General features: G+C 67.7%; 54 protein-coding genes and 1 tRNA gene (2 of these 55 only partly in view). 17 read left to right on the plus strand and 38 right to left on the minus strand.

What is annotated here, in order from left to right:
- The 3 genes in view from hemW to lepA are tightly spaced (at most 48 nt apart) and all read right to left on the minus strand, a layout consistent with a single transcriptional unit that may run on beyond the window.
- Positions 1-181, minus strand: the 5' end (the start) of a protein-coding gene (gene hemW, locus AC3WS6_RS12185) for a radical SAM family heme chaperone HemW (RefSeq protein WP_492501260.1). It extends 1,037 nt beyond the left edge of the window; the window shows 181 of its 1,218 coding nt (coding positions 1-181); the start codon lies at positions 179-181; its stop codon lies off the left edge, out of view.
- A 16-nt stretch (positions 182-197) separates the two neighbouring features.
- Entirely contained in the window at positions 198-851 is a 654-nt protein-coding gene (locus tag AC3WS6_RS12190; protein ID WP_492501261.1) for a DUF1990 domain-containing protein, read from the minus strand.
- Between the two features lie 48 nt (positions 852-899).
- Positions 900-2,753: a translation elongation factor 4 gene (gene lepA / locus AC3WS6_RS12195; protein WP_492501262.1), complete on the minus strand. Its 1,854-nt coding sequence runs from the start codon at positions 2,751-2,753 to the stop codon at positions 900-902.
- A gap of 230 nt (positions 2,754-2,983) precedes the next feature.
- Between lepA and AC3WS6_RS12200 the strand changes: the two genes are divergently transcribed.
- From AC3WS6_RS12200 to AC3WS6_RS12220, 5 genes are all read left to right on the plus strand, one after another.
- Positions 2,984-4,711 carry an ABC transporter substrate-binding protein gene (locus tag AC3WS6_RS12200; protein ID WP_492501263.1) on the plus strand — a complete coding sequence of 576 codons (1,728 nt, stop codon included), beginning with the start codon at positions 2,984-2,986 and terminating at the stop codon, positions 4,709-4,711.
- An 89-nt stretch (positions 4,712-4,800) separates the two neighbouring features.
- A complete protein-coding gene (locus tag AC3WS6_RS12205) occupies positions 4,801-6,321 on the plus strand; it encodes an ABC transporter permease (RefSeq protein WP_492501264.1) in 1,521 nt (506 codons plus the stop codon).
- A gap of 5 nt (positions 6,322-6,326) precedes the next feature.
- Positions 6,327-7,370: an ABC transporter permease gene (locus tag AC3WS6_RS12210; RefSeq protein WP_492501265.1), complete on the plus strand. Its 1,044-nt coding sequence runs from the start codon at positions 6,327-6,329 to the stop codon at positions 7,368-7,370.
- Positions 7,367-9,067 (plus strand): ABC transporter ATP-binding protein, encoded by a 1,701-nt coding sequence (locus AC3WS6_RS12215; RefSeq protein ID WP_492501266.1) that lies wholly within the window; start codon positions 7,367-7,369, stop codon positions 9,065-9,067. The genes AC3WS6_RS12210 and AC3WS6_RS12215 overlap by 4 nt, the downstream gene beginning before the upstream one ends.
- 30 nt (positions 9,068-9,097) lie before the next feature.
- Positions 9,098-9,853 (plus strand): alpha/beta fold hydrolase, encoded by a 756-nt coding sequence (locus tag AC3WS6_RS12220; protein WP_492501267.1) that lies wholly within the window; start codon positions 9,098-9,100, stop codon positions 9,851-9,853.
- Here AC3WS6_RS12220 and AC3WS6_RS12225 read toward each other — a convergent pair.
- Positions 9,822-11,024 (minus strand): MFS transporter, encoded by a 1,203-nt coding sequence (locus AC3WS6_RS12225; protein WP_492501268.1) that lies wholly within the window; start codon positions 11,022-11,024, stop codon positions 9,822-9,824. The genes AC3WS6_RS12220 and AC3WS6_RS12225 overlap by 32 nt on opposite strands.
- Before the next feature lie 278 nt (positions 11,025-11,302).
- On the opposite strand from AC3WS6_RS12225, the gene rpsT reads away from it, so the two are divergent.
- Complete coding sequence (gene rpsT / locus AC3WS6_RS12230) at positions 11,303-11,563, plus strand: 30S ribosomal protein S20 (RefSeq protein WP_201470029.1); 261 nt, start codon at positions 11,303-11,305, stop codon at positions 11,561-11,563.
- Positions 11,564-11,667: 104 nt separating this feature from the next.
- Here the strand turns inward: rpsT and holA are convergent, their stop codons facing one another.
- Together holA and AC3WS6_RS12240 are read right to left on the minus strand one after the other, a co-directional pair.
- Complete coding sequence (gene holA, locus AC3WS6_RS12235) at positions 11,668-12,705, minus strand: DNA polymerase III subunit delta (RefSeq protein ID WP_492501269.1); 1,038 nt, start codon at positions 12,703-12,705, stop codon at positions 11,668-11,670.
- Between the two features lie 60 nt (positions 12,706-12,765).
- Positions 12,766-15,054 (minus strand): ComEC/Rec2 family competence protein, encoded by a 2,289-nt coding sequence (locus AC3WS6_RS12240; protein ID WP_492501270.1) that lies wholly within the window; start codon positions 15,052-15,054, stop codon positions 12,766-12,768.
- 453 nt (positions 15,055-15,507) lie between these two features.
- Here AC3WS6_RS12240 and AC3WS6_RS12245 point away from each other — a divergent pair, with 453 nt between their 5' ends.
- A complete protein-coding gene (locus AC3WS6_RS12245) occupies positions 15,508-15,705 on the plus strand; it encodes a hypothetical protein (RefSeq protein WP_492501271.1) in 198 nt (65 codons plus the stop codon).
- 365 nt (positions 15,706-16,070) lie between these two features.
- On the opposite strand, the gene AC3WS6_RS12250 is transcribed toward AC3WS6_RS12245, so the two are convergent.
- The 4 genes from AC3WS6_RS12250 to AC3WS6_RS12265 all read right to left on the minus strand — a co-directional run bounded on the left by AC3WS6_RS12250 (position 16,071) and on the right by AC3WS6_RS12265 (position 20,989).
- Positions 16,071-16,205, minus strand: coding sequence for a hypothetical protein (locus AC3WS6_RS12250; protein ID WP_492501272.1), 135 nt, complete (start codon positions 16,203-16,205; stop codon positions 16,071-16,073).
- Between the two features lie 169 nt (positions 16,206-16,374).
- Positions 16,375-16,977, minus strand: a complete 603-nt coding sequence (locus AC3WS6_RS12255; protein ID WP_492501273.1) for a ComEA family DNA-binding protein — start codon at positions 16,975-16,977, stop codon at positions 16,375-16,377.
- A 91-nt stretch (positions 16,978-17,068) separates the two neighbouring features.
- Positions 17,069-19,645: a leucine--tRNA ligase gene (leuS, locus tag AC3WS6_RS12260; protein ID WP_492501274.1), complete on the minus strand. Its 2,577-nt coding sequence runs from the start codon at positions 19,643-19,645 to the stop codon at positions 17,069-17,071.
- Between the two features lie 33 nt (positions 19,646-19,678).
- Complete coding sequence (locus AC3WS6_RS12265) at positions 19,679-20,989, minus strand: anthranilate synthase component I family protein (protein ID WP_492501275.1); 1,311 nt, start codon at positions 20,987-20,989, stop codon at positions 19,679-19,681.
- A gap of 41 nt (positions 20,990-21,030) precedes the next feature.
- Between AC3WS6_RS12265 and AC3WS6_RS12270 the strand changes: the two genes are divergently transcribed.
- Genes AC3WS6_RS12270 through AC3WS6_RS12280 form a run of 3 tightly spaced genes read left to right on the plus strand, consistent with a single transcriptional unit; the run spans position 21,031 to position 23,615 of the window.
- Complete coding sequence (locus AC3WS6_RS12270) at positions 21,031-21,708, plus strand: DedA family protein (RefSeq protein WP_492501276.1); 678 nt, start codon at positions 21,031-21,033, stop codon at positions 21,706-21,708.
- Between the two features lie 4 nt (positions 21,709-21,712).
- A complete protein-coding gene (locus tag AC3WS6_RS12275; protein ID WP_492501277.1) occupies positions 21,713-22,738 on the plus strand; it encodes an App1 family protein phosphatidate phosphatase in 1,026 nt (341 codons plus the stop codon).
- Between the two features lies 1 nt (position 22,739).
- Positions 22,740-23,615 carry a 3-methyladenine DNA glycosylase gene (locus AC3WS6_RS12280; protein WP_492501278.1) on the plus strand — a complete coding sequence of 292 codons (876 nt, stop codon included), beginning with the start codon at positions 22,740-22,742 and terminating at the stop codon, positions 23,613-23,615.
- A 34-nt stretch (positions 23,616-23,649) separates the two neighbouring features.
- On the opposite strand, the gene AC3WS6_RS12285 is transcribed toward AC3WS6_RS12280, so the two are convergent.
- The 4 genes from AC3WS6_RS12285 to AC3WS6_RS12300 are packed head-to-tail and all read right to left on the minus strand — an operon-like array spanning position 23,650 to position 27,189.
- On the minus strand, positions 23,650-24,882 hold the full coding sequence (locus tag AC3WS6_RS12285) for a glycoside hydrolase family 3 N-terminal domain-containing protein (protein ID WP_492501279.1): 1,233 nt from the start codon (positions 24,880-24,882) through the stop codon (positions 23,650-23,652).
- A 5-nt stretch (positions 24,883-24,887) separates the two neighbouring features.
- Positions 24,888-25,544 (minus strand): SDR family oxidoreductase, encoded by a 657-nt coding sequence (locus AC3WS6_RS12290; RefSeq protein ID WP_492501280.1) that lies wholly within the window; start codon positions 25,542-25,544, stop codon positions 24,888-24,890.
- 16 nt (positions 25,545-25,560) lie between these two features.
- Entirely contained in the window at positions 25,561-26,691 is a 1,131-nt protein-coding gene (locus AC3WS6_RS12295; RefSeq protein ID WP_492501281.1) for an NAD(P)-binding domain-containing protein, read from the minus strand.
- 57 nt (positions 26,692-26,748) lie between these two features.
- Positions 26,749-27,189: a GNAT family N-acetyltransferase gene (locus AC3WS6_RS12300; RefSeq protein ID WP_492501282.1), complete on the minus strand. Its 441-nt coding sequence runs from the start codon at positions 27,187-27,189 to the stop codon at positions 26,749-26,751.
- 119 nt (positions 27,190-27,308) lie between these two features.
- Here AC3WS6_RS12300 and AC3WS6_RS12305 point away from each other — a divergent pair.
- From AC3WS6_RS12305 to AC3WS6_RS12320, 4 genes are all read left to right on the plus strand, one after another.
- Positions 27,309-27,381: transfer RNA gene (locus AC3WS6_RS12305), tRNA-Ala, on the plus strand.
- A gap of 101 nt (positions 27,382-27,482) precedes the next feature.
- Positions 27,483-28,022, plus strand: a complete 540-nt coding sequence (locus tag AC3WS6_RS12310) for a GNAT family N-acetyltransferase (protein ID WP_492501283.1) — start codon at positions 27,483-27,485, stop codon at positions 28,020-28,022.
- A 141-nt stretch (positions 28,023-28,163) separates the two neighbouring features.
- Positions 28,164-29,294: an AI-2E family transporter gene (locus AC3WS6_RS12315; protein WP_492501496.1), complete on the plus strand. Its 1,131-nt coding sequence runs from the start codon at positions 28,164-28,166 to the stop codon at positions 29,292-29,294.
- 124 nt (positions 29,295-29,418) lie between these two features.
- On the plus strand, positions 29,419-29,604 hold the full coding sequence (locus AC3WS6_RS12320) for a hypothetical protein (protein ID WP_492501284.1): 186 nt from the start codon (positions 29,419-29,421) through the stop codon (positions 29,602-29,604).
- 42 nt (positions 29,605-29,646) lie between these two features.
- Here the strand turns inward: AC3WS6_RS12320 and AC3WS6_RS12325 are convergent, their stop codons facing one another.
- The 11 genes from AC3WS6_RS12325 to rplU all read right to left on the minus strand — a co-directional run bounded on the left by AC3WS6_RS12325 (position 29,647) and on the right by rplU (position 37,368).
- Positions 29,647-29,931 (minus strand): hypothetical protein, encoded by a 285-nt coding sequence (locus AC3WS6_RS12325; protein ID WP_492501285.1) that lies wholly within the window; start codon positions 29,929-29,931, stop codon positions 29,647-29,649.
- A 102-nt stretch (positions 29,932-30,033) separates the two neighbouring features.
- Complete coding sequence (locus AC3WS6_RS12330; protein ID WP_492501286.1) at positions 30,034-30,723, minus strand: SDR family oxidoreductase; 690 nt, start codon at positions 30,721-30,723, stop codon at positions 30,034-30,036.
- A gap of 1 nt (position 30,724) precedes the next feature.
- On the minus strand, positions 30,725-31,105 hold the full coding sequence (gene rsfS, locus AC3WS6_RS12335) for a ribosome silencing factor (protein WP_492501287.1): 381 nt from the start codon (positions 31,103-31,105) through the stop codon (positions 30,725-30,727).
- 5 nt (positions 31,106-31,110) lie between these two features.
- Entirely contained in the window at positions 31,111-32,232 is a 1,122-nt protein-coding gene (locus AC3WS6_RS12340; protein WP_492501288.1) for a hypothetical protein, read from the minus strand.
- Entirely contained in the window at positions 32,229-32,831 is a 603-nt protein-coding gene (gene nadD, locus AC3WS6_RS12345; RefSeq protein WP_492501289.1) for a nicotinate-nucleotide adenylyltransferase, read from the minus strand. The genes AC3WS6_RS12340 and nadD overlap by 4 nt, the downstream gene beginning before the upstream one ends.
- Positions 32,832-32,837: 6 nt before the next feature.
- Positions 32,838-33,062 (minus strand): hypothetical protein, encoded by a 225-nt coding sequence (locus tag AC3WS6_RS12350; protein WP_201470046.1) that lies wholly within the window; start codon positions 33,060-33,062, stop codon positions 32,838-32,840.
- A 66-nt stretch (positions 33,063-33,128) separates the two neighbouring features.
- A complete protein-coding gene (locus AC3WS6_RS12355; RefSeq protein ID WP_492501290.1) occupies positions 33,129-34,382 on the minus strand; it encodes a glutamate-5-semialdehyde dehydrogenase in 1,254 nt (417 codons plus the stop codon).
- 9 nt (positions 34,383-34,391) lie between these two features.
- Complete coding sequence (gene proB, locus AC3WS6_RS12360) at positions 34,392-35,177, minus strand: glutamate 5-kinase (RefSeq protein WP_492501291.1); 786 nt, start codon at positions 35,175-35,177, stop codon at positions 34,392-34,394.
- A complete protein-coding gene (gene obgE / locus AC3WS6_RS12365) occupies positions 35,174-36,676 on the minus strand; it encodes a GTPase ObgE (protein WP_492501292.1) in 1,503 nt (500 codons plus the stop codon). Before obgE ends, proB begins: the two co-directional genes overlap by 4 nt.
- A gap of 107 nt (positions 36,677-36,783) precedes the next feature.
- On the minus strand, positions 36,784-37,041 hold the full coding sequence (rpmA, locus tag AC3WS6_RS12370) for a 50S ribosomal protein L27 (RefSeq protein ID WP_028501603.1): 258 nt from the start codon (positions 37,039-37,041) through the stop codon (positions 36,784-36,786).
- Positions 37,042-37,059: 18 nt separating this feature from the next.
- Entirely contained in the window at positions 37,060-37,368 is a 309-nt protein-coding gene (rplU, locus tag AC3WS6_RS12375; RefSeq protein ID WP_201470050.1) for a 50S ribosomal protein L21, read from the minus strand.
- Positions 37,369-37,579: 211 nt separating this feature from the next.
- Between rplU and AC3WS6_RS12380 the strand changes: the two genes are divergently transcribed.
- Positions 37,580-37,846 (plus strand): DUF4031 domain-containing protein, encoded by a 267-nt coding sequence (locus AC3WS6_RS12380; RefSeq protein WP_492501293.1) that lies wholly within the window; start codon positions 37,580-37,582, stop codon positions 37,844-37,846.
- Here the strand turns inward: AC3WS6_RS12380 and AC3WS6_RS12385 are convergent.
- Positions 37,811-40,378, minus strand: a complete 2,568-nt coding sequence (locus AC3WS6_RS12385) for an Rne/Rng family ribonuclease (RefSeq protein WP_492501294.1) — start codon at positions 40,376-40,378, stop codon at positions 37,811-37,813. The two genes, AC3WS6_RS12380 and AC3WS6_RS12385, sit on opposite strands and share 36 nt — an antisense overlap.
- Positions 40,379-40,661: 283 nt before the next feature.
- Here AC3WS6_RS12385 and AC3WS6_RS12390 point away from each other — a divergent pair, with 283 nt between their 5' ends.
- A complete protein-coding gene (locus AC3WS6_RS12390) occupies positions 40,662-41,279 on the plus strand; it encodes a vitamin K epoxide reductase family protein (RefSeq protein ID WP_492501295.1) in 618 nt (205 codons plus the stop codon).
- Between the two features lie 81 nt (positions 41,280-41,360).
- Here AC3WS6_RS12390 and ndk read toward each other — a convergent pair whose 3' ends face one another.
- From ndk to AC3WS6_RS12430, 8 genes are all read right to left on the minus strand, one after another.
- Positions 41,361-41,777, minus strand: a complete 417-nt coding sequence (gene ndk / locus AC3WS6_RS12395; protein WP_492501296.1) for a nucleoside-diphosphate kinase — start codon at positions 41,775-41,777, stop codon at positions 41,361-41,363.
- 1 nt (position 41,778) lies between these two features.
- Positions 41,779-42,210: a DUF4233 domain-containing protein gene (locus tag AC3WS6_RS12400; RefSeq protein WP_492501497.1), complete on the minus strand. Its 432-nt coding sequence runs from the start codon at positions 42,208-42,210 to the stop codon at positions 41,779-41,781.
- Entirely contained in the window at positions 42,207-43,559 is a 1,353-nt protein-coding gene (locus tag AC3WS6_RS12405; protein ID WP_492501297.1) for a bifunctional folylpolyglutamate synthase/dihydrofolate synthase, read from the minus strand. The genes AC3WS6_RS12400 and AC3WS6_RS12405 overlap by 4 nt, the downstream gene beginning before the upstream one ends.
- Positions 43,556-46,966: an isoleucine--tRNA ligase gene (gene ileS, locus AC3WS6_RS12410; RefSeq protein WP_492501298.1), complete on the minus strand. Its 3,411-nt coding sequence runs from the start codon at positions 46,964-46,966 to the stop codon at positions 43,556-43,558. Before ileS ends, AC3WS6_RS12405 begins: the two co-directional genes overlap by 4 nt.
- 261 nt (positions 46,967-47,227) lie before the next feature.
- Complete coding sequence (locus AC3WS6_RS12415; RefSeq protein ID WP_492501299.1) at positions 47,228-48,127, minus strand: hypothetical protein; 900 nt, start codon at positions 48,125-48,127, stop codon at positions 47,228-47,230.
- Positions 48,127-49,260 (minus strand): CapA family protein, encoded by a 1,134-nt coding sequence (locus AC3WS6_RS12420; protein WP_492501300.1) that lies wholly within the window; start codon positions 49,258-49,260, stop codon positions 48,127-48,129. The genes AC3WS6_RS12415 and AC3WS6_RS12420 overlap by 1 nt, the downstream gene beginning before the upstream one ends.
- Positions 49,257-51,038 (minus strand): ABC transporter transmembrane domain-containing protein, encoded by a 1,782-nt coding sequence (locus tag AC3WS6_RS12425; protein WP_492501301.1) that lies wholly within the window; start codon positions 51,036-51,038, stop codon positions 49,257-49,259. The genes AC3WS6_RS12420 and AC3WS6_RS12425 overlap by 4 nt, the downstream gene beginning before the upstream one ends.
- Positions 51,035-52,270 (minus strand): DUF1611 domain-containing protein, encoded by a 1,236-nt coding sequence (locus tag AC3WS6_RS12430; RefSeq protein ID WP_492501302.1) that lies wholly within the window; start codon positions 52,268-52,270, stop codon positions 51,035-51,037. The genes AC3WS6_RS12425 and AC3WS6_RS12430 overlap by 4 nt, the downstream gene beginning before the upstream one ends.
- A gap of 260 nt (positions 52,271-52,530) precedes the next feature.
- Between AC3WS6_RS12430 and AC3WS6_RS12435 the strand changes: the two genes are divergently transcribed.
- Entirely contained in the window at positions 52,531-53,181 is a 651-nt protein-coding gene (locus tag AC3WS6_RS12435; protein ID WP_492501303.1) for a pentapeptide repeat-containing protein, read from the plus strand.
- Here AC3WS6_RS12435 and AC3WS6_RS12440 read toward each other — a convergent pair.
- The 4 genes from AC3WS6_RS12440 to AC3WS6_RS12455 form a co-directional block, all read right to left on the minus strand.
- Positions 53,171-54,679, minus strand: coding sequence for a dipeptide ABC transporter ATP-binding protein (locus tag AC3WS6_RS12440; protein WP_492501304.1), 1,509 nt, complete (start codon positions 54,677-54,679; stop codon positions 53,171-53,173). The genes AC3WS6_RS12435 and AC3WS6_RS12440 overlap by 11 nt on opposite strands.
- Entirely contained in the window at positions 54,676-55,488 is an 813-nt protein-coding gene (locus tag AC3WS6_RS12445; RefSeq protein ID WP_492501305.1) for an ABC transporter permease, read from the minus strand. Before AC3WS6_RS12445 ends, AC3WS6_RS12440 begins: the two co-directional genes overlap by 4 nt.
- Positions 55,485-56,426 (minus strand): ABC transporter permease, encoded by a 942-nt coding sequence (locus AC3WS6_RS12450; protein WP_492501306.1) that lies wholly within the window; start codon positions 56,424-56,426, stop codon positions 55,485-55,487. Before AC3WS6_RS12450 ends, AC3WS6_RS12445 begins: the two co-directional genes overlap by 4 nt.
- 118 nt (positions 56,427-56,544) lie before the next feature.
- Positions 56,545-57,250, minus strand: partial view of an ABC transporter substrate-binding protein gene (locus AC3WS6_RS12455; protein ID WP_492501307.1) — the 3' portion only. 905 nt of this gene lie beyond the right edge of the window; only the last 706 of its 1,611 coding nucleotides appear in the window; the start codon falls outside the window, past its right edge; the stop codon is at positions 56,545-56,547.

The raw sequence follows: 57,250 nt of genomic DNA on the forward strand, positions 1-57,250 counted from the left end.
CCTGCCTCGCGCCGCGAAGCTCGCCGGACGTATAGGTGTTGAAGTCGCAGTACCCGCAGCGCACCCGGCAGAAGGGCACGTGCAGGTAGGCCGAGAACGGCACCGACGGATCGATCGAGAGATCGGACGGAAATCGCCCGTCGGCCGGTGCCGGATCACCCAGGGGAAGGGGACCGGCCATCAGAGAACTGCGGCCATCAGACCGGAGTCGCGTAAAGGGGCGAGATCGCCCGCAGGTAGCGCGCGAACAGCTCTCGGCGGCGACGCTTCACCAGCGCAGGGAGAACCCGGTACAACAGCGAATTCGGCGCATCGAAGGCCCGCACCGTGAACCAGACTTCGTCGTTGTCTTCACGCCAGTCGATGTCGAACGACTCTTCGCCGCGCACGACCGAACCGCCGACGGTGCCGAGGACGAATCCGATGCGGCGCTTCTCCTCGGTGACCGAGATCACGCGCAGCTCGGCATCCGCCCGCATCCCCGCGACCCGCCCGTGCAGCCGCAGAGTCATTCCGGGGCCGGCGAACGGTGTTCCCTCGGCATCGAATCGCTGCTCGACGTCGTTCTTGCTCGGCGCGATGGGAGTCCCCTCCGCATCGAAGCTCACACCCGAGTACGCAGGACCAGGAGCCGGGCGCACATCCTCGACACTGAGCCCCGCGGCGCGTTGCGCCGTCCAGGTCAGAAGCGACTCGCCGGCGGTCTGGAAGCGCTCGACACCGCTGCCGATCCGCCACGAGTTCTCCGCCGGGATGCTCCGCTCCGGCGGATACTGCATCAGGTCGGAGGCGTGGGTCGCACCCACGGCCGCATAGTCCACCGTGTCGTCTCGGAAAGTCCCGCGCCGCATGTTTCCCAGCCTACTTCCCGTTTCCTGGACGACCACCCTGACGGATGGCTACTTCTTGTCCTTGCCCTCGACGTCGCCCGAGAGCGCTGCGATGAACGCCTCCTGGGGGACCTCGACGCGCCCGACCATCTTCATGCGCTTCTTGCCCTCCTTCTGCTTCTCGAGGAGCTTGCGCTTGCGGCTGATGTCACCGCCGTAGCACTTGGCGAGCACGTCCTTGCGGAGCGCCCTGATCGTCTCGCGGGCGATGATCCTGGCACCGATGGCGGCCTGGATCGGCACCTCGAAGTTCTGGCGAGGAATGAGCTTGCGCAGTCGCTCGGTCATCAGCGTGCCGTAGGCGTAGGCCTTGTCGCGGTGCACGATCGAGCTGAACGCGTCGACCTTGTCGCCCTGCAGAAGGATGTCGACCTTCACGAGGTCCGCCTCCTGCTGTCCGGCAGGCTCGTAGTCGAGGGAGGCGTAGCCCTGGGTCTTGGACTTCAGCTGATCGAAGAAGTCGAACACGATCTCGCCGAGGGGCATCATGTAGCGCAGTTCGACCCGCTCCTCGGAGAAGTACTCCATTCCGAGAAGGGAGCCGCGGCGCGACTGGCACAGCTCCATGACGGTGCCGACGTAGTCCTTGGGCAGGAGGATGGCGGTCTTGACCATGGGCTCGGACACCGAGCCGATGCGCCCGTCGGGGTACTCGCTCGGGTTCGTGACCGTCACGGTCTCACCGGTGTCGGAGGTCAGCACCTCGTAGATCACGCTGGGGGCGGTGGTGATGAGGTCGAGTCCGAACTCGCGCTCGAGGCGCTCGGTGATGATCTCGAGATGCAGCAGACCGAGGAACCCGCATCGGAAGCCGAAACCGAGCGCGACCGAGGTCTCGGGCTCGTACTGCAGCGACGCGTCCGAGAGCTTCAGCTTGTCGAGCGCTTCTCGAAGCTCGGCGTAGTCGCTGCCATCGATCGGGTAGACGCCGGAGAACACCATCGGCTTCGGATCGGTGTAGCCGGCAAGAGCTTCGGTCGCCGGCCTTCGCGCCGCCGTGATCGTGTCGCCGACCTTCGACAGACGCACATCCTTCACGCCGGTGATGAGGTAGCCGACCTCCCCCACGCCGAGGCCCTTGGTCGGGATCGGCTCGGGACTGGAGACACCCACCTCGAGCGCGTCGTGATTCGCACCCGTCGACATCATCTGGATGCGCTCGCGCGGTGACAGGCTGCCGTCGACCATGCGCACGTAGGTGACGACACCCCGATATGCGTCGTACACGGAGTCGAAGATCATCGCGCGGGCAGGAGCATCCGCGTCTCCGACCGGAGCGGGAATCTCCTGCACCAGTCGGTCCAGCAGCTCCTCGACGCCGACTCCCGTCTTTCCCGACACCCGCAGCACGTCCTCCGGCTTGCCCCCGATGAGGGACGCGAGCTCCTTGGCGTACTTGTCGGGGTCGGCCGCGGGGAGATCGATCTTGTTGAGCACGGGGATGATGTGCAGATCGTTCTCGAGCGCGAGGTAAAGGTTCGCGAGAGTCTGGGCCTCGATGCCCTGCGCCGCGTCGACCAGCAGGATCGCTCCTTCGCAGGCCGCGAGCGACCGCGAGACCTCGTAGGTGAAGTCGACGTGGCCGGGGGTGTCGATCATGTTGAGGGCGAAGGTCTCGCCCTCGAGCTCCCACGGCATGCGCACGGCCTGGCTCTTGATCGTGATGCCGCGCTCACGCTCGATGTCCATGCGATCCAGGTACTGGGCGCGCATGTCGCGATCCGAGACCACGCCGGTGATCTGGAGCATGCGGTCGGCGAGGGTCGACTTGCCGTGATCGATGTGCGCGATGATGCAGAAATTGCGGATCTTCGTCGCAGGCGTCGCGGCAGGCTGAAGCGGAGTGAGGGCGCGTGGTGACATGTCCTGTCGATTCTACGGTGAGGGGGCGCGAATGCCCGATTCGCCGCCTGAGCGCCGTTCCACATCCGCTCCTTTACCAGTTAGCCACGATTCACGCAATCATTGCGCTGGGGGTCGACAGATGGCAGGCTCACACAACATGTGCGGGTGGTATGTCCCTATATCGCCCGCTCGACACACCCCACACCGAGTCACCTGCCACATCAGCGACAATCAAATTAGGAGTAGATATGCGTCTTAGGCGTGTCTCCGCGGCCATCGCATCCGTTGCCGCCGTCGGAATAGTCCTCGCAGCCTGTGCACCCCCGGAGGGCGAGGTGGACAGCGACAGCGGCTCGTCCACATCGGTGTCCGTGTCGGTCGGCCCCAACGACTTCATCAGCTACAACGGCTTCACCCCCGAGACGTACAGCACGTACAACAGCGCGATCACGGATCGCATCAAGGCGAGCTTCTTCTACTTCGACGCGAAGGGCGCCGTACAGCCGTACGAGGAGCTCGGAACCGCCGAGGTGCTCTCCGACGAGCCGCTGACCATCGAGTTCACGATCGCGGACGATGCGGTGTGGTCCGACGGCGAGCCGATCACCGTCGCCGACGCCGTGCTCGCCTGGGGCATTCAGAACGTCAACATCGCGGATGCAGAGGGTGCTCCCCTCTTCAACTCGGTCTCTCAGGATCTCGGCGACACGATCCCCGCGGGCCCCGAAGGCGACTTCGACGGCAAGACGTTCACCGTGCAGTACGCCAACCCCGACCCCGACTGGAAGATCCAGACCTACCTCCTCGACCCCGCGCACGTCGTGGCGGAGCAGGCGGGTATGAGCGTCGAGGAGCTCACCGAGGCGATCCTGGCGAAGGACGCGTCCGCGCTCGCCGAGGCCGCCGAGTTCTGGAACACCGGCTGGATGACCGAGCCCGGAACCGTGCCCGAGGAATCCCTCATCCCCTCGTCCGGTCCTTACAAGATCGACTCGTGGCAGGCCGGAGAATCGGTCACCCTCGTCGCCAACGATGAGTTCTACGGCCCGAAGCCCGAGACCGACCAGCTCGTCATCCGCTTCGTCGCGCAGGATGCGATGGTCCAGGCGCTCGACAACGGCGACCTCGACGTCATCTCTCCCCAGCCGACCGTCGACACTCTGAGCCAGCTCGAGGACCTCGGCGACAAGGCGACGATCTACGACGGCGACACGCTGACGTGGGAGCACCTGGACTTCAACTTCATGCCGGGGGCGGTGTTCTCCGACAACCTCGAGCTCCGCAAGGCGTTCGCGATGTGCGTTCCTCGCCAGCAGATCGTCGACAACCTCATCAAGCCGATCAACCCGAACGCAGAGGTGATGAACGCCCGCGAGGTGTTCCCGTTCCAGGACACCTACCAGGAGGTCCTCGACGCGTCGTACGACGGCGCCTACGACGAGGTCGACATCGAGGGCGCGAAGGCGATCGTCGATGAGCAGGTCGCGGCCGGCACCGAGATCCGCATCGGCTACTCGGCACCCAACCCGCGCCGCACCGAAGAGGTCGCGATCATCAAGTCGTCCTGCGACAAGGCGGGCTTCAACATCGTCGACGCCGGCAACGAGGACTTCTTCGCCCCCGGCGGAACCCAGGAGCGCGGCGACTACGAGGTCGCGCTGTTCGCCTGGGCAGGATCCGGCCAGATCACCTCGGGTCAGAACATCTACGCGACGGGCAAGCCGCAGAACTACGGTCAGTACTCGAACCCCGAGGTCGACGCCGCATGGACCACGCTCGCCACGAGCATGGACCCGGCCGTCCACCTCGAGCAGACCAAGGTGATCGAGAAGCTGCTCTGGGACGACCTGTTCGGCATCCCGGTGTTCGCACACCCGAGCCTCGACGCCTCGTCGTCGGATCTCGAGGGCCTCGAGCACAACGTGACGCAGCAGGGCATCATCTGGAACGCGGAGGCATGGCAGCGGGCTGAATAAGCTCCCTTCCGCTTGCACGTGCGATCGCGCGGGTTCGGCACCTGAGTGCCGAACCCGCGTGGTCGTGATCGAACGATGAGGCCCCCACAGTGATCAAATTCATTCTCCGGAGGTTCGCCGCTGCCCTCGGCATCCTCCTCGTCGCCTCGGTGTTGATGTACGTCCTCGTCATCAACGCGGGTGACCCGCTCGCAGACCTGCGCGAGAGTCGCGCGAAGAACCGTGAATTGCTCATGGAGCGTCGCATCGACTTCATGAACCTCGACCAGCCCTGGTACCTGCGTTACCTGACCTGGCTCGGCGGCGTCGGCAAGTGCGTGATCGGCCAGTGCGACCTGGGCAGGGATCGCACCGGCGTCGAGGTCAGCACCCTTCTGGGGCAGGCGGCCTCGTCGACGCTCCGACTGGTGTTCCTGGCGACGGTGATCGCCCTCGTGATCGGCGTCGCGGTCGGCATCCTGACCGCGATCCGTCAGTACTCCGGGCTCGACTACGCGGTGACCTTCCTCACCTTCGTCTTCTTCTCGCTGCCCGTCTTCTGGGCAGCCGTGCTCCTCAAGGAGTACCTGGCGATCGGGTTCAACGACTGGATCGCGGAGCCACAACTGCCGCCATTGCAGATCTTCCTGATAGCAGTCGCCTTCGCGTTCGTGCTGCAGGTCGTGCTCGGCGGCTCCTGGAAGCGACGGGTCCTCACGTTCCTCGTGACGGCCGTCGTCATCGGTGGCGGTCTCGCCGCCATGCTCGCGACGGACTTCTTCCGCAATCCGCAGCTCGGCTACGCAGGCGTGGCCGTGCTCACGATCGGACTCGCGCTCAGCACGACGGCGATGACCGTGGGACTCGACCGCCGCGAGGTCCTCCTTCCCGCGCTGATCACGGCCGGGTTCGTGGTGGTGCTGCAGTTCGCGCTCATCAACGTCTTCGTCTACTACATGAACTGGTGGATCCTGATCCTCGGTGCCCTCGCTGCGGTCGCGGTGCCCTGGGTGATCGGATCGCGCCTCGGCGGCCGCTATCGCAGTGCTGCCATCGGGGTGAGCATCACCACGGGTCTCGGCGGCGCCGCGCTGACCGTGATCGACCACCTCTTCCGCAGTTGGCCCGGGTTCCTCGACAAGAAGCCGCGGCCGATCTCGACGATCGGGTCGCAGACGCCGAACTTCGACGGCACCTTCTGGGAGACCTTCCTCGATCTCTCGACGCAGCTGCTGCTCCCGACTCTGCTCCTCGCTCTCATCTCTCTCGCGAGCTACAGCAGGTACACCCGTTCGTCCATGCTCGAAGTCGGGCGGCAGGACTACATCCGCACGGCTCGCGCGAAGGGAGCACCGGAGCGCATCGTCATCTTCCGGCACGCTTTCCGGAACGCTCTCATCCCCATCGCCACGATCGCCGCGTTCGACTTCGCCGGGCTCATCGGCGGGGCGGTCATCACCGAGACGGTGTTCGGCTGGAAAGGCATGGGAGAGCTCTTCCGCACCGGACTCTCGAACGCGGACCCTGCACCCGTGATGGCCTTCTTCCTGGTGACCGGCGCTGCGGCCATCTTCTTCAACCTTCTCGCGGACATCTTCTATGCCGTGCTCGACCCCCGAATCAGGGTGTGAGAAAAATGACTGACAACACTCCACGCACGACACCCGTCGAGATCTACTCCCTCGCCGAGGCAGAAGACGTCGCGCTCCTTCGGGAAGACGCAGCGCCGCTGTCGCAGGGGCAGCTCGTGCGGCGCCGGTTCTTCCGGCACCGCGGAGCCCTGATCTCGATCATCCTGCTCGCCATCATCACCGTCGTCGCGTTCTCCTCCGTCGGCTTCGCCGGCATACCCGGCTGGTGGGGGAAGAGCTACCTCGACGCGGCCGACGTGGTCAACGGCGGCCGCCCCACTCTGAGCCTCATCCCGGAATGGCTGGGCGGCGCGGGAATCGTCTGGGGAGAGCACCCGTTCGGCCAGGATTCGACAGGCAAGGACTACTTCGCGCTCGTCATGAGCGGCACGCAGAAGTCGCTCATCATCGGCCTCGTCGTGGGACTGGTCGCGACGTGCATCGGTTCGGTGGTCGGAGCCGTCGCCGGGTACTGGGGTGGCCGCATCGACTCCATCCTGATGCGCGTGACCGATCTGTTCATCGTCATCCCGCTCCTGGCACTGGCCGCGGTGCTGGGCAAGATCGCGGGAAACCTCGGCGACTCCATCCTGCCGCTCGCCCTGGTACTGGGTCTGCTCACCTGGACCGGCCTCGCACGACTCGTGCGCGGCGAGGTGCTCACTCTGCGTGAGAGGGAATTCGTCTCCGCCGCGCGCTCGATGGGTGCAGGATCCGGTCGGATCGTCTTCCGCCATCTGCTTCCCAACGCCGTGGGTGTGATCGTCGTCAACGCGACCTTCGGCATCGCCGGCGCGATCCTGCTCGAGAGTTCGCTCAGCTTCCTCGGTTTCGGCGTGCAACCGCCGGAATCCTCGCTCGGCCTTCTGATCAGCCAGTATCAGAATGCCTTCACATCACGCCCGTGGCTCTTCTGGTGGCCCGGAATGCTGATCCTCGTGATCGCCCTCTCGGTGAACTTCATCGGCGACGGCCTTCGGGACGCCTTCGATCCCCGCCAGACGCACAACGCTCGACGCCTGCTCAAGGCGAGGAGGAACGACGCATGAACGATCACCAGGTGTCACGCCCGCTCCCCCCGCAAGCCGCCGCTCTCTCCTTCACCGATCTCCGCGTGCAGTTCGCGACGGAGAGCGGGATCGTGGATGCGGTCAAAGGCATCTCCTTCGACGTGCGCCCCGGCGAAGTGGTCGCGCTCGTCGGCGAGTCGGGTTCGGGCAAGAGCGTCACATCGTCGGCCGCGATGGGGCTTCTGCCCGACAACGCGCTGATCAGCGGCTCGGCCAAGGTCGGCGAGACCGAGGTCGTGGGACTCCCCGCGGCGCAGATCAACAGATTGCGCGCGACCGAGGTCGCGATGATCTTCCAAGAGCCGATGACCGCGCTCAACCCGGTGCTCACGATCGAGCGCCAGCTCACCGAGATCTTCGAGATCCACGACATCGCGTACGGCAGCGACGCGAAGCGCCGGGCGCTGGACCTCCTCAACCTGGTCGGGATCCCCGACGCCGAGAAGCGCATCCGGCAGTACCCGCATCAGTTCTCCGGCGGGCAGCGGCAGCGCATCGTGATCGCCATGGCGATCGCCTGCTCGCCGAAGGTGATCATCGCCGACGAGCCGACCACGGCCCTCGACGTGACCGTGCAGGCCGAGATCCTCGATCTGCTGCGTCGCCTCAAGGACGACCTCGGCGCAGCGATCCTGCTCATCACCCACAACATGGGTGTGGTCGCCGATCTCGCCGACCGAGTCGAGGTCATGTTCCGTGGACGCATCGTCGAATCAGGTGCTGTCGACGCCGTGCTCGATCGGCCCGAGCACCCGTACACCCAGAAGCTGTTGAGCGCGGTCCCCCGGCTCAGCCCGCTCGACGTCGACGCCGCACCGGTGGCACCAGGCGCCGCAGGAGGCGCTGATCCGGGCACCCTGGTGCTCGAGGCGAAGGACCTGGTGCTCGAATACGACCAGCGCGGGAAGATCTTCCGCGCTGTCGACGGAGTGAGCTTCTCGCTGTCGAAGAAGAAGATCCTCGGCATCGTCGGCGAGTCGGGATCGGGCAAGTCCACCATCGCGAAGGCCACTCTCGGCCTCCTGCCGGTCGCCGACGGGAGCCTGCGAGTCCACGGGATGGATCTCGCGAAGCTGCGGGGACGGCATGCGAAAGCCGCCCGGGCGAAGATCGGCGTGATCTTCCAGGACCCGGCCGCGTCGCTCAATCCCCGGTTCCCGATCGGGGACTGCATCATCGAGCCGATGGTGATCCATAAGGTCGGCACGCGCAAGTCGCGGCTGGAGCGTGCGCAGGAGCTGCTGGATGCCGTGCGACTGCCTCGCAGTGTCATCAACCGGTATCCCCACGAGCTCTCCGGCGGCCAGCGTCAGCGCGTCTCGATCGCGCGCGCGCTGATGCTGCGACCGGAGCTCCTGATCGCCGACGAACCCACGTCGGCGCTCGACGTGTCGGTGCAGGCGGCTGTTCTCGACATGATCAAGGAGTTGCAGGAGCAGTACGAGTTCGCGTGCATGCTGGTGAGCCACGATCTGGCAGTGATCGACCTCCTCGCAGACGACGTGCTGGTCATGAAGAACGGTGTCGCTGTCGAACAGGGTCCGACCCGCGGCGTGCTCCACGCTCCGCAGCACGAGTACACGAAGACCCTGCTCGCTTCCGCGCCGGTCCCCGATCCCGCCGAGCAGGCCGAGCGGCGCCTCGCCCGCCATGCCCTTCTCGGAATCGGGGGCTGAACGAAGACCCCGCATTCGTATGCTTATGGTGTGACCGTTCAGATCGTCCTCGTGCACGGCATCCGCACGTCCGCGACGATGTGGCGGTCGCAGCTGCTGTTCCTCGAGAAGGCGGGGATTCCGGCGACCGCGGTCGATCTTCCGGGTCACGGCACGCGGATGCAGGAGGACTTCACGCTGCACGAGGCTCTGCACACGATCGACGCCGCGGTTCGCGACGCGGCGACACGCGGACGCGTGCTGCTCGTCGGACACTCCATGGGCGGGTTGCTGACGTTGGCCTACACCGGCGGTGCGGAGCGGCCGCCCGTCTCGGGTCTGATCGCTGCCTCGTGCACCTCACTCCCCCGCGGCACGGGACTCGCCGCTTACCGCGTGTTCGCACGCGCCGTCGACCGGCTTCCCGACAGGGGGATGTGGCTCACGAAGCGGATCCTCGAGGCGACGATCCCTGAGGACACCCGCGCCGACTTCGCCGCCGGTGGCTATGCGCTCGACACACAGGACATCGCGCTGCGCAATCTCGCCGCTCTCGATCTCGCCACCGCCGTCGCCCGCATCGAGGTGCCGCTCTGGTTCGTCAACGGCCAGTACGACCAGCTGCGTCTGAATGAGGGTCTGTTCCTGCGCCTCGCCCCGCACGCCGAACTCATCGTGGTGCCGCGGACGACGCATCTCGTGACGGCCATGCGCCCCGAGGTGTTCAACGCCGTGCTCAGTCTCGGCATCGCCACGGTGGAGGCCGAGACGACGGTCAGCGAATGGGCTGACGAGCGCGAGCAGTGAGCAGGGCGCCGAGTGCCGACAGCACTGCGGCGGCGACGAAGACGAGCCAGAAGCCTCCGACGAGCGCGACCAGCCCCGCCCCGAGCACGGGACCGATGAGCTGCCCGAGTGCGGCCGTGACGGTGACGACACCGAGGTCGCGCGCATGATCCTGGTCGTCCGGCAGCAGATCGGCCGCGAACGCCAGGCCCACAGTCGAGAAGGCGCCGTAGCCGACTCCCATGAGGGCGGCCGCGATCATCGTCGCTTCGAAGGTCGGGACCACGGCGATCACCACACCTGAGCACGCCTGCACGAGCGCGGCTGCGACAGCGAGTCCCCTGCGGCGGCCGGTGCGATCCGACACGATGCCGGTCACCACCGCGGCGATCACGACGAACGCCGTGTACACGACGATCAGCAGGAGCAGGTTGTCCTGCGCTTCGACCGTTCCCTGACCGAGTCCGTGCAACAGGAAGAAGAGGAAGAGCGATGTGCCGAGCGCATTGCCGACATTGGTCACGAGGCGCCCGGAGAGCATCCAGGCGAAGTCACGGTCTCGCACCGCGGCCAGCATCCGCCGTGCCTCGCGTGGGGGGCGTCTGTCGTCGTGTGTCGGCGGATCAGGAAGAAGCAGCGAGGCGGCGGTGCCGATCACGGCGATGAGAGCGGCGAGCATCAGATATCCGTCGCGGATCCCGAGTCCGAGCAGCACGACGAGCCCGACGCCCAGCACGATTCCGACCGCTTGACTCGAACCGACAGCTGCCGACGCCGCACCGCGCTGGTTCGGGGCGAGCTGGTCGGCGATCAACGCCCCGAAGGCCGTAGAGGCGATGGCCACCCCGATCGAGATGCCCACCCACGCCGCTCCCACAGCCCAGGCGCCGTCTGCGAACCCTGCGGCCACCAGACACGCGGCGGTGAGCCAGACGGCTCCGAGCGCCCACGGACGCCTGCGTCGCCGACCTTTTCGCGTGCGATCGGAGAGCGCGCCTGCGAGGGGCCCGGCGATGATGCCCGCGAGTCCGCCCACCCCGAGCACGAGTCCCGACGAGACGACCCCGCTGATCCAGCCGTCGCCGCCTGTGCCGTCGCCCTGTGGAGTGTCGAGCTGCAACGGAAGCAGCAGCTGCACCGGAGTGAGCTGAACCGTCCAGACCGCCAGCCAGGCGAGGGTGAACAGTGTCATCCACCGAGCACCGACCCGCGCGGGCGTGGTCATCGGGGTCCTGTCGTGCCGATGCAGCTGATCATGTGGCTCCTTGACGTCATCGTCGCGAACGGGTCCAGCCGCACACTCCGGCTGAGATGATTGTGCAGCACGCCGACCGTTTAGGGCGAACGGCCCGACTGCTGGTAGAGTTGGTTCTTGGCTTGCGTGTGGGTTCTTCCCTCACGACCGCCGCGTGGAAGCCCTCTTCTTCTGCCGGCACTCCGAATATCTCCCTGTACAGAAAGTGTCCACACGTGGCAAACATCAAGTCGCAGATCAAGCGCAACAAGACCAACGACAAGGCTCACGAGCGCAACAAGGCCGTGAAGAGCGAGCTCAAGACGCACATCCGCGCAACCCGCGCCGCTGTGGTCTCCGGTGACAAGGCTGCCGCAGAGGCCGCTCTGAAGACCGCCGCCCGCAAGCTCGACAAGGCTGTCAGCAAGGGTGTCATCCACCAGAACCAGGCTGCCAACAAGAAGTCGGCCATCGCCAAGCAGGTCGCTGCTCTCTGAGCGCACCGCGCCCGCAGATCAGACCCTCACGGGTGTGAAGAGCCCGTCCCGTTCGCGGGGCGGGCTCTTTCGTGTGCGCTCTCTTCCCTGTGTGAGCCTTCGGCCTACTCGCCGAAGGGGCGTCGAGTAGCGATCACGGTCAGCATGCGCTCGAGTGCGAAGATCGGATCCCGCGATGCGCCCTTGACCTCGGCGTCCGCACGTGCCGTGGCCTGGATCGCGAGACCCAGCGAGCGTTCGTTCCACCCTGCGAGGTCGCGACGGGCGCGGTCGACCTGCCAATCCTTCATGCCGAGCCTCTGAGCGAGCTGCCGACTGGGTTCGCGATTGCCCGCGACGCGAGCCATCGTGCGGAGCTTCATCGCGAAGGCCGCGACCATGGGCACGGGGTCCGCGCCGGATGCCAGCGCATGACGCAGCGCCATGAGCGACTCGCCGTAGCGCCCGGCGATCGCGGTGTCGGCCACGACGAATGCCGAGACCTCGACCCGCCCGCCGTAGTACTTCGTGACGACATCTTCGGTGACATCGCCCTCGACGTCACCGATCAGCTGCTGGCAGGCCGCGGCGAGCTCTGTCAGGTCGTCGGCAAAGGCCGAGACGAGCGCGCGAAGTGCTGCCGGCGCGATGCGCTTGCGCGCAGCCTTGAACTCGCCCGCGGCGAAGTCGACCCTGTCGCCGTCGCGCTTGATCGCAGGCGTCGCGATCTCGATGCCGTCGCCGGTCCCCGCGCGGAGCGCATCGAGCAGCTTCTTGCCGCGCACGCTGGCACCGGTGTGCCGGAGGATGACGGTCGCCCCCTCCTGCGGGTGGTCGAGGTAGGACACCGCCTCGTTCAGGAATGCATCCGAGCACTTCTCGACGCCGGACACACGCACGAGACGAGGCTCGCCGAACAGCGAGGGCGACGTGAGCGCAAGAAGCGTCCCCGGTGCGTAGTCATCGGCGCGCACATCGGTGACCTCCAGCGCCGGATCCTCGGTGCGGAGGTAGTCGCGCACACCGGCGATCGCACGCTCGGCGCAGACCTCTTCAGGCCCGAACACCAGCACCACGGGTGCGGGGCGCGGATCTCGCCACGAGACCTGCGGGATCTTGCTCGCCTTCGCACCACCACGGGACGGGGTACGCGAAGCTGCCATTCCTCCAGCCTACCGGCGAGGTCGGACACCGCCGTCGTTCCTCGTCGCGTCCAGGAGGCGCTATTCCTCCGTCCAGACCTGCAGCTCGCCCTCATGCTCGGCGAGCAGCACCCTCCCACTTACATCCGTCCGCAGCACGTGCGCGCCGATGCCCTGCAGGATCGCCAGTGTCTCGTCTCGCGGGTGCCCGTAGTCGTTGTCCTGTCCCACGCTGACGACCGCGGCTGCAGGGCTCAGCACTTCATAGAGGCCCGCGTCCTGGTCGGCGCTGCCGTGATGTGCGACCTTCACGACATCGAACTCGCCGCGGAGGTGCGCGGTGCGCATCAGCATCCTCTGCGCCTCGGCCGAGAGATCTCCGAGATAGAGCGACCGCGGCACGTCGCCTCCGCGTATCTCCAGCACCACGCTCAGATCGTTGCCGGGCGGGAACGCCGATTCCCGGCGCTGCGGCCAGACGACGTTCCACTCGGCGGCCCCGAGCGCACCCCGCATTCCGGCCACGGCGAGCGTGATCGTCGCCCCGCCGTCGGCCAGGCGGGCCAGCATCCGCTCGTCACCGATCTCGCCCACCGGCCCGTGCACGACCGCACCGACGCGCCCCTGCACAGCTTCGACTCCGCCGACATGATCGAGGTCGAAATGTGTCAGCACCAGCAGATCGATCCGTTCGATCCCCAGCGAACGCAGACAGGACTCGAGCGGAGCCGGCGCGGGCCCCGTGTCGATGAGGGCGACGATCCCCTCGGACCGCACGAGAACAGCGTCGCCCTGGCCCACGTCGCATGCGGCGATCGACCACCCATCCGGCGCCGTCGAACTCGCCAGGGGTCCATCGAGCAGCAGACGAGCGCATCCCGCCGCGACCACCGCGGCCACGACGATCCCCGCCACGAGACGCAGACTGCGCCCTGCCGCCGTGGGCGCACCTCCGATCAGCATGACCGCGATCGAGGTGCTCACCGCGCCGACGATGGCCGCGCTCACGACGCCCGAGGGCATTGCGATCTGCGCGAGCGGTGCCGTCGCACTCACCTCTGCCGTCGCGGCGATCCACGCGGAAGGAAGCCAAGCGGATGCCGCGAGAAGGTCCGCGAGCGGCGGAAACGGGGCGGCAAGGCAAGCGAGCATGCCGATGACGGTCGCGAGAGGCGCAGCAGGGGCGGCAAGCAGGTTCGCGGCGAGCCCGACAAGAGACTGCTGTTCGGCGAACAGAGCGATGATCGGGCCGCATGCGAGTTGTGCGGCCAGAGGCACGGCGATCGCGAGAGCCAGCGGCGCGGGGAGCCCTCGTCGCATCCCGCGCGCGAGGGGCGGCGCGAGCAGGATCAATGCACCGGATGCTGCGACGGAGAGCGCGAACCCCGGGTTGGCGGCCAACCACGGATCGGCGAGCAGAATGCCGGTCGCGCTCAGCGCGAGGAGCCCAGCCCCTGCGCTCGGGCGCCCGAGCATCAGCGCCAGCATCGCGACTCCTGCCATCACCCCCGCACGGATCACGCTGGGCTCGGGAGTGACGAGGATCACGAACCCGCAGAGCGCCACGACCGCGACGAGGATGCGGGTCCGCCGGCCGCCGCCGCAGAGTGCGGTCAGCCAGAACATGGCGCCCACGACGATCGCGCAGTTCGCTCCGCTGACGGCGGTCAGGTGGCTGAGGCCGCTCGTCTTCATCTGATCCGTGAGTTCGACCGAGACAGCGCGCGTGTCGCCGACGGCCAGCCCCGGGAGCAGCCCCGCACCGGGAGCCGGAAGGCCCGACGCACGCTCGATGAACGCGCCCCGCAGACCGGCCGCGACCGAGAACACCCCCTGTGCCGGCACATCGACCACCGCCGCGCTCGCGAACACGACCAGCGCCGCCCTCTCCCCCGGTTCCGTCGCCGCCGCCTCACCCTTCACCCTGATCGTCGCACCGAGATCAAAGCCCTCCGCCGGATCGATCCCGACCCGCACCGGGGCGGACGCCGCCCGCACCGCCCCGGGCGAACCAATGCCCGTGAGCTGCACCTCCATCCACGACCGCCCGTCACGACCGACCGATGCCGACGAGGTGACCGTCCCCACCGCCTCGACCACGCGTCCGTCCCACGACGCCGCACTGTCGCGCGTCGGTGTCGCGATCACCACCGCGATGGACACAGCCGCAGCAGCGGCAAGGAGCACCACGATCAGTCCCGCCCTCGACGCAGCATGTTCGCGGGTCTTCCGCGCGATTCCCAGCACCGCGACCGCACCGACTCCACACCCCAGCGCGCACCATCCTGCCGACGCAGGGACGAAGACGCAGACGAGCGCGACCATCCACACAACCACCGCGATGGGCAGCATCCGCAGATCGCGCCTCATGCGCGCACGACGTCACGGATGACAGCCAGCATCCCTCGGCTGCTCGCACTCTTCGGAAGTCCTCGCATCACAAGAAACCTAGGGTTCCCGAAGCAGCCTCGCCGGCGTGCACCCGAGCACTGTGCACAAGCATCACCAACGCCGTGGTGTGCAGCATCGTCTGTCGAACCTGCACAGGCTCGTGCACCCTCTCACGCAGACGCGCGAAACCGCCGAAAAGCCCGGGCGGGAGACCGGCGGTCGGCCAGGCACGGGTTGAGCCACGCTCAGCCAACACCTAGATCCATAAGTGTTGGTATGACGATGTGATGTCCACGTCTTCGTCCAGCACCCGTATCCTCATCGATGCGGTCTTGAGCGAGACCCTCGTACCGATCTCCGCCGGGCTGCTCGTGAACACCGGACGCTACTTCAAGGCGCTGACCGCGCTCCGCGCCGGCGACGCCGGACGCGGTGAACACGAAGTACCTCATGAGCGCGCTCGGGCTCGGCGAGATGGCGGCGCTGCGCGCTCTCGACACGCTCACCGTTCGAGGAGTGCTCACCGAGACGACCGGCCAAGGACGACACCGCGTCTGGCAGCACCGCGGGATCTTCGATGTCCTCGACGGCTACGCCGAGCAGATCCGCCGGATGACAGCCCGAGGCTAGCCGACCGCCACGCAGTGTCATTCACCCCGGCGGGCGCCAACCCTTGAGACCCCCGATCGGCCTTCCGCGGAGTCTCGCTGATCTCGTGCGGTCCCCGCGCTCGGTTGCTGGGCACTTCGGCTGCGTTTCCGGTCAGGCGCGAAAAGCAGCGAGCGACGGCAGTCGGCTGTTGCTCGTGAACGACATCACGGAGCGCACAGTCGTGTTCGTCCCCTCGTCGGGAACGGGCCACCCACCCCCGGGACTGCTCGACCTCCCCAGGTAGGCGATGCTCTCCGTGTCGAATATGGCAGCCTTATGACCCCGTCGACCCGGAGCCGTCAGCACTTTGTCTCGACGACGCCGAGGCAGCTGCGCCCGAGCGTCTACGAAGCCTGATCGGGACCTTCGCCCGCCGTCGCCTCGAGCTCGCGAAGGCGCTTCAGCTGCGACCACGGCCAGAACGCGATCCACGCGATCGAAACGATCGAGCCACCCATGATCATCGAAGCGATATCCATGTGATCCAGGCTAGGGAACGACGCTCGCACGAGCATCCCCCGAGCGACGGACTCCGGTCAGAGAGCCGGTCAGCCTTGTCGGCGTCGTCGGGCCCCGACAACAGCACCAGTCCCCCAATGAGGATGACCTGAGGCTGGACCGCTGCTTGGCTAGCTCCCGCAGCCTCGCTCACACCCGCACCCCGTCACGAATGCCCGCCAACAGCTTCTCGCCGATGCCGGGCACCGCGAGGAGATCATCGACGGATGCGAATCGCCCGTTCTCGTCTCGCCAGGCGATGATCCTCTCGGCCAGCGCCGGGCCTATTCGAGGCAGCGTCTCGAGCGATGCCTGATCGGCCGTATTGAGGTCGATGCGATCGTCCGCAGGCTGAGGCGGCGGCGCTCCCGCCTCCGCGCCCACCGCGGCGATGGCGGGCACGATGATCTGCTCGCCGTCGTCGAGGACCCTCGCCAGGTTGATGCCGGCCAGGTCTGCGTCGTCGGTCGTGCCGCCGGCCGCAGCCACCGCATCGACCATTCGGGAATCGAGGTCGAGAACGTACAGCCCCGGATGCTCGACCGCGCCGAGCACATGGACATAGATCTCTCCGGATCCCGCCGAGGCGTCCGCTACCTCGCTCAGCGCCACGGACTCGGTCGGAGCAGCCTGGCCTTTGAGGAGGCCGATGCCGACGGCACCAGAGAGCACGACCAGCCCGACGACCAACGCCGCCCCGATGCTGACCTGCATCCTGCGAGCTCGCGGAGGGTGCGGGGGCGTCTCGGGCATCACGCCACGCTAGGGGCCACCGCCGCACGAGAAACGCCGCGAGCCGTCACCCGTGCAGAATCACGGGTGACGGCTCGCTGTGCAGGATTGCTCAGCCCTTGACCACGATGCTGACGATCTTGGGCGCGCGCACGACGACCTTGACGATCTCACGCTCGCCGATCGAGCGGATCACCCGCTCATCCGCACGCGCGAGGGCTTCGAGCTCGACCTCGCCGATTCGCGCAGAGACCTCGAGCTGCGCCCGGACCTTGCCCCCGACCTGCACGACGGCGGTCACGGTGTCTTCGACCAGCAGCACAGGATCAGCGGAGCGCCACGTCACGAGGCCGACCGACGGCTCATGTCCGAGGGCCTCCCACATCTCCTCCGCGGTGTGCGGCGCGATCAGGTCGAGCATCACAGCGACCGTCTCTGCGGCTTCGCGCACAGCGGGGTCGCCCGCTCCGCCGGCGCCGTCGATCGTCTTGCGAGTGACGTTCACGAGCTCCATGAGGCGCGCGACCAGCACGTTGAACTTCGTCTGCTCCACGAGTGCAGGCGCCTCGGACAGCAGCTTGTGAGTGGCGCGGCGCAGCGTGGCGTCGCCTCCGGCGAATACCACGTCGACCGGGCTCGCGACCTCGTGAGCGATGCGCAGGGCACGGGAGAGGAACTTCTGGGCACCCGTCGTCGAGACATCGGCCCAATCCTTGTCGTCCTCGACGGGACCCGCGAAGGCGAGACCCACGCGCAGCGCATCGGCGCCGTGAGCGTCGAGCTCCTCCTGGAAGAGCACGAGGTTCCCCTTGCTCTTCGACATCTTCTGGCCGTCGAGCAGCACCATTCCCTGGTTGATCAGGTTGGAGAACGGCTCGGTGAAGTCGATCAGTCCCATGTCGAACAGGACCTTCGTGATGAAGCGCGCATAGAGGAGGTGCAGGATCGCGTGCTCGACACCGCCGATGTACGAGTCGACGGGTGCCCAGCGCGCGGCCTGAGCCGGATCGAACGCCATGGTGTCGCTGTGGGGCGAGAGGAAGCGCAGGAAGTACCACGAGCTGTCCACGAACGTGTCCATCGTGTCGGGGTCGCGCAGCACGGGCTCGCCAGACACGGGATCGACCGTGCGCACCCAGCTCTCTGCGCCGCCCAGAGGCGAGGTGCCCTTCGGCTTGAGGTCGAGACCCTCGACGCTCGGCAGCTTCACCGGCAGCTTGTCTTCGGGAACGGGGATGATGCTGCCGTCCTCCGCGTGGAGCATCGGAATCGGCGTTCCCCAGAAGCGCTGGCGTGAGATCAGCCAGTCACGCAGGCGGTAGTTCTTGGCGGCCCGGCCGGTTCCGGATGCCTCGAGCTGCTCGATCGCGCGAGCGATCGCATTGCGCTTCGAGAGCCCGTTGAGCGCACCCGAGTTGATCATGCGTCCCTCGCCGGTGAGAGCGATCCCCGTCGATGCCGGGTTCTGCTCGTCGAGGGCGGCACCGGTGTCGATCGGCACTCCCTCGTCATCGACCTCGATCACAGGCATGGCACCGGTGATCGGAGCAGTCGTGTCGACGACGACCTTCACGGGCAGGTCGAACGCACGCGCGAAGTCGAGGTCGCGCTGGTCGTGCGCGGGCACGGCCATGACGGCGCCGTGGCCGTAGTCTGCAAGCACGTAGTCGGCAGCCCAGATCGGCAGCTTCTCACCGTTGACCGGGTTGATCGCGTAGCGCTCGAGGAAGACACCCGTCTTGGGTCGATCGGTCGACTGACGATCGATGTCGGTCGTCTTCTGCACATCGCCCAGGTACTTCTCGAAGCGCTCACGCACCTCGACCGGAGCGTCGGCCGCGAGCTCCGAGGCGAGGTCGCCATCCGGAGCCACGACGAAGAAGGTCGCGCCGTGGAGCGTGTCGGGGCGGGTCGAGAACACCGTGACGGGCTCCTCGCGACCCTCGATGCGGAAGCCCACATCCGCGCCGATCGAACGACCGATCCAGTTGCGCTGCATCTGCAGGACCTTGTGCGGCCAGCGCCCCTCGAGCTGATTCAGGTCGTCGAGCAGACGGTCCGCGTAGTCGGTGATCCGGAAGTACCACTGGGTCAGCTTCTTCTTGACCACCTCGAAGCCACAGCGCTCGCAGCGTCCGTCGACGACCTGCTCGTTCGCCAGGACGGTCTGATCGTTGGGGCACCAGTTGACCGGGCTCTTCTTGCGGTACGCCAGGCCGCGCTCGGACATCTTCAGGAACAGCCACTGATTCCAGCGGTAGTACTCGGGGTCCGAGGTGTGCAGCACCCGGCTCCAGTCGAACGAGACGCCATACGCCTCGAAGCCGACCTTCTGCTGCGCGATGTTCAGGTACGTCCACTCGCGAGGGTCAGCACCCTGACGGATCGCCGCGTTCTCGGCGGGCAGCCCGAAGGAATCCCACCCGATCGGGTTCAGCACGTTGTGTCCGCGGTGACGCCAGAAACGCGCCACGATGTCGGAGTAGAGGTAGTTCTCGGCATGCCCCATGTGCAGATCGCCCGAGGGGTACGGGAACATCGCCAGCACGTACCGACGCGGGCGGGTGTCGTCGTCCCCACCGGTGAGGAACGTGCCGTTCTCCGCCCAGTACTTCTGCCACTTGGCCTGGATGGCGTGCGCCGAGGAGGATTCCTCGTCGACGGGAGAGGCGGACAGGTTCTCAGACAACGAACACACGACCAATCTGAAGGGAAAAGGGGATCAGTTCAGGATATCGGAAGCCCAGGCGCCCGGCATTTCCGCTCCGAGGGCTGCGAGAGGCGCTCTCGCCTTCGTCGCCACCTCTGCGACCTCGGATGCTGCGACCGAGCGCCAGGTGATGCCGCCTCCGGCGCCGACTCGCGCACCGTGACCGTCGAGCACGATGCTTCGGATGACCATGGCGAGGTCGAGCGTGCCTGTGTCGCCGACGTAGCCGAAGCATCCGGAGTAGAGGCCGCGTGGTCCCCCTTCGAGACCGTGCAGTTCGCTCATGGCCGACAGCTTCGGTGCACCGGTCATGCTGCCCGCGGGGAACGTCGCCGTGAGCAGGTCGCCCAGGGTGGTCCCGGTCGCCGCAGTGCCGCTGACCGCGCTGACAAGCTGATGCACGGCGGGATACGTCTCGACGGCCCAGAGGGCGTCGACCCGGATCGACCCCGGCTCACAGACCCGCGACAGATCGTTGCGCATCAGGTCGACGATCATCACGTTCTCGGCACGCTCTTTCGGGTCGGCGGCGAGCTCTGCGGCAAGCGCGGCGTCGTCGACCGCATCCCGCCCGCGAGGACGTGTGCCCTTGATCGGGCGCGTGCGGATCACTCCCCCCTCGGCGTGCAGGAACTGCTCGGGGCTCGCGCTCAGGAGTGAGACGCCCCCGATGCGCAGGAATCCTCCGTGGTGCGCCGGAGTGGCCGCCCGAAGCCGGCGGTAGGCTGCCACCGCGTCGTGTTCGCCGGGCACGGAGAAGCGTGTCGTGAGGCAGAGCTGATAGGCCGTCCCTGCCCGGATCAACTCCCGACAGTGCTCGATGAGCGCCGCATACTTGGCGGGCGTGTGGCGCGCCACCGCCGCTTCGGGGTGCGGGACGGCGTCGACGGCGCGCGCCGAGGCGGCAGACGTCACGGCGGCCACCCAGTCGTCGTGCCCCAGTTCGTCGGCCACGACCCAGACACGGCCCGTCGAGTGGTCGAAGGCGGCCATGCGAGTGATGCGCATTCCGGCGGCGCGGGGCTCGCCGCTGTCTTCTGCGATCGGCGCACCCGCTGCGTGCGCCCCCGCCTCGTAGTCCATCCAGCCGACCCAGCCGCTCTGCAGTGGCGGTGTCGGCGACTCTGGGGCCGATGCGATGTCGATGCGCAGGCCGCGCGGAACCGCTGCGGCCTCTCCTGTTCCGACGTAGCTCCACCCGTCGGTCGCCCGTGCGCCGGCATCCAGCCAGAAGACGTCGTCCACATCCGCTTCGAGCGCGAGGAACAGACTCTCGGGATCCACCGCGCGGGTCAGGATGCGAGCGGTCAGACGGTCTGGCACCTTCTCAGCCTAGGCCTCCTCTGCTCCCGTATTCTCAAGGAGTGGATGACCTCCTGCTGTGGCTGTTCGACCTGATCCAGTCGATCGACCCGGTCACGCGCACGTTGATCGCCGGAGTGGCCGTGATGCTGGAGACCAGCATCCTCATCGGTCTGGTCGTTCCCGGTGACACCGTGGTCATCATCGCCTCCATGGGAGTCTCCGGCCCCATCGAGGCGATCGCCATGGTGCTCGCCGTGGTGGTCGGAGCGTTGATCGGCGAGAGCATCGGATTCTGGCTCGGGCGCTGGGTCGGTCCGCACATCCGCCACTCGTGGATCGGACGTCGCGTCGGCGAGGCGAATTGGGTGCGCGCCGAGAACTACCTCGCCCGTCGGGGCGGCATCGCCATCTTCCTGTCCCGCTTCCTGCCGGTGCTGCACTCTCTCGTGCCCCTCACCGTGGGGATGAGCCATTTCTCGTATCGGCGATTCATCGCGTGGACGACGCCTGCCTGCGTGCTCTGGGCTGCCGCCTATGTGAGCATCACGTCTCTTGCCGCGGGGAGCTTCCGCGAGCTCGTGGATCGCGTGCATTTCGCGGGTTACATTTTCGTCGGCGTCATCGCGCTCTTCCTGGTGCTCGTCTTCGTGGGCAAGAAGGTGCTGGCGCGTCTGGAGGCTCGTCACCTCGAGACCGATGAGACCGACACGCAGAGCAGCGCGGACGTGAAAGACTGAAGCAATGGCTTCCGCACCCCCGGCGCCCCGGATCCACTGGTTCGCGCGTCTCGAACACCGCTTCCACGTCTGGCGAGAAGGACGCGCGCGCCGCCGTGGTCGCACGGCCACGATCCTGCCGTTCCCCGGCTACGGTGGCCCCGGGTGGGTCCGTGTCGTGGGACGGGTGCTGATCGTCCCTGCACAGCGACGCACGAAGAGCGGAGAACCCGCCAGCGTGCGAGGCTGGCGGAGTTTCGTCGGCATCCCGGTGAGCTTCGCCAAGGTCACCGTGCAGATCGGCGACTCGGTGCATCATGTCATCGCCGACCGGGGCGGGGTGATCGACTCGGTGGTCGATTCGACTCTCGAGCCCGGATGGCAGACGTTCACCTTCTCGGTCGAGGGGCAGGAGCCCGTCGAGACCACCGCGTTCATCGTCTCGGAATCCACACGCTTCGGCGTGGTCTCCGACGTGGATGACACCGTCATGGTCACGGCGCTTCCACGCCCGTTCATCGCTGCGTGGAACTCCTTCGTCGTCGACGAGCACGCCCGTCTTCCCGTTCCCGGCATGGCCGTACTTCTCGATCAGGTGCTGCGCGAGCACCCCGGGTCCCCCATGATCTATCTGTCCACGGGGGCGTGGAACGTCGCTCCCACGCTCACCCGCTTCCTCGGACGCCACCTCTTCCCCGCCGGATCCATGCTGTTGACGGATTGGGGCCCCACACATGACCGCTGGTTCCGCAGCGGCCGTGAGCACAAGCTCACGAACCTGCGTCGGTTGGCCACCGAGTTCCCCGACATGAAGTGGCTGCTGATCGGCGACGACGGACAGCACGACGAGGCGATCTACTCCCAGTTCATGGACGAGCACCCCGACTCGGTCGCGGGTGTCGCCATCCGTCGCCTGCTTCCCGCGGAAGCGGTGCTCGCCGGTGGTCGTGCCGGACGTGAGCCGCACTCCGAGGACGTCGCCCCGTGGGTGAGCGCTGAAGACGGCGCGGGTCTGCGTGATCTGCTCGGCGAAGCCGGCATCCTGCGCTGACATGATCCTCACCCGGGCCGAGTGGCAGCGGCGCGAGGCGGCGCACCAGGAGCGAGCGGACTCTCTCACCGCGGAGCACCGTGAACGCTCGGCGCGCGGCGAGAAGCATCCGGTGTGGGACTTCCTCTTCACGTACTACTCGTATAAGCCGTCACAGCTGAGGCGGTGGCACCCCGGCGCCGGCGTCGAGCTCGAAGATGCCTCCGAGCGAACGGACTGGCGCTGGTACTCCCCCGGAGCGACCCCGGACGGCGCGGTTCCCGACGCCGAGGCCTTCGCCGACGACAAGCCGGAACTCGCCGATCTGATCGAGCGGATGCTCAGGCGCACCGCCTCGCGCCCCGCTCAGTTCGGATGCTTCGGACTGCACGAGTGGGCGATGGTCTATCGCGCCGATGAACACCGTCATCCTGTCCCCCTGCGGCTCGGACAGGCGGGTACGGACGCGGTGGTCGAGCGTCACGAACTGCGATGCACGCACTTCGACGCGTTCCGTTTCTTCACCCCGCAGGCGGTTCCCCTCAACCGCGCGGCGCTGACGCGGGACGAACAGCCCCTCTTCGAACAGCCGGGATGCCTGCACGCCGGCATGGACCTGTACAAGTGGGCTCTGAAGCTGGGCCCGCTCGTACCCGGCGAGCTGCTGCTCGATGCGTTCGAGCATGCGCGCGACATCCGTCTCCTCGACATGCAGGCGGCGCCGTACGACCTGTCAGCCTGGGGAGTGGTTCCCGTGCGCATCGAGACACCCGAAGGCAAGGCCGAGTACGTGCGTCGACAGCGCGTCTTCGCCGACAGAGGCGCCACGTTGCGGTCCGCGCTGCTCGAGGCGTGGCACGGAGCCGATCGGCGAACCGCATCCGGGGTCTGGGTCTGAGTCCGGGCCCATCCGAAGGGGCGCTGAGTCCCGCTCAGTCCACCGGTGCGCACTCATCGCAGATGCTCCACTGAGCGCTCGACGCGCTGGACTGCAGTCGCAGCGCCATGACCCGCGTCGCCGCCTCCGCGAGCCGATCGGCAGACAGCGACCCGGACCCGACGGCCGCCGTCACTCCGCTGACGATCTGCCCTGCCGTCTGATCGGTGGAACCGGCGATCATCAACACGAGGTCCGTGCCTGCGGAAAGAGCCGAGATCGCGTTCGCCACGGGGTCCGCATATGCGGGGACGCCTGAGGACTGGAGCATGCCGAGATCATCGCTCACGATCACTCCGTCGAAGCCGAGTTCCTCGCGCGCGATCTGATGCCACCGCGCCGACAGGGAGGCCGGAGCGGGGTCCACCGACGTATAGGCGAGGTGCCCGAACATCAGCACGGAGGCGCCGGCGTCGATGCCGGCAGCGAACGGCATCGCGTCGGAGGCTCGCCACTGATCGAGCGTCTCGTCGGTGCTCGGGATCGCGTGGTGGGAGTCCCCCGGTGCGGCGCCGTGGCCCGGGAAGTGCTTGAGCGTCGAGGCGAGGAAGTGCTCCTGTGCGGTGGTCGCCGCAGCGACACGCTCTGCAGCCGTCGCTGACTCGGTGCCGAGGGCCCTGCCATAGATGAACGACGAGGGATCGGCGGTCACATCGGCCACCGTGCCGAAGTTGACGGTGATGCCGGATTGCGCCACGAGAGATGCTCGGGCCGCAAACGCGGCAGCCGTGCGGTCGACCGCCTCTGACTTGAGGCTCGTGGAAGCGGGGAAGTCGTCGCCCGGGAGACGGGAGACGACACCGCCCTCCTGGTCGATCGCGATGAGCGGCGGCGCGCCGGGAACGGCGCCGAGCGCTGCCGTGATCGCCTGCAGCCCGTCGCCGCCCTCGGGGATGTTTCCGCCCATCAGGATGAATCCGCCCAGGCCCTGCGCCATGTACGCCTGCAACGCGCCAGGGTCCGTCGTGGAGATGTGGCCCATCACGACGCTCGCCGCCTGCTCCTGCGTCGTCATCTGCGACACCAGGTCGGCCGCGCGCTGATGGGGCCCAGGAGAGACGGTCTGCGCGCTATCAGCGCCCTGGGGCGCTCGGCTCACTGCCTCGGTGTGCGACCTCGAGGTCGTCTCGGCGCCAGTGAGTCCTGCCGACGCGCTCGCGGGCACAGCCAGCGCGAGGAGCGCGAGCACCCCCACCGCTCCGGCTGCCCAGACGCGGCGACTCGGCATCATCCTCAGGCGCTGAGCAGATCGGCGATCGGAGCCGAATCCTCATCGCCGCCGTTCCCGAATCGGATGGTGCGCCCGAAGGTCGACGGGTTTCCGAGGGTCTGGGCGATCACGTGTGCGACGTCGGCGCGGGACACTTCGCCCTTGCCCTCGGGATCGAGGACGATGCGTCCGGTCGGCTCATCGAACGTGAGCGTCCCCGGGCCGAGGATCGTGCCGTCGAGATCGGTGCCCCGCAGGTGCTCGTCCGCAGCCCACTTCGCGTCGGCGTAGGGGAAGAAGTCCGAGTCCTCGGGCACGCCATGGTCGGCCTTCGAGCCGATCCAGGAGACCATCACGTAGCGCTTCACTCCCGCATCCTCCGCGGCCTCCATCGTGCGGATCGCGGCATCACGATCGACCGCGTACGTGCGCTCGGCGGATCCTCCGCCGGCCCCCGCCGACCAGACCACGGCGTCATGGCCGCGGATGATCTCGGCGAGCTCGCTGACACCGAGAGCTTCGACGTCGGCGACGAGCGCGTGCGCGCCGGTCTGCTCGACCTCTGCGACGTGATCGGGATTGCGGATGACGGCCGTCACCTCTTCGCCGTCGGCGACGAGGAGCGGAGCGAGGAGCAGTGCGATGCGGCCGTGACCGCCGAAGACGATGATGCGCGACATGCCTTCCACCCTACGCTCACTCGGCGACGTCGGCTCGGGCGAGGAGGTTCTGAGGCTCGTCCGGCTCGGAAGCGGCACGCTGAGAATCACCGGAGCTCGACGACGAGCGGAGGGCGAGTCGCACGCCCTTCGCCGCCGAACGTCCGGCGCGGTTCGCTCCGATCGTGCTCGCCGAGGGACCGTATCCGACGAGCTGGATGCGCGGGTCCTTGACCGCGGTCGTGCCGCGGCCCGACCGATCGAGCTGGATCCCGCCGGATTCGCTGCGCAGGTGCAGAGGTGCGAGGTGGGCGATCGCGGGGCGGAAGCCCGTCGCCCAGAGGATCACGTCGACGCGTTCGAACGAGCCGTCGGCCCAGCGCACGCCGTCCGGTTCGATCCGCGAGAACATCGGTCGACGTGCCGCATACGCTCCGAGCCGCTCGGCTTCGAGTTCCTGCTCTCTCAGCATCAGTCCCGTGACACTCACCACGCTCTCGGGCGGCAGCCCGCGCGCCACCCGCTGTTCGACGAGCGCGACCGCGGCCGCACCGGCCTCCGGTGTGAAGTCATCGGTGCGCCACACGGGCTCACGGCGCGTCACCCAGAGGGTCTCGGTGAGGGGCGCGAGCGCGCCGATGAACTGGACGGCCGAGGCCCCACCGCCGACGACGAGCACCCGTTTGCCGACGAAGTGCGCAGGCCCCGGGTAGTCGACCGTATGCAGCTGTTCACCGACGAACGTCTCCATACCCGGATAGTGCGGCAGGAACGGATGCGTCCAGGTACCGGTCGCGTTGACGAGAGTGCGGGCGCGCCACTGCCTCTCCCCCGCATGCACCACGAGGGTGCCGGCTTCGTCGTCGACGCGGTCCACGCGCACGGGGCGGATGACCGGCAGATCATGATCGCGCTCGTATGCCGCGAAGTACTCCGGCACCGCTTCGTTCGCACGCCGATCGTCGCGGGGCGGTGCCGTATCGCCGGGGAGCTCCGCGACCCCGTGCACGTCGCGCATCGTCAGGGCGTCCCAGCGGTGCCGCCATGCTCCTCCCGGCTCGGTGTCGCCGTCGAGCACGACGTGCGAGACACCGAGGCGCGCAAGGTGGAAGGAGGCCGAGAGGCCCGCCTGTCCCGCACCGATCACGATGCTGTCGAGGAGGTTCACGCTGGCATGAACGCGTGCGGTGGTCGTATTGTTCCGCGCGTATCGACAGCGCCGAGGTCAGAGCGAAATCTGGTAGTGCGTGTACCCGGTGTGTGTCGCGACGCGTTCGTACAGGGCCCGAGCAGTGCCGTTGCCCTCCTGCGTGAGCCAGTAGACCTTCGCGCAGCCGCGGTCGGCTGCCCACGCGCGCACATGAGCGATCAGCATCCGGCCGATTCCTGCGCCGCGTGCGGCCGGATCGACGAACAGATCCTCGAGATAGCAGTAGTCCGAGCGACTCCAGGTCGCGGGGTGCGTGAGCCAATGCACGACTCCGACAGCGACGCCCTGGTCGTCACGAGCGATCACCCCGTGCACCTGCCGATCGGACACGAGCCGGGCGAAGGTGTCGGCGGTGACGTCGCTCGCGATCTCGGCGCCGTAGAACGTGAGGTAACCGGTCCAGAGGCGCGACCAGTCGGCGTAGTCGTGCTCAGTGATGGCGTCGATCGTCGTCATTCCCCCACCCTATTCATCCGCCCTCGGCGACGCGCCCGGGAGGCGGCGCCCGATTGGTGTTGCGCGCGATCCGTGTAGTACTCTGTTCAAGTTGCTTCGGGAGCTCACGAAGCGATTCTGGGCCTGTGGCGCAGCTGGTAGCGCACCTGCATGGCATGCAGGGGGTCAGGGGTTCGAGTCCCCTCAGGTCCACAACGAAACCCGCGAGAGATCGCGGGTTTTCTTGTTTTCCCGCTCTTCCCGCTCCGATGGCGCGAGTGGCGAGCGAAGCCCCGATGCGCGACGATGAGCGCGTGAGTGTCGTACTTCGCCCCTGGGTCCCTGCCGATGCCTCCGCCCTGGTCCGAGCCGCCCGGGGTGCGCCGGATCTCGCGCCCCAGTTCGGCGGTGCTGATCTGTCGACCTCCGAGAAGGCTGCCGCGTTCATCGAGACTGCCCTGGGCTTCGACGACCGCGCGAAGAACTGGGCCGTCGTCGATGACGGCTGCGCGGTCGGCAACGTCGGCGCATCCGCGATCGACCCGCGACACCAGACCGCATGGGTGCACTACTGGCTCTCCCCGGCTGCCCGCGGGAAGGGATACGCGACGGGTGCGCTCGCCGCCGTCTCCGAGTGGGCGTTCCGCACCGGACTGCACCGTCTCGAACTCGGACACCGCACGAACAATCCCGCCTCGTGCCGCGTGGCCACAGCGGTCGGCTTCCGCGCGGAGGGCATAGAGCGGGAGAAGCTCCGTTACGGCACCGAGCGCTTCGACGTCGAGACACATGCCCGGTTGGCGACCGACGCCTCCCCGCCGGTCGTCCCGCTGGCGATGCATGCACCGGGCTAGTGTCGTCTTGAAGGCCAGTCCCGGTATCGATCACCGGCCGATCCCCAGCGCCAGGGGCTTGCGGTCGGAATGCGACCTGGATAGAAAGACCACGGCGGACCGTCACCTCGACGGGCCGCGATCTGCAGGAGGATGCTAGTGCTGGGACTGTTCCGACGACCGGAGATGTTGCTGACGGAGACCCCTCCGCGAGATGAACCACGACTCTGGTCGCGGGGCTTCGGTCTCGTCGCGACCCGCAGCCTGCAGATCCTCGCGGTGCTCGCCGTCGTGGCCGTCGGTGTGCTCGTCATCACGCAGCTGTCTCTGGTGTTCATCCCCGTCACGATCGCGCTGATCCTGGCGTCGGCGATCCATCCGCTCGTCGCGTGGATGCGCAGACGCGGCGTGCCGTCGATCCTCGCGACGTGGATCGCCCTGATCGGCATCCTGGCCATTCTGGGCGGAGTCGTCTGGGTCATCGTGCTCACCGTTCGTTCCCAGTGGGACGACCTGGTCCAGTCCGCGACCGACGGCATCGCCCAGGTGACGGCGTGGCTCGACACCTTGCCCTTCGATATCGCGGCTATCGATCTGGATGACCTGTGGGCGAGCGCCGGCGAGTTCCTCACCAGCGCCTCGTTCGGTCGCGGTGCCCTTGCGGGCGTCTCTGCGACGGCGAGCTTCTTCACCGGCCTTGCGCTGATGATCGTCGTCCTGTTCTTCTTCCTCAAGGACGGCCCCCGCATCTGGGAGTTCCTGCTGCGCCCCTTCACCGGTGCCAGCTACGCGCGTGCCCGTCGCATCGGCGACAAGACCGTCGACGTGTTCGGCGGCTACGTGCGTGGAACCTCGATCGTCGCCGCCGCAGACGCCGTCGGCATCGGAGTGGGCCTCGCGATCCTCCAGATCCCGCTCGCACTGCCACTCGCCGTGATCGTCTTCCTCACCGCATTCATCCCGCTCGTCGGCGCGACGGCCGCCGGCATCCTCGCGGCGCTCGTCGCACTCGTGACCCACGGTCCTGTCGCGGCGCTGATCGTCGTCGGCATCGTCGTGCTGGTGAACCAGCTCGAGGGCAACTTCTTGCAGCCGGTCGTCATGGCGCGGTCGCTCAAGCTGCATGCGCTCGTCATCCTGCTCGCGTTGACCACCGGCACCATCCTCGGCGGAATCGTCGGCGCGGTGCTGTCTGTGCCGATCGCCGCCGTCGCCTGGGGCATCATCACCGTCTGGGACGGTCCGGACCTGCCCGCACGCCCCTTCCGGAAGAAGCGCCCCGAAACGGTCTGACCGGCGGTCCGGTTCGGGTGGGGGCCGGAGTCCCGATACTCCTCGCCGGCCCCTCGGTCAAGCATCTGCTGCGGACCGCGGGCTCCGTCTATCGTGATCGACACCTACATGAGAGGAGACGACGATGTCCAACCCCATCCCGCCGCTGGTCCCGTTGCCCGACGACGGTGACGCGAACGACAGCGTTCCCCGTCAAGACATCGACGGAGAACCCGTCATCGATCCGGATGCCGATCCCGACCAGGTCGACAGCGCCGACGCCGATCGGATCGCCGCAGAGCACGGCACCACAGATCAGGACGACGCCTGACATGACGACGCGGCAGGCTCTTCGCGAGCCTGCCGCGTTCGGTCACGTCGCGAGCAGCGGTGGCAGATGCGGGATCGCGATCGGCCGCGTCGCACGACTCGAATCCTGCACCCGGGCCACCTCGTCGAGCACCTCACGGGCATTCGCGTAGCGGACGGCGAGAGGGAGGTCCCGAAGCCAGACGACCTCGACCTCGGTCTCGGCATACTCGTAGACGCACGCGACCACGTGACGAGGATCATCCGTCGCGTAACGCAGGTCGTTGATCACCCACTCCGACGGCGTGATGCGCTTCAGGACGTATCTTGACTCTGGATCTCCGGACATTCTTTGGCCTCCAAGACTCTCTCCCCATATGCATCATGCGCGCACACGAGAGCGAGCGGATAGGGCCTTGACAGGTTCCGCCGATCAGGTAGTGGTCGGATCTCAGCCCGTCGGACGGATGGTCAGATCCGTCAGCGCCGCGTCGTCAGGAAGATCGAGCGCCGTGAGAATGGTCGTCACCACCGAGTCGGCGGTGATGAACCGCGCCGGGTCGTACGAGCGTCCCTCCTGCTGGTGCACGCGCTCCTGCATGGGAGTGGCTGTGCGACCGGGATAGACCGAGGTGACACGCACCCCATGCTCCGCCTCTTCGGCGCGCAGCGAATCAGCCAGCGCTTTGAGCCCGTGCTTGGAGGCGGCATACGCAGACCACCCGGGGTGCGCGTGCAGTCCTGCTCCGGAGTTGACGAACACGACCCGCGCTCGCGACACCCGAAGAAGCGGCAACAGGAGTCTGGTCAGTTCGGCAGGCCCGACGAGGTTGACGGCGAGCTGGTGCTCCCACAGCGTCGAGGGAAGGTCTGCGACGGCGCCCAGGTCGACGACTCCCGCCGCGTGCACGAGAGAGTCGATGCGCTCGGGCAGCGACTGCTTCGACAGCGCCCACGACAACCTGCCCGGTTGCGCAAGATCGCCGACGATCGTCGAGGCGCCGGGAAGGGACTCGGCGATCTCTCGCGCCCGCCCCGCATCGCGCGCGAGAAGCACCACCTGATCGCCGCGGTCGAGCAGACGACGTGCGAGAACCGATCCGATGCCGGATCCGGCCCCGGTGATCAGGTGGACCGACACGTCAGGCGCGATCCGCGGCAGGATCTGCGAGCTCGAACGGAACGACAGGGCAGTCCTTCCACAGGCGCTCGAGGCCGTAGTAGACGCGCTCCTCCTGGTGGAAGACATGGACGATCAGATCGCCGAAGTCGAGCAGCACCCATCGTGCTTCGGCGCGGCCCTCTCGGCGGACGCGCTTGTGCCCGGCCTCGATCAGCTTGTCCTCGATCTCGTCGGCGATGGCGGCGACGTTGCGCTCGCTGTTTCCGGTGACGAGAAGGAAGATGTCGACGAGCGGGAGGGGCTCCGACACGTTGAGCGCGACCAGGTCTTCACCGCCCTTCGACACAGCGGCGTCGGCTGCGAGCTGCAGCATGTGTACGGCGTTTTCAGGAGACTGCATCAGATTCAGAACACATTCGTGGTGAAGGCCACGATCAGGGCGACGCCCAGCGCGAGCGCGAGACCACCCGCCACGATCGCGAGGATGAGCATGAGTTTGTTGCCCTTTTCGGGGGCCGGCGGTCGGATGACCTCTCCGGCGGGCTTGATGGTGCTGACCGCAGCACTGGCCGCGATCGGTGTCGGCGAGGATGCAGGCGGGAGCTCGCCGTCGATGAGAACGGCGTCCACATCCTTGCCGTCGGTGGTGCCATGAGCGTGCCCTTGGGAGCCGAGGCCCCTGGGCAGCTCGTACGAGCCTGTGACGAGGATCTCGCCGGTCGAGGCGACCGGCCCCGAGAGCGAGCCGTCGCCGGGAGCCGGGTTGAAGATGAGTGTGTTGCCACCACGGTGCTGCGAGCCGGTGGAATCGCCGACCGTGAGCAGCTCGTCGAACGACGGGGTGAACGGCTTCGCAGGCTCAGCGTCGTCAGTCAGCACCGCCTGCCCGAACGTCGAGTTCACGGTGGGTCGTTCTTCGGTGGAATCGTCGGCGGCCGGCGCCTCGACCGAGTCGGGTGCGGCGGTCTCGGCATCGTCGACGCCCTCCGCCTCAGGCACCACCGACACGTCTGCAGAACGCTCAGCTCCGGAAGAGGCGCTCACCGGTGTGGCGACCACGATCTCCGAATCGTCATCGTCGTCATCCACGTCATCACTGTCGGCGGCGGGCGCCGAGGACTCGGGCTGGAACGGCGCGGACTCGGGCTCGTCGGACGCCTCTGCGTCCGCTGCCTCACCGTCGGCCCCCGCACCCTCCGAGAGCGCGTCGTCGCCGTCTGCGTCCTCGTCGATGCTCTGCGCGTCGGAGCCCGACCGCGAGCGCTCGAGCTCGCGCACCTGACGACGCGTGAGCCGAGTGGAGGAGCCTCTGCCGTCTGCCTCAGCGGATGCCGGAGCGTCAGCGGGCGAGGCGTCCGACGACTCTGCCGCCTGCGGCTCGGGTGCAGGAGGGGGCGTGGGCGGCGTCGCGGATGCGGCAGCTGCTGCCTCCTCCGGAGAGATGACCGGCGTGGAACCCGTCAGGCGGATCTCACGCAGCTGCTTTCGCGTCAGCGGACCCTGCTCAGGCCGATCCGATGTACTCATGCCTTGCTCCGATACAGATGATGCTTCGCGATGTATTGAACGACTCCGTCGGGAACGAGATACCAGACCGGCTCATCTTCACGAACCCGCGCTCGGCAGGCTGTGGACGAGATCGACAATGCCGGCACCTCCAGCTGGCTGACGTTGTCGCTCGGGAGGCCATCAGTGCTCAGGACGTGACCTGGGCGTGAGACCGCGACGAAGTGGGCCAACTCCCACAACTCATCATGGTCTCTCCAACTGAGAATTTGCGCTACGGCGTCGGCTCCGGTGATGAAGAACAGCTCGGCATCCGGACGAGCCTTCTTGAGATCTCGCAGGGTGTCGATCGTGTACGTGGGCCCCTCGCGGTCGACATCGACGCGACTCACGGTGAACTGCGGGTTGGATGCGGTCGCGATGACCGTCATCAGATACCGATGCTCGCTCGGTGTGACTTCGTCTTTCTGCCACGGGCGCCCGGTCGGGACGAAGACGACCTCGTCGAGATCGAAGGAGTGCGCGACCTCGCTCGCGGCTACCAGGTGCCCGTGATGGATGGGGTCGAACGTTCCGCCCATCACACCGATGCGCGCCGGACGCGAGATCGTGTCGTTCATAGGGGCCTAGTGGCCGTGTCCTGCCTCGTGGCCGTCCTTGCCGTGCTGCGCAGCCCATGCCTCGGCCTTCGCCGAGTGGCGGTTGGCGACGTTCTTGTACGACAACGTGACAAGACCGAGGAACGCGAACAGGATGATGGCGATCACCCCGAAGATCAGCGTCTCGGCCTGGACGTTGCCGTGGTGCTCGGTCTCGGCGGCGACCATCGCGATCTGTGCGACGAGGTTCATCCTGACTCCGTTTCGTGGCTGGCGGGCCGGGCGCGCGTGACGCCGCAGCGCCACCTAGTCTAGCCCTCAGGCGCGCGTCTGCCCCGACCCACGCGCCAGCCACTTCGTGCTGGTGAGCTCGGAGAGCCCCATCGGACCGCGCGCGTGCAGCTTCTGGGTCGAGATGCCGACCTCGGCCCCGAAACCGAATTCCGCTCCGTCGGTGAACCGGGTGGAGGTGTTCACCATCACCACGGCCGAGTCCACCTCGGCGAGGAAGCGCTCCGCATTGCGTGAATCCGTGGTGATGATCGACTCGGTGTGGCCCGTGCTGTATCGACGGATGTGGTCGAGCGCATCGTCGAGCGAGTCGACCACCTTGATGGCGATGTCGAGGCTGAGATACTCCGCGGCCCAGTCGTCCTCGGTCGCGGGGATGACGTTCGAGACGAGTCCCGCGACGATGTCGTCGCCGTGGATCGCGACCCCTTCGCTCTGCAGTGCGCTCGCCACCAGCGGCACGAGCCGCGGCGCGGCCTGGCGCAGCACCAGCACGGTCTCGACGGCGTTGCAGACGCTGGGACGCTGCACCTTGGCGTTCACGACGATGTCTCGCGCCCAGTCGTCGGGCGCCGTCTCATCGAGGACGATGTGCACGTTCCCGGCGCCGGTCTCGATCACCGGCACCGTCGATTCGGTGACCACGGTCTCGATGAGGCCGGCGCTGCCTCGCGGCACGAGCACATCGATGAAGCCGCGTCCGTGCATCAGAGCCTTCGCCCCGTCGCGACCGAAGTCGTCGACCGTCTGGATGGCCTCTGCAGTGACGCCCGAGTCCTCGAGTGCTCGGCGCATCACATCGACCAGCACGGTGTTCGATTCCTTGGCTGCGCTGCCGCCCCGCAGAACCACGGCGTTGCCGGAACGCAGAGCGAGGGCGGCGATGTCGACCGTCACATTGGGCCGTGCTTCGTAGATGGCACCGACCACACCGAAGGGCACGCGGACCTGCTCCAGCGCCACGCCGTTCGGCATCCGGTGGCCCCCGACGACCCTGCCGACCGGATCGGCCAGCGCCGCGACCTGGCGGACCGCCGCGGCGAGGCCCGACACGCGCTTCTCATCGAGTCGCAGCCGGTCGATCAGCGACTCCCCGATACCGTGTTCGCGACCACGGTCGACGTCGCGACCGTTGGCGTCGATGATCGTCGCCGCATTCTGCTCGAGCGCCACCGCGATGGCCTCGAGTGCGCGTGCCTTCTCGTCGCTGGTCAGCGCAGCGGTGGCGCGGGAGGCCGCCTTCGCACGCTCGAGGCGAACCTGCGGGGTCTGGTCGGTCATCCGACCAGTCTAAGAGAGCGCGGGCTCGAACCAGGTTCCTATTTCAGCCCCGGCGAGAGCCTTGCCGACGAGGTCTGCACTGGTGACGAGCACGCCGATTCCGGATGCCGCGGCGAGACGTGCCGCAGAGACCTTGGTGGCCGCTCCCCCGGTGCCGACGCTGTTGACGACCGTCGATCCGAACTCGAGACCGGAGAGATCGGCGTCCGGGGCGACCACGTCGATCGGCTCGGCCGACGGGTCGGAGGGCGGCCGGGTGTAGAGGGATTCGATGTCGCTCAGCAGCACCAGCGCGTCGGCCTGCACCAACTGCGCGACGAGGGCGCCGAGTCGATCGTTGTCACCGAAACGGATCTCCTGCGTCGCGACCGTGTCGTTCTCGTTCACGATCGGCAGCACGTGCAACCCGAGCAGACGCTCCATCGCACGCCGTGCGTTGCTGCGCGAGGTCGGGTTCTCGAGGTCACCCGTCGTGAGGAGCACCTGACCCGCGACGATGTCGAACGGACGCAGCGCCTCCTGATATCGGTACACCAGGACGTTCTGCCCCACGGCCGCCGCAGCCTGCTGCGTCGCGAGATCAGTGGGCCGCGCATCCAGTCGCAGGAAGGGGATGCCGCTGGCGATCGCCCCCGACGACACGAGGATGACCTCGGCGCCACGCGCGTGCGCAGCAGCGAGAGCCTCGACGAGGACGGGGATGCGCCAAGAGGCCTCTCCGCTGATGGAAGACGAGCCGACCTTCACGACGATGCGCGACGCGGTCGCGAGATCCGCGCGCGTGCGAGCGGTCACGCCTCACCCTCGTCGCGCGTGGCGAGACGGCGCGTCTCGGCCTCGGCGCGGGCCTCGGCTTTGGCATCCATCCGCTCGTAGTACTGCTCGCGACGCTCGGAGGTCGTACGACGTGCGTTCGGGGCGAGTCGCGGGTCGGTGCCTCGAGGAGCGGTCATGAGCTCGGCGGCGGAGGTCATGGTCGGCTCCCAGTCGAAGACGATGCTGTCGCCTTCGCCGATGACGACCGTCGACCCCTGCACTGCGCCGAGGCGGAACAGTTCGTCCTCGACACCCACCTTCTCGAGGCGGTCCGCGAGATAACCGACGGCTTCTTCGTTCTGGAAGTCTGTCTGCTGCACCCACCGCACCGGCTTCTCGCCGAGGATGCGGTACACGTTGCCGTACGTTCCGCCCTCGACCCGGATCGTGAATTCCTTCTTGGAGCCACGGGGACGGATGACGACGCGCTCGCGGACGGGCTCCGCAGCGGCGAGCTCTGCGCGGTGTGCGTCGACGATCTCGCCGAGCGCGAAGGTCAGCGGGCGCAGGCCCTCGTGCGAGATCGTGGAGATGTCGAAGACTCGGAACCCGCGCGCCTCGAGATCCGGGCGCACGAGATCGGCCAGATCACGCGCCTCGGGCACGTCGATCTTGTTGAGCGCCACGAGCTGCGGACGCTCGAGCAGAGGAGTCTGCCCCTCGGGCACCTCGTATGCGGCGAGCTCACCGAGGATCACATCGAGATCGGAGATCGGGTCGCGACCGGGCTCGAGGGTCGCGCAGTCGAGCACGTGCAGCAGCGCGGTGCAGCGTTCGACGTGGCGAAGGAACTCCAGTCCGAGGCCGCGCCCCTCACTTGCTCCCTCGATCAGACCGGGGACGTCGGCGACCGTGAAACGGAAATCACCCTGCTGCACGACGCCCAGGTTGGGGTGCAGCGTGGTGAACGGGTAGTCGGCGATCTTGGGCCGCGCCGCCGAGATCGCACCGATCAGGCTCGACTTGCCTGCGGAGGGGTACCCCACGAGCGCCACGTCGGCGACGGTCTTGAGCTCGAGCACGACGTCGCCCTCGTAGCCGGGCGTGCCGAGCAGCGCGAAACCGGGAGCCTTGCGCTTGGGAGTCGCGAGAGCCGCGTTTCCGAGGCCGCCATGACCGCCCTTCGCGACGACGAACCGCTGACCGGGCTCGATCATGTCGGTGAGGACCTCACCGTCGGGGTTCTTCACCACGGTGCCGACGGGCACGGGCAGCTCGAGATCCTCGCCCATGAACCCGGCCCGGTGATCACCCATTCCCGGGCCGCCGTTGCCTGAGCTGCGGTGCGGTGAGTGGTGGTACGAGAGAAGCGTGCCCGTCTGGGTGTCGGCGACGAGCACGATGTCGCCGCCGTCCCCGCCGTTCCCACCATCGGGCCCACCGAGCGGCTTGAACTTCTCGCGGTGCACGGAGACACAGCCGTTGCCGCCCTTGCCCGCGCGCAGATGCAGCGTCACGGTGTCGACGAAGCTGACCATGTCTCTCTCCTCAATTGATGCGGCCCGAGATGCGAACTCGGCCGGAAACGCAGATTCGGGACGGGCCGAAGCCCGCCCCGAATCGGATGACTAGTGTCGTGCTGTGATCACTCAGCAGCGGCGACGATGTTGACGACCTTGCGGCCGCCCTTCGCGCCGAACTGGACCGCGCCGGCAGCCAGAGCGAACAGCGTGTCGTCGCCACCACGGCCGACGTTGACGCCGGGGTGGAAGTGCGTGCCACGCTGGCGGACGATGATCTCGCCGGCGAGAACCTGCTGTCCTCCGAAGCGCTTCACGCCAAGTCGCTGAGCGTTGGAGTCACGACCGTTACGGGTGGAGCTTGCGCCCTTTTTATGTGCCATGTCCTGGTCTCCTCGGTCTTACTTGATGCCGGTGATCTTGACGCGCGTGAGCTCCTGGCGGTGGCCCTGACGCTTCTTGTAGCCGGTCTTGTTCTTGTACTTCTGGATGATGATCTTCGGGCCGCGGAGGTTGCCGATGACCTCTGCCGTGACCTTGACCTTCGCCAGCGAGTCAGCGTCGGTGGTCACCGTGGTGCCGTCGACGAGAAGCACTGCAGCGAGCTCGATGTTCTCGCCCTGGGCAGCCTTGACACGGTCGAGCTGAACGATCGTGCCGACCTCGACCTTCTCCTGCCGCCCACCGGCGCGCACTACTGCGTAAACCACTTCATACCTGTTTCGTTGGGGAGCTCGCGGCTCCGAGAATCTCACGGGAAGACTGTTGCTTGCATGCGTCGCGGGCGACGGGTGCGACTGCAAGACTCTCCGCTCCGACCGTGCAGGACGACGCGGCATGCGCACCAAGGGACTACTTTACCGGATGCGGGACACTGTGGCAAAACGTACCGTGTGGTGTGTCCGGCAATAGGCTGACGTGATGACCGTTCTCGTCGATGATCCCCGCTGGCCCGCGCACGGGCGGCTCTGGGCACATCTCGTGAGCGACGACAACCTCGACGAGCTGCATGCCTTCGCGAGATCGCATGACGTGCCTGCGCGCGCCTTCGACCTCGACCACTACGACGTTCCGGAAGAGCTCGTCCCCCGGCTCATCGCCGCCGGCGCGCAACGCGTCGACGGCAAGGAGCTGGTCCGGCGGCTGATCGCGTCAGGACTGCGTGTCCCCGCCCGCGATCGGCGCTGACGGCTCCGAGTTCACCGAGACCGGGGTCCCGGTGAGTGCCGCCGTGGAGACACGGCGACGACCGCGTCCCTGACCGGGTGCCTTCGGCTCGGGAAGCGCATCGAGCACCGAGTCGAGAAGGGCCTCCGCAGGCGACTTCGGAGACGTGCGGTCTCCTCCGCGCTTCTTGCGGGGCTTCTTCGCGCGCTCCTGCACGACCGGGGCGTCCGCCGACTGCTCGGGGCCGGTGGCCTCGCCAGCCGTATCCTCTGCGCTGGGCACGCGGGTCGACGCCGCGATCTGCGCGAGTGCCGACTTCGCCCCCTCGGGGATGCTGTGCGTCGTCACCGCGGCCGGCGCCTGGTTCTGATTCTGGTTCTGGCCGTTGCCGCCGCGCTGGCGACGGTTGGAGGAGCTGCCGTTGCCGTTGCTGTTGCCGTTGCTGCTGGACCGGTGCTTCACGACGGGGTCGTGGTGCACGATGACTCCGCGCCCGGCGCACACGTCGCACGCCTCGCTGAAGGTCTCGAGCAGACCGAGGCCGAGCTTCTTGCGGGTCATCTGCACGAGGCCGAGCGAGGTGACCTCGGCGACCTGGTGCTTGGTGCGGTCGCGGCTGAGGCACTCGATGAGACGGCGCAGCACGAGGTCGCGGTTCGACTCGAGCACCATGTCGATGAAGTCGACGACGATGATGCCGCCGATGTCGCGCAGACGCAGCTGGCGGACGATCTCCTCAGCCGCCTCGAGGTTGTTCTTGGTGACGGTCTCTTCGAGGTTGCCGCCCGAGCCGACGAACTTGCCGGTGTTGACGTCGACGACGGTCATCGCCTCGGTGCGGTCGATGACCAGCGAGCCCCCCGAAGGCAGCCAGACCTTGCGGTCGAGCGCCTTCTCGATCTGCTCGGTGATGCGGAACGCGTCGAACGGGTCGGCCTCGTCCTCGTACGACTCCACACGCTCGAGGAGGTCCGGGGCGACGCTCTCGAGGTACGCGCGGATCGTGCGCTGCGATTCCTCGCCCTGGATCAGCATCTTCGTGAAGTCCTCGTTGAAGACATCACGCACGATCTTGACCAGCAGGTCGGGTTCCGCATGCAGAAGCGCGGGCGCCTGCTGGGACTCGACCTGTGTGCGGATGTGCTCCCACTGGGTCGTCAGACGCTGCACGTCGCGCGTGAGCTGATCTTCGGTCGCCCCCTCGGCGGCCGTGCGCACGATCACGCCGGAGGACTCCGGAAGCACCTCCTTCAGGATGCGCTTGAGACGCGTGCGCTCGTTGTCCGGAAGCTTGCGACTGATGCCGTTCATCGATCCGCCCGGCACGTAGACCAGGTAGCGGCCCGGGAGCGAGATCTGGCTCGTCAGGCGGGCGCCCTTGTGTCCCACCGGGTCCTTCGTGACCTGCACGAGCACACGGTCGCCGGCCTTGAGCGCCAGCTCGATGCGGCGGGGCTGGTTGCCGGTCTCGACACCGTCCCAGTCGACCTCGCCCGAGTACAGCACCGCATTGCGACCGCGACCGATGTCGACGAAGGCGGCCTCCATGCTCGGCAGCACGTTCTGCACACGGCCGAGGTAGACGTTGCCGATCAGCGACGCGTCCTGGTTGCGCGCGACGTAGTGCTCCACGAGCACGCCGTCTTCGAGCACGCCGATCTGCGTGCGGCCGTTCTTCGACCGGACGACCATCTTGCGATCCACCGACTCGCGGCGAGCGAGGAACTCGGCTTCAGTGACCACCGGGCGACGACGACCGGCATCGCGGCCGTCACGACGACGCTGCTTCTTCGCCTCGAGACGAGTGGACCCCTTGATCGCCTTGGGCTCGGTGATGTACTCGACGACGCGCTGGCGCGGCTGACGCGGTTCATCCCGCTGCTCACGCTGGTCAGCGTCGTCCGAGCCTCCGCGGCGGCGGCGTCCGCGACGACCGGATGCCGAGTCGTCGGGCTCGCGCTCGGCGATGCGGTCGAACACGCGCTCGCGACCGCCGCGCGCCGGTAGCGGCACGATCTCGGGCGCGTAGAAGTGGAGCTGCGTCGAGACCTGCGAGACGAAGACCTCCGGCAGCAGGCCGAGCGAGACGGCAGTCAGCGGCTCGGGAGCCGACGGCGCCTCGGTCTTCGGCGCATCGGACTTCTCGGCGCTGGACTTCTCGGCGCCGGACTTCTCCGAGGCGGCATCCGCCTCGACGGGCTGCTCGTCGCCCGCGGCGGGCGTCTTCTCGACGGCTGGTGCGTCCTGAGCAGGAGCATCCACAGCAGCAGGTGCGTCTTCAGACACGGCATCCTGGGATGCGGGTGCGTCGACCGACGCGGCATCCTCAGACACACGAGCGTCCTCGGACACAGGAGCGTCCTCCGCTGCGGCTGGCTCCTCGACGGGAGCGTCGTCAACCGGAGCGTCGGCGGTCGGCGCCTCCGCCTCAGCGGGGACCTCCTCGGCTGCGTCCGGTTCCTGAGGAACCTCGACAGTCACCGCTGCGGGCGCGTCAGCATCCGCGGGGAAGTCGAGGGTAGGGGCGTCGTAGTCATTGTTCTCATCGGCCATCTCTGGCTTACTCCTCGCGCGGTGCATCGGATGCTCCGCGAATTCTCATGCGGCATCCGCGGATGCTGCGAACTCACTCGGTGTGCGACCGGCTCATGGCTCTGATCGCGTGGGGCATACGGCCCCGAAGTCTGCGTCGATGTCGGCCTCGACAGGGTCGAGCGGTGCATCACAGGCCATTATCGCACCAACTGGCCAGGTTCGCGGCATCCTGCGCTCGTCCGCGTCGTTTTCTCCGGTGCGCTCTCGCCCGATCCATAGTGATCGCTGAGATAATCCACACATGAGCGAGCAGCGCACCCGCCCCGTCGTCTATGCGATCTGGCTGATCATCGCGAGCGTGGTCGGCTGGTTCGCCGCCTTCCAGCTGACGATCGACAAGTTCATCCAGCTCGAGAATCCCGATGCCGATCTGAGCTGCAATGTCAGCGTCATGATCCAGTGCGGCAAGAACCTCGGCTCGTGGCAGGGCGAGATCTTCGGGTTCCCGAACCCGCTGATCGGTCTCACTCTGTGGACGGCTCCCCTCGTCGTCGGTGTGGCGATCCTCGCGGGGGCCCGGTTCCCGCGCTGGTTCTGGGCGCTTTTCGGCGTCGGCGTCACCTTCGCCTTCGGCTTCGTGTGCTGGCTGATCGGACAGAGCCTGTACGCGGTCAACCTCGGCGTTCTCTGCCCCTGGTGCATGCTCACCTGGGCGGTGACCATCCCGACGTTCTTCTCGACGATGGTGCACCTCATGCGCAACGGCACCTTCTCGCGGAGCGCGCGAGTCATGCGCGCAGGATCCGCGCTCATGGCGTGGGTGCCGCTCGCGACGATCCTCGCGTATGCCCTCGTGATCCTGCTCGCGCAGCTGCGCGGTCTCGACCTGCTCGGCGAGGTCGTCGGAATGATCTTCTGATCGGGCGGATGCCCCTCGACGACGAAGCCCGCCCCACGGATCGTGGAGCGGGCTTCGTCGTATCGTCGTGACGGGGGGGGGTCAGCCGAACCAGATCGCGAGCTCGCGCTCGGCTGACGCGACGCTGTCCGATCCGTGCACGAGGTTCTGCTGCACTTTGAGGCCCCAGTCGCGACCGAAGTCGCCCCGGATGGTTCCAGGAGCTGCGGTCGTCGGGTCGGTGGTGCCGGCCAGCGAGCGGAAGCCTTCGATGACGCGGTTGCCCGCGAGACGGATGGCGACGGACGGGCCCGAGAGCATGAACTCGATGAGAGGCTCGTAGAAGGGCTTGCCCTCATGCTCGGCGTAGTGCGCAGCGAGCACGTCGCGGTCGGGCTCGACGAGTCGGATGTCGACGAGCGCATAGCCCTTCGACTCGATACGCGCCAGAATCGCTCCGGTGAGGCCGCGGGCGACACCATCGGGCTTGACGAGGACGAGGGTTTCTTCAGTGGCCATGTCATTCACTCTCTGTCTGAGTCTCGGTCGCGGGCCCGGCCGGACGTCGTGCGTCCAATTGGGCCCCCATGATCGTCGCATACGCCCACATGCCACCGAAAATCACGACGACGAGCAGAATCGCCGGCACGAGCACAGCGGACACGGCGATGATCGCCTGAAGCACCCAGCCGGCGGTGATGGCCCAGGGCTTGGTGATCATCCCGGCGACGACGATGCAGGCGAATCCGACGACCGCGCCTCCCACGATCCCCCACCACTGCGGGATGCCTGCGGGAAGAGCCTTGAGCCCGAACACGGTGAGGCCTGCGAGGAAGACCACGATCGACTCGAAACCGAGCACGATCGGCGCCAGCTTCTGCACCAGCGTGCGCGGAGCACGCGGTGCGCGCACCCGGCGGGGAGCCTCGTCGGGGGCGGATGCCGCGCTCATGCGCGCCACCCGGACTTCCAGTCCTCTTCCTCCGAGAGAGCGATCGCTTCCCCGGCCAGCGCGACGGAACCCGCGATGACGACCGCACGGCGCTCCGTCGATGCCGCCCACTCTCGCGCGGCATCGGCCGCGTCCGCCAGCGTCGCGTGCACGGTGGCACGATGCCCCGCCGCTTCCACGAGGTCTGCGATGAGGTCGGCATCGCTCGCCCGGTCGGACTCCGGCGCCGTCGCGAAGACGTGGGCCGCAGCAGGGGCGAGCTTCGCCACGATACCCGCGGCGTCCTTGTCGGCGAGTACGCCGAGAACGACACCCCACTCGTCGAAGTCGAAGCTGTCGTCCATCGCCTGCGCGAGCGCCGCCGCGCCGTGCGGGTTGTGCGCGGCGTCGACGATCACCGTGGGTGAGATGCCGAGCAGCTGCAGCCTGCCGGGCGAGGTCGCGCCCTGCAGGCCCTCCGAGATGATGTCGGCCGCGATCCGCTGACCGCCGCCTCCGATGAGCGATTCGACAGCCGCGACCGCCAGCGCGGCATTGTGCCCTTGGTGGGCGCCGTACTGCGGCAGGTACTCCTCGAGGTACTCCCCCGCGAGTCCGCGGATCGAGATGAGCTGACCGCCCACGGCCAGTTTCTGATCCGTCAGGCCGAAGTCGTCCCCCTCGAATGCGATGGTCGCGTTCTTCTCCGCGGCGACTCTGCGAAGGACATCTGCGGCGTCGGCGGGCTGCTGAGCCGAGACGACCGCAGCCCCCTCCTTGATGATGCCCGCTTTGACCTTCGCGATCGCCGAGATCGTGTTACCGAGGCGATCCGCGTGGTCGATGTCGATCGGCGCGAAGACTGCGACGTCGCCGTCGGCCGTGTTCGTCGAGTCCCACTCGCCGCCCATGCCCACTTCGAGCACGAGAACGTCGACCGGGGCATCGGCCACGGCTACGAAGGCCAGCACGGTGAGGAGCTCGAAGAACGTGAGCGGTTCCTCGCCCGCGGTCCGGAGCTCGGCATCCACGATCTCGACGAAGGGCTCGATCTCATCCCAGGCGTCGGCGACCGCGGCATCCTCGATCGGCTCGCCGTCGATCATGATCCGCTCGGTGAAGCGCTCGAGGTGCGGACTCGTGAAGAGCCCGGTGCGCAGTCCATGCGCGCGCAGCAGACTCTCGATCATGCGCGCCGTCGACGTCTTGCCGTTCGTTCCCGTGATGTGCACCACCCGATAGGTGCGCTGCGGATCGTCGAGGAATGCGAGGATCCGGGCGGTCCGCTCCTTCCGGGGCTGCACCCAGCGCTCGCCGGCTCGGCTGAGAAGCGTGGCATACACGGCATCCGCGCGGTCACGAGCGCTCATGAGACCACTCCTTCGTTCTTGGCGGCCTCGCGCACCACGGCTGTGGCGTCGATCGTGACGATGATCGGTCCCTTCGACGAGCCGAGAGCGCGAGCCCCCGAGCGGAACACGCCGTCACCGGGACTCTGGACGTCGTCGACCACGGCGTCCAGGCCATCGGTGGGCTGCGCCGCGAAGGCGATCGCCAGCGTCTCACGCGCGATCAGCTCGGCGTGCGCGGTCAGGGCGGCAGCATCTTCGGGCGTGGCGTTCAGGGCGAGCACGATGCGGTCGCTCACATCGAGCCCCGCGTTCTTGCGTGCCTCCTGCACCACGCGGATCGCGTCGCGGGCGGTGCCCTCGGCCTCGAGGTCCGGGGTCGTCTGCGTGTCGAGAAGCACGAATCCGCCCGAGGGGACGATGGCGAGAGCCTCGCCGTCCGGGCGTCCCGTCGTCTCGAGTGCGAGCTCGTACTCGGTCGGCTCGAGCACGACTCCGCCGGCCGTCACGACTCCGTCGACCTCGGTCCAGTCGCCCGCCTTGGCGGCCTTGATCACGGTCTGCACATTCTTGCCGAGACGGGGTCCTGCGGCGCGAGCATTGACGCTGAGCCGATGACTGATGCCGTACTCCCTCGCCGTCGCCTCCGACTGCTGCACCAGCTCGACCGATTTGACGTTGAGTTCGTCGCGGAGGATCTCCTCGAACTGACCGAGGGTCGCCGCCAGCGGCGACACGACCGTGAACCGGGCGAGAGGCAGCCGCACGCGGAGCTTCTCCTTCTTGCGCAGCGCGTTGCCGACACTCGACAGCTCTCGCACGGCATCCATCGCGTCACGGATGTCATCGGCTGCGGGGAACGCATCGGCATCCGGCCAGTCCTGCAGGTGCACGCTGCGGCCTCCGGTCAGTCCCTGCCAGACGCGCTCGCTGATGAGCGGCACGAGCGGAGCCGCGACGCGCGTCAGCGTCTCGAGCACCGTGTACAGGGTGTCGAAGGCGTCTGTGCTCGTCCCCTCCCAGAAACGGTCGCGCGAGCGCCGTATGTACCAGTTGGTGAGCACCTCGGCGAAGTCACGCAGACGTGCCGATGCCGTGGTGGAGTCGAGCCCCTCGAGATCGGCTCGCACCTCGCGCACCAGGTCGCCGAGACGAGCCAGGATGTAGCGGTCGAGGACGTCGGTCGAATCGGTCCTGCGTTTCGACTCGCTCCGCTCGCTCAACGACCGCTGAACCTCGGGGCTCGCCGCGTTCGCGTACGTGGCGAAGAAGTACCACGAGCTCCACAGCGGAAGCAGGAACTCGCGCACACCCGAGCGGATGCCTTCTTCCGTGACCGCCAGGTTGCCGCCGCGGAGCACGGAGCTCGACATCAGGAACCAGCGCATCGCGTCGGAGCCGTCCCGGTCGAGCACCTCGGACACGTCCGGGTAGTTGCGCAGCGACTTCGACATCTTGTAGCCGTCGTTGCCGAGAACGATGCCGTGACAGCTGACGCCGGTGAACGCCGGTCGGTCGAAGAGGGCGGTCGACAGCACGTGCATGACGTAGAACCACCCGCGCGTCTGGCCGATGTACTCGACGATGAAGTCGGCGGGCGCGTGCGAGTCGAACCATTCCTGGTTCTCGAACGGATAGTGCACCTGCGCGTACGGCATCGATCCGGAGTCGAACCACACGTCGAAGACGTCCTCGATGCGGCGCATCGTGCTCTTGCCGGTGGGGTCGTCGGGGTTCGGGCGGGTCAGGTCGTCGATGTACGGGCGGTGCAGGTCGATCTCACCCTCGGGGTTCCGCGGCAGTGTGCCGAAGTCGCGCTCCATCTCCTCGAGCGACCCGTAGGTGTCGACACGAGGGTAGTCGGGGTCGTCGCTCTTCCACACCGGGATCGGCGAGCCCCAGTAGCGGTTGCGGCTGATCGACCAGTCGCGCGCACCCTCGAGCCACTTACCGAACTGGCCGTGCTTGACGTTCTCGGGCACCCAGGTGATCTGCTCGTTGCCCGCGAGGAGGTCTTCCTTGATGTCGGTGACGCGGATGAACCAGCTCGAGACCGCCTTGTAGATCAGGGGGTTCCGGCAGCGCCAGCAGTGCGGGTACGAGTGCACGTAGCTCTGCTCGCGCAGAAGGCGCCCCTCCGTGCGCAGCAGGCGGATGAGCGGCGTGTTCGCGTCCATCCACAGCTGGCCGGCGACGTCGGTGACGTTGGGCAGGAAGCGTCCGCCGTCGTCGAGCGACAGGATCGTCGGGATGCCGGCGGCACCGGCCACCCGCTGGTCGTCCTCACCGTAGGCCGGCGCCTGGTGCACGATGCCGGTGCCGTCGCTGACCGTGACGTAGTCGTCGACGAGGATCCGCCAGGCGTTCTCCGTGCCGTGGACCTCGGTGTCGGCGTAGTAGTCGAACAGCCGGTCGTACGTGACGTCTTCGAGGTCTGCACCGCGCACGACCTGGTCGACCGCGGCGAGCGCGTCGTCGAGGCTCTCGTAGCCGAGGTCCCTGACGTAGCCGCCGAGAAGCTCACGGGCGAGGAGGTAGCGGTGAGCCGACGCCTCGACGACGGCATCCGTCGTTCCGGCGGGTGCGTGCACATCGGCGGCACCGCCGGGGCCCGCGGGGAGCACGACGTACTCGATGTCGGGTCCGACGGCGAGCGCGAGGTTGGTCGGGAGCGTCCACGGTGTGGTCGTCCAGGCCAGGGCGCGCACGGCGGTGAGGCCGAGGGCTTCGGCCTTCGCGCCGGTCAGCGGGAAGGTCACCGTGACCGACGGATCCTGACGGTCCTGGTAGACGTCGTCGTCCATGCGCAGCTCGTGCGCCGACAGCGGGGTCTCATCGCGCCAGCAGTACGGCAGCACGCGGTATCCCTCGTAGGCGAGGCCCTTGTCGTACAGGGTCTTGAACGCCCAGAGCACACTCTCCATGTACCCGAGGTCGAGCGTCTTGTAGCCGCGCTCGAAATCGACCCAGCGCGCCTGACGGGTGACGTAGTCCTGCCACTCGTGCGTGTACTTGAGCACCGAGTCCTTCGCCTTCGCGTTGAAGACGTCGATGCCCATGGCCTCGATCTCGCTCTTCTCGGTGATGCCGAGCTGCTTCATGGCCTCGAGCTCGGCGGGCAGACCGTGCGTGTCCCATCCGAAGACACGATCGACCTTTTTGCCGATCATGGTCTGAAAACGCGGGAAGACATCTTTGGCGTACCCGGTCAGCAGGTGTCCGTAGTGGGGCAGGCCGTTGGCGAACGGCGGGCCGTCGTAGAAGACCCACTCGTCGGCGCCTTCGCGCTGCTCGATCGAGGCGCGGAAGGTCTGATCGGTCTCCCAGAAGTCGAGCACCTCGCGCTCGATCTGAGGGAACCGTGGGCTCGGGGTGACGGAGGCGGACTGGTCGGCGGCGGGGCCGAAGGAGGAACGCGGGTAGGTCATGTCGTCTCGCAGGAGTCGTGGCGGATGCTGCTGCGAGGACGATCCGTCCGGCTTGTCGTTCCGGGGACCGCGGTACCACCTCGCGTGCCGCGCCTCTCGGCGGAGCCACTCTCACTGCGGCTGTGACGGGCCTGCCCCGCTCGGTTCTACTGAGCCCACCCTCGAGGGTGGACCGTTCTTCCGAGAGCTCCCCGGTGATGTCGGATCACAGCTCGTGGCTCCCATTGTACGCGTCGCGCGGCCACAGTGCTCGGTCACGGTTCAACCGGGACTCCCGCTCCCCACGAGGAAAGGCACCGCTGCCGCAGCCATGGCGACCTGGTCGTGGCCGACGCCCTGCACCTCGTGCATCTCCCAGCGGAATGCCACGTCCTCCCGCGCTGCCGCGCGCGCCGCCCGATCGAAGAACTCCCTGCCCCGCTCGAGCCTCGTCTCTCCCTGGGCATCTGCGTCATCATCCCGACGCAGGTTCTTCGTTCCGACGTCGTCGGTGCCGAGCAGCACGACCAGATGGCGTCCGAACGCCGCCGCGGCATCGAACGACGGCGCGTCGTCGCCATCGAGCCCGAAGGGGAAGCGCGCCGAGCCGTCGGGCATCGTGTACCAGCCGGCATTGGCAGCCACCGCGACGTCGACGGGTGCGTGCGGCACGAACTCGACATAGCGGTGCACGAACTGGGCGCCGGCGGAGTGACCGAACATCGAGAATCCGGTCTGATCGCCACCGATCCGACGACGAACGTCCTCGAAGAGGGGTTCGATGTACCCGTAGGCCCCATCGAGCACGTGGGAACCGTCACGGTTGTCGCCGTTGACATCGGTGAGGCCGCCCAGGTTGTAGTTCTCCGCGTCGGGGAAGTCGTCGTCGCTGAACTGAGGTGCCACCACCACCACGTCGCGGTCTCGCACGAGATCCGTCCAGGTGTTGCGGTAGTCGGCGGCGTTGCGCTCGACCCCGTGCATGACCACGATGATCGTCGCCTGCTCGGTCGCGTGGGTTCCCGTGACGTAGTACACGGGAATCGGCTCGCGCCCGTCGATGCGGAGGTCGAATCTGCCGCTGCCGCGCAATCCGGAATCAGGTGTCATCGGTGCACACGCGGCGAGCGCACCTGCGAGCACGACGGCCATGGCGATCAGGATCCCCCATCTGCGGCGCATCAGAAGCGCAGCGTCGCGACGTCGGCCTGCCACGTGACGGCTGAGCCGATGATGGTCTTGGCGGGTGCGAGTTCCGCGAGAGGCACCGGGCGCGCGACGTAGTCGACGATCTTGTTGTCTGTCGCGATGACGCGGAGCGAGAGTATGCCCACGCCGCTCTGGTTCCACCGCAGGCCCGCCACGGCTCCGAGACCGGGCTTGCCGTAGCTCTCGAACCGACCGGGAGCGCCGAACACGAAATTGCCGATGCCATATGCGACGGGCATGTCGCCGACCATCTCGACGGACTGGAGCGTGTGCGATCCGCTGCCGATCACCGCGTCGTAGTCTGCCTCTGCGAACACTCCCGCCCAGTAGCGCTGCTGCGCGTTGACGTCTTCGTAATTGTTCCCCCAGTGCACGAAAGCGATCACCTTGTCTGCGCCGTTGTCCCGTGCCGCCCGTATGGCCTGCTCCACGCGATCCAATCGGAGCGGCAGCATTCCGGGAGTCGTCTCGGTGCTGCGGTGGAGTGCTCCGAAATCCTCGCCGAACGACACGACGGCCACGTCGAGCTGCTCGGAGCGCACCAGCAACGGCATGGATGCCGCAGCGCGCGTGGCCCCTGCCCCGAACGCCGCGAGGCCGACCTGTTGCGCGTGGCTGATCGTGTCGGCGAGTCCCTCACCACCGCGATCCATCGCATGGTTGTTGCCGAGGTTCAGCGCATCCACGCCGGCATCTCGCAGGGCCGTGAGATGAACGGGGTCGCTGGCATAGGTGTATCTCGCGCCCGGGTTCGCCGGCGTCTGAATGGTCGTGAACGGCACCTCCGCGTTGACGGTGGTGTAGTCGAATCCCTCGAGCAGCGGTGCCACCTCGGCGAGCAGAGGAGCCGCCCCCGATACGGCGAGCTTCTCTGCCGACCCATCGCCGAACATCGTGTCCCCCGCGAACCCCAGATCCAGCACACCGTCGGTCAGCGACGGCGCGGAGGCTTCGACCACGGGTGCCGGAAGCGGCCGGGCGAAGGCCAGCTGACTTCCGAGCAGTCCCGCCGAGCCGAGCGCCACGACGAGACTCGCTGCGATCAGCCGCCGGTCGCGTCGCAGGTTCCGACCCGCACGTCGGCGGCCCGAGTCCTGTGCGCTCATCGTCCGGCCTCCGTCCAACGCCTGCTCCTCGTGTTCCGGTTGCGCCAGAGGTGGTCGCGATACTCCTCACCGGTGAGTGCGTCAGCCGTGCCGTCTTCCGACATCACCCAGATGGTGTCGGCCAGAGACAGCGCATCGGCATCCTGCGTCACCATGAGCACGGTTCCGCGATGCCGCAGGATGGCTTCCCGAGCACGCGACCGCGCCCCGGCGTCCATCCCGGCCAGAGGCTCGTCGAGAACCAGGATCCGCGGGGTGCCCACCATCGCCCTGGCGAGCGCCATGAGCCGACGGTCACCCGCGGTGAGGTTCGCACCGCCCTCCATGACCCAGCCCATGACCCCGCGGTCGTCGTGACGCCTGAGCGTTTCGTCCAATCCGAGGGACTTGACGATCCGCTGCACCTCTCCCGCACCCACCTTGCGGTCCGCGTAGGTGAGGTTGCGCAGCACGGTTCCGCGAAGCAGCGGCAGATCGGGCCCGGCGACCCCCATCATCGCGCCGACCGAGGACGGCGATGTCTCAGAGAGCAGCTGACCGTCGACCACGACCGTGCCCGAGCTCGGCTCGGTCATCCTGGTGAGCACGTCGAGAACGGCCGTCTTGCCGGTGCCGGACGGCCCGGTGATGGCGACGAACTCTCCGCGGTCGGCGACGGCCGTGAAGCCGCGCAGCGCTCCGGGAACCGTCACATCGGTGAATTCGATGCGTCCGCCCTTGACCTCCAGCGGAGGCAGCTCCTCGTCCCCGGACACTCGGGCGGAGCTCCGGAGGAAGTCCAGCACCTTCTGGCGCGAGACCAGGCCGCGATGCCAATAGTCGTGAGCGAGGCCGAGGGTTCGCACGGGTCGAGCGAGGTAGCGGGTCAGCAGCGCAGCCACGATGACGACTCCCACACTCGATGCGCCGCGATGCACCTGGACGAGACCGATCGCGAGCACGGCTACGACGCTCACGAGCGAGGTGGCCGCCGAGATTCCGCGCAGCGCGCCACGGAGCCCGGCGATGCGCAGGAGCGAGACGGTCAGCGCATCGTTCTGACGAGACAGACGACGGAACTCCCCTCGCACCCGTCCCGACACCTGGCTGACACGGATCGCGTTGATCTGCTCGTCGACGTTGCTCATGAGCGATGATCTGCGTCGGCGCATCGATCTCGTGGCGTCGCGCATCGAGCGGCCGAGTGCCAACGACAGTGCGGCCCCGGAGGCCAGCACGCTGACGACCGCGAGCGCGAGCCACACGTCGAGCGCAGCGAGGACTCCGAGAGCGACCACGAGGACGATGGCGGCCGAGAGCCCCTCGAGCAGTCCCCGGCTCAACCACATGCGCAGCATCGACAGATCTCCGGTCAGGCGGAGCAGCAGCCCGCCCCGCGCCCGGTGTCTCAGGTGCTCGGGCCGCATGCGCTGAAGGTGCGCGTACATCTCCATCCGCAGCTTCCTGACCACCTCGTACCCCGCGCGCTCCGCCCAGGTGAACTCCCACGAGCGAGCGGCCCCCATCAGCACGGCCGACACACCGAGCACCACGCAGAACCACAGTGCCTGCTGGTACGCCGCCTCGGCGGCATCGCCCACGCCTCGGGGCACCAGCTGATCGATCACCAGCCGGGAGATCAGCATGAAGTCGACCAGCAGCGCCGCCTGCAGCACGCCGAGCAGACCGACGACGACGAAGTCTCGTGCCCTCAGGCGGAAGAGACGCCGCACGCCCGCTGCGGGCGCATCCTCGCGCGCCCCGTCCATGTCGTCGACGATGTCGATCTCCGTCGTCATGACAGCACCATCGAGGACGCCCGCACATGCTCGATCAGCTCCCGAGAGTCGACGAAACCGCCGCGGAGCCCTCCGGGGTCGGACGCCTGCGCACTGCGGGTCATCTCCTGCGCGTTCTCGAGGCCCTCGAGGTCGATGGGCCACGCGGCCGGCTGCGGCGGAGCCGGAGGGGCCAACAGCCCTGCGTCGATGCCGAGCACGGGTGCGATGAGCTCGGGGTCCTCGAGCTCGGCAAGCCCCCAGATCGGCAGCCCCAGCTCGTCTTCGGCCTCCTGGATCGCGAGCGGCGACTTGGTCACCGTGCCCGACAGCGCGACGACCTCGAACCCGTGATCGGTCAGCGATCGGAGGCCCTGGGCTGCTCCCATGGCATCGGATGCAGCCAGAACGACGCAGTCGATGAGGTCATGCACGACCGCGGATTCGAGCAGGCTTCGGTTGTCGCGCTGGAACACCCCGTCGGCGATCTCGACGAAGTTCACCCTGCTGCCTCCGAGCGACAGGTTGGCCACCAGCTGCGTCATCACCTCTTCGAGAACCGAGGTGGGCTGGCGGAACGACGATGCGAGCCCGGCGTCCGTGAAGTCGAGCATCATGTGCGCGCCGGCGTCGAGCATGACCCAGTAGTCGTTGCCCGATCCTGTGCCCGTCACCTTCGTGACGCCGGGGCGCATGCCGACCTTCGACAGCCCGTGAGCCATGTAGTGGATCGTGGTGGTCTTGCCGGCGTTCATCGAGGTGCCGAGCACACCGATCGTGCGGGGACGCTCGGCGGGAGGCGTCAGCGTGGGCAGCCGGAAGTCCGCGACGTTGAGCGGACGACCGGCCTCGTCGCCGATCAGCCCGATCGGCACGATGTCGGTCGCGGCCCGCACGGAACGGCTGCGTGAGATCGCCGACGAGGCGATGCCTCCGCTGGCGACGAGGTTGACGGGTCCCAGGTGCCGCGGCACGTAAGACTCGAACTGGTCTGTGGCATACCGGTCGGCGTACGCGACGATGATCAGGTCGCCCACGTGCAGCAGACTCCGGCGTCCGTGCGGCTGCTCGATGTGGCGGTGATGCCCCAGCTTCTCGATCCGTGCGACGACGAGGTCGCCGGAGCGTGGGCGGATCGCACCGCCGACGAGCGTCCTCATCGATTCGAGCGGAACGCGACGGGTCGCGAACGACTGCTTGGCGGCGATGCGCATCTCGTGCGGAAGGATCCGCACCCAGGTTTCGCGCCTCATGGTGTCCCCTCAGATGGTCGAGGAGTTGAGCCTTCGTCCCGAGCCCGATTCGACGCGCTCGCGGTCGTGTCGAGCCCTCCGACAGACGGCGGCGCGCTCGAACGACGTCGGAGTGGCATGTCCCAGTAGCCACTCCCTCAATCCCCAGATTGGTCAGCAACACTACCCGGACGTCAGAGCACCGCCACGGCGAAAACAGCGGAAACGGAGCGCGCATTCTGGAATTCTGCTGTCAGAGGGGAAAACGGTAGCCTCCGAGCATGGCCCGACGCTCCGACTCCCCCGTTCCACCTCGTGTCTCCTCCCCCGATCTCCCCGAGCGATTCGATGACGCGACTCCCGCACGAAGCGCCGATCTGCTCGCCGCACGACTGAGCCTGTCGGGGTCCGTCGATCTCGCATACTCCTCGCTCGAGCAGTGCACCGTCTCGGTCGATGCCGATTCCGTCGACCTCTCGGGGGCGACGCTGATCGATGTCGAGATCATCGGCGCGCGCATCGCGTCGCTCCGGCTGCGCGATGCGAACATCCGCCGGCTCCGGATAGCCGGAGGACGTGTGGGCACGCTCGATCTGAGCGGATGCCGCATCGACGAGCTCGCGATCGACGACGTCCGCATCGACTACCTGAATCTGGGAGGCGCTCGGGCCGTCGACCTCGACATCTCGAACTGCGGCATCCGCACCCTCGACATGCCGCAGGCGGAGCTCACGCGGGTCCGCTTCGCGGAGAGCACGTCGGAGGAGGTCGATCCCCGGGGCCTCCGCGCGAAGGACGTGGATCTGCGGGGACTCGACGCCGGCGGCTTCCTCGATGCCAACAGTCTGCGAGGCACGACGCTCAGTGGGTTCCAGGTGCAGCAGCTCGCGCCCCTGTTCGCGACGGGCCTCGGCATCCTGGTCAAGGACTGACCGGACGACTCGCCTCCAGCAGTTCCTGAGTGAACGGATGCTGCGGCGATGCGAACACCTCGGCGACGGCGCCCTGCTCGACGATCACGCCGTCCTGCATCACGACGACCTCATCTGCGACGGCACCGACGACGTCGAGGTCGTGCGACACGAAGACCATCGTGAGGCGGCGGTCGCGCTGCAGCCGGAGCAGGAGGCGGAGCACGCGCTCGCGCACCGACGGATCGAGCGCGGAGACCGGTTCGTCGAGCACGAGCACCTGGGGCTCGGCCGCCAGAGCCCGGGCGATCGCGGCACGCTGCCGCTGACCTCCCGACAGCGCACTCGGCCGACGGGTCGCGAGCACGGGGTCGAGATCCACTTCTGCGAGCAGCTCGCCGACCCGCACCGATCTCTGCCGCCGGGCCACCCCTCCTGCGGCGAGCGCCTCTCTGAGCGAGCGCCCGATCGTCCAGCGCGGGTCGAACGCGCCCAGCGGGTTCTGATGCACGAGCTGCACTCGCTGCTCGTCGGCCCATCGAAGATCGCCTTCGTCGGGCCTCTCGACCCCCACGATCATCCGTGCCAGTGTCGTCTTGCCCGAGCCCGACTCGCCCACGATGCCCAGCGTGCGACCCTGGCGGACGGTGAAGGACGCGTCATGCACCGCCGTGAGTTCGCCGAACCTCTTGGTCAGCGCGGTGCCGACGAGCACCGGCGGCGCTGGATTCTGCGAGGCGGTCCGCGGCTCGTGAGCGGTCGCCGCGATCAACCCACGCGTGTATTCGTGCTGAGGAGAACCCAGGACCTCGCCGGTCGGGCCCGATTCGACCACCACCCCGTCGCGCATCACGAGCACGCGATCGGCGATCCGACGCACGGCGGCGAAGTCGTGGCTGATGAACACCACGGCGGTGCCGGCATCCGCGATGTCACGGAGCAGCGCGAGGATCCGCGCCTGCACGGTCGCATCGAGCGCCGTGGTCGGTTCGTCGGCCACGAGGACCGCGGGCTCGGCCGCGAGCGCCGACGCGATGAGCGCGCGCTGTCGCAGACCGCCGGAGAGCTGATGAGGGTACTGCCGTGCACGGCGGGCGGCGTCCGGCATCCAGACTCGGCGCAGCAGTTCGTGGACTCGTTCGCGGGCCGCCGCTCTCCCCACGACGAGTCGATGCACATGCAGAGGCTCGGCGATCTCCGAGCCCACTCTGCGCAGCGGGTCGAGAGAGACGAGAGCGTCCTGCGACACCAGCGCGATACCGGTGCCTCGCACCGCACGCCAGCGTCGCTCGCCGAACCGGGTGGCATCGGTGCCGTCGATGAGCAGACGATCCAGCCGCACGCGCGCCTCTGCGGGCGTCAACCCCAGCAGCGCCCTGGCGGTGAGCGATTTTCCCGCCCCGGATTCTCCGACGATCGCCACGCACTCGCCCCGTTCGACCGTCAGCGAGACGCCGTCGACGACCTTGGTGCCGCCGAAGTCGATGTGCAGTCCCTCGAGTTCGAGCGCGCGCGTCATGATGTCCGCCCCTCTGCCCTGGCCCGCAGCGTGCGCCCGACGACAGTGGCGGCGATCACCGTGACCGTGATCGCGATTCCCGGGAACACCGCGATCCACCATGCCTGGCCCAGGACGTTCCGACCGCCCGCGAGCATGAGACCCCACTCGGGGGTCGGCTCCGACGGACCCAAACCCAGGAAGCTGAGACCGGCGGCCGCGAGGATGCTGGATCCGATGCCGATCGTCGCGAGAACGCTCAGCGCCCCGAGCACCCCGGGCACCACATGCCGCACGAACGCCTGCACGGGGCGCACGCCGAGGATGCGTGCCGCCTCGACGTGCTCCGCGCGTCGCAGGGTGCGGGTCTGCACCCGGGCGAGACGGATGTACACCGGCACGGCGGCGAGAGTCACCGCGATCGCGATGTTGATCGGCCCCGGTCCGAGAACCGCCACGACCACGAGGGCGACGAGGAACTCCGGAAATGCCATGATCACGTCGTTCACGCGCATGAGGGCTGCGTCGACGGCTCGGGGGGCCAGCCCCGCCAGCGCGCCGACGAGCAGTCCGACCGCGAGCGCGATCCCGGTCGCGAGCAGCCCGATCCCGACCGAGCGTCCCGCGCCATGGATCACCCTCGAATAGACATCACGTCCGCTCTGATCCGTGCCGAAGAGGTGCTCACCGCTCGGTGGCTGCAGTGCACCCCGCACATCGGTCCGCAGCGGATCGTGCGTCGCGAACACATCGGGCAGCACCGCCACGAAGGCGAGCAGCACCAGGATCGCCGTCGCGCACCACAGCAGCACGACCTGTGCGCGCCTCACCGGGTGCTCCCGTTCTCGGCGCGCAGCCGCGGATCGATCAGCGGGTGCAGGAGCTCGACGACGAGGTTCACCGCGACGAAGACGAGTGCGCTGAGCAGGATGATCCCGGTGATCACCGGCAGGTCGCGGTTCGTGATGGCGGCCAGCGTGACGCGTCCCAGACCGGCGCGCGCGAAGACCGTCTCGACCAGCACCGCTCCCCCGAGCACCGACCCGGTCAGGTAGGCGGCGAGGGTGATCGCGTTCGCACCCCCGTGCCTCAGGCCGTGACGCAGAGTGAACCATGACTCACCGGCACCGCGCGCCCGGACGGTCTCGGCGAACGGCATCCGCTCCGCCTGCGCCAGGCCGTCGCGGAGCACCTGGCTGAGAAGCGCGGCGACCGGCAGAGCCAGCGTGATCGCCGGCAGCACGATCGTCGCGGGATTTCGAGCGCCGGAGACCGGGAACCAGCCGAGCCCGAAGGCGAAGACGCTGAGGAGCACGAGTCCGATCCAGAAGACCGGTGACGACAGGATCACGAGTTCGACCCCCGCAGCGATGGCTCGGCCTGCCTGACCGCGCACCAGCAGAGCGACCGCGAGCGCGATCAGGACCGCGATCGCCAGGGCCAGCGCCGAGAGCTGCAACGTCGCTCCCAGTTGGCGACCGATGACCTCTGTCACCGGCATCCGCAGCTGGTACGACTCGCCGAGATCTCCTCTGGCGAGCTGGGCGAGAAAGCTGAGGTACTGCTCGAACGCCGGGCGATCGAGCCCCAGCTCTGCGCGGATCCCGTCTTTGACCGCATCGCTCACCTGCGCCTGCGGGCCCAGCATGACCGCGACGGGGTCGCCCGGAATCACCCGGAACGCGAGGAAGGTCAGCGTCGCCGCACCCCACAGCACGATCACGACAGACCCCGCGAGGCCGGCGACCCGGATGAGCGCTGCCTTCACCGTTCGCGCCCTCTCGACGATCGCTGAGCGCACTCCGGATCACGGCGCTCGCTCAGGAACGATACCGCAGCACCCTGCGCACGGGCACGGGCGCGGGGCGTCGAGGGCGTCGAGGGCGTCAGCCCACGCTCACGTCGTAGAAGAGCGGGCGACCGTACAGGTCGTAGTCGAGTCCACTCACCCGCTCCCCGACCGCCGTGATGGCCGAGGGGCTGTACAGCGGGACGATCGCGGTGTACTCGGCGTTCCACTCCTGCAGCTGGGTGTAGATCGCGTTGCGCTGGTCCTGATCGCTGGACGCGACCGCCTGATCGAGCAGCGTGTCGATCTCGGGGTCGGTGACCTGCGAAGCGTTCTGGAAGCCCTCGGAGTGGAGGTGGGCACGCAGGAAGTCGGGGTCGACACCCGAGAATCCCCAGTCCGTGAGGTCGAAGGTCTTCGGGCCGTACTGCTCGTTGTACGCGCCCGGCTCCAGCACCTCCCTGACCACCTCGAACCCGATCGCCTTGAGGTCCGACTGGATCGCGTTGGCGAGAGCCGCCCGGTCGTCGGGAACCGGGGTCCAGGCGATCCACCGCGCCGACAGACGCTGTCCGTCCTTCATGCGGATGCCGTCGCTGTCGCGCTCCGTCCACCCCGCCTCGTCGAGCAGCGCGCTCGCCGCGTCCGGATCGAACGCCCACGTGCCCTCGAGTGACGCGTCGTATCCCGGCGTGCTGGAACCCAGCACGCTCCAGGCACGAGGGAACTGATCGAAGAAGATCTCCTCGACCGCCGCATCCACATCGATGCCGCGGGCGAACGCCTGACGGACCTTCTCGTCA

Source organism: Microbacterium sp. EB106-03-03-XG65 (genome assembly GCF_058791955.1).

Coding starts and splice junctions, on each gene's coding strand:
- AC3WS6_RS12190 (WP_492501261.1), bottom strand. CDS start 851: ATGCGGCGCGGGACTTTCCGAGACGACACGGTGGACTATGCGGCCGTG.
- lepA (WP_492501262.1), bottom strand. CDS start 2,753: ATGTCACCACGCGCCCTCACTCCGCTTCAGCCTGCCGCGACGCCTGCG.
- AC3WS6_RS12200 (WP_492501263.1), top strand. CDS start 2,984: ATGCGTCTTAGGCGTGTCTCCGCGGCCATCGCATCCGTTGCCGCCGTC.
- AC3WS6_RS12210 (WP_492501265.1), top strand. CDS start 6,327: ATGACTGACAACACTCCACGCACGACACCCGTCGAGATCTACTCCCTC.
- AC3WS6_RS12215 (WP_492501266.1), top strand. CDS start 7,367: ATGAACGATCACCAGGTGTCACGCCCGCTCCCCCCGCAAGCCGCCGCT.
- AC3WS6_RS12225 (WP_492501268.1), bottom strand. CDS start 11,024: ATGACACTGTTCACCCTCGCCTGGCTGGCGGTCTGGACGGTTCAGCTC.
- holA (WP_492501269.1), bottom strand. CDS start 12,705: ATGGCAGCTTCGCGTACCCCGTCCCGTGGTGGTGCGAAGGCGAGCAAG.
- AC3WS6_RS12240 (WP_492501270.1), bottom strand. CDS start 15,054: ATGAGGCGCGATCTGCGGATGCTGCCCATCGCGGTGGTTGTGTGGATG.
- AC3WS6_RS12250 (WP_492501272.1), bottom strand. CDS start 16,205: ATGGATATCGCTTCGATGATCATGGGTGGCTCGATCGTTTCGATCGCG.
- AC3WS6_RS12255 (WP_492501273.1), bottom strand. CDS start 16,977: ATGCCCGAGACGCCCCCGCACCCTCCGCGAGCTCGCAGGATGCAGGTC.
- AC3WS6_RS12275 (WP_492501277.1), top strand. CDS start 21,713: ATGGCTTCCGCACCCCCGGCGCCCCGGATCCACTGGTTCGCGCGTCTC.
- AC3WS6_RS12280 (WP_492501278.1), top strand. CDS start 22,740: ATGATCCTCACCCGGGCCGAGTGGCAGCGGCGCGAGGCGGCGCACCAG.
- AC3WS6_RS12285 (WP_492501279.1), bottom strand. CDS start 24,882: ATGCCGAGTCGCCGCGTCTGGGCAGCCGGAGCGGTGGGGGTGCTCGCG.
- AC3WS6_RS12290 (WP_492501280.1), bottom strand. CDS start 25,544: ATGTCGCGCATCATCGTCTTCGGCGGTCACGGCCGCATCGCACTGCTC.
- AC3WS6_RS12300 (WP_492501282.1), bottom strand. CDS start 27,189: ATGACGACGATCGACGCCATCACTGAGCACGACTACGCCGACTGGTCG.
- AC3WS6_RS12320 (WP_492501284.1), top strand. CDS start 29,419: ATGTCCAACCCCATCCCGCCGCTGGTCCCGTTGCCCGACGACGGTGAC.
- AC3WS6_RS12325 (WP_492501285.1), bottom strand. CDS start 29,931: ATGTCCGGAGATCCAGAGTCAAGATACGTCCTGAAGCGCATCACGCCG.
- rsfS (WP_492501287.1), bottom strand. CDS start 31,105: ATGCAGTCTCCTGAAAACGCCGTACACATGCTGCAGCTCGCAGCCGAC.
- AC3WS6_RS12340 (WP_492501288.1), bottom strand. CDS start 32,232: ATGAGTACATCGGATCGGCCTGAGCAGGGTCCGCTGACGCGAAAGCAG.
- nadD (WP_492501289.1), bottom strand. CDS start 32,831: ATGAACGACACGATCTCGCGTCCGGCGCGCATCGGTGTGATGGGCGGA.
- AC3WS6_RS12350 (WP_201470046.1), bottom strand. CDS start 33,062: ATGAACCTCGTCGCACAGATCGCGATGGTCGCCGCCGAGACCGAGCAC.
- AC3WS6_RS12355 (WP_492501290.1), bottom strand. CDS start 34,382: ATGACCGACCAGACCCCGCAGGTTCGCCTCGAGCGTGCGAAGGCGGCC.
- obgE (WP_492501292.1), bottom strand. CDS start 36,676: ATGGTCAGCTTCGTCGACACCGTGACGCTGCATCTGCGCGCGGGCAAG.
- rpmA (WP_028501603.1), bottom strand. CDS start 37,041: ATGGCACATAAAAAGGGCGCAAGCTCCACCCGTAACGGTCGTGACTCC.
- AC3WS6_RS12380 (WP_492501293.1), top strand. CDS start 37,580: ATGACCGTTCTCGTCGATGATCCCCGCTGGCCCGCGCACGGGCGGCTC.
- AC3WS6_RS12385 (WP_492501294.1), bottom strand. CDS start 40,378: ATGGCCGATGAGAACAATGACTACGACGCCCCTACCCTCGACTTCCCC.
- AC3WS6_RS12390 (WP_492501295.1), top strand. CDS start 40,662: ATGAGCGAGCAGCGCACCCGCCCCGTCGTCTATGCGATCTGGCTGATC.
- ndk (WP_492501296.1), bottom strand. CDS start 41,777: ATGGCCACTGAAGAAACCCTCGTCCTCGTCAAGCCCGATGGTGTCGCC.
- AC3WS6_RS12400 (WP_492501497.1), bottom strand. CDS start 42,210: ATGAGCGCGGCATCCGCCCCCGACGAGGCTCCCCGCCGGGTGCGCGCA.
- AC3WS6_RS12405 (WP_492501297.1), bottom strand. CDS start 43,559: ATGAGCGCTCGTGACCGCGCGGATGCCGTGTATGCCACGCTTCTCAGC.
- ileS (WP_492501298.1), bottom strand. CDS start 46,966: ATGACCTACCCGCGTTCCTCCTTCGGCCCCGCCGCCGACCAGTCCGCC.
- AC3WS6_RS12415 (WP_492501299.1), bottom strand. CDS start 48,127: ATGCGCCGCAGATGGGGGATCCTGATCGCCATGGCCGTCGTGCTCGCA.
- AC3WS6_RS12420 (WP_492501300.1), bottom strand. CDS start 49,260: ATGAGCGCACAGGACTCGGGCCGCCGACGTGCGGGTCGGAACCTGCGA.
- AC3WS6_RS12425 (WP_492501301.1), bottom strand. CDS start 51,038: ATGACGACGGAGATCGACATCGTCGACGACATGGACGGGGCGCGCGAG.
- AC3WS6_RS12430 (WP_492501302.1), bottom strand. CDS start 52,270: ATGAGGCGCGAAACCTGGGTGCGGATCCTTCCGCACGAGATGCGCATC.
- AC3WS6_RS12435 (WP_492501303.1), top strand. CDS start 52,531: ATGGCCCGACGCTCCGACTCCCCCGTTCCACCTCGTGTCTCCTCCCCC.
- AC3WS6_RS12440 (WP_492501304.1), bottom strand. CDS start 54,679: ATGACGCGCGCGCTCGAACTCGAGGGACTGCACATCGACTTCGGCGGC.